48 protein-coding genes and 1 pseudogene (1 of these 49 running past the window's edge) are annotated in these 57,671 nt (G+C 61.3%); 42 read left to right on the top strand and 7 right to left on the bottom strand.

What is annotated here, in order from left to right:
• From cbl to ITX55_RS16290, 7 genes are all read left to right on the top strand, one after another.
• Positions 1-603 carry the 3' portion of an HTH-type transcriptional regulator Cbl gene (gene cbl, locus ITX55_RS16320; RefSeq protein ID WP_033634950.1) on the top strand. 351 nt of this gene lie to the left of the window's left edge, so the window shows 603 of its 954 coding nt (coding positions 352-954); its start codon lies beyond the left edge, outside the window; its stop codon occupies positions 601-603.
• A 175-nt stretch (positions 604-778) separates the two neighbouring features.
• Complete coding sequence (locus ITX55_RS16315) at positions 779-2,347, top strand: ABC transporter substrate-binding protein (protein WP_223085218.1); 1,569 nt, start codon at positions 779-781, stop codon at positions 2,345-2,347.
• A complete protein-coding gene (locus ITX55_RS16310) occupies positions 2,347-3,402 on the top strand; it encodes an ABC transporter permease (protein WP_223085217.1) in 1,056 nt (351 codons plus the stop codon). The genes ITX55_RS16315 and ITX55_RS16310 overlap by 1 nt, the downstream gene beginning before the upstream one ends.
• Positions 3,399-4,268, top strand: coding sequence for an ABC transporter permease (locus ITX55_RS16305; RefSeq protein WP_046687287.1), 870 nt, complete (start codon positions 3,399-3,401; stop codon positions 4,266-4,268). The genes ITX55_RS16310 and ITX55_RS16305 overlap by 4 nt, the downstream gene beginning before the upstream one ends.
• The gene (locus tag ITX55_RS16300) at positions 4,258-5,100 is read left to right on the top strand and encodes an ABC transporter ATP-binding protein (protein ID WP_042784795.1); all 843 of its coding nucleotides are present in this window, start codon (positions 4,258-4,260) and stop codon (positions 5,098-5,100) included. Before ITX55_RS16305 ends, ITX55_RS16300 begins: the two co-directional genes overlap by 11 nt.
• Positions 5,097-5,768 carry an ABC transporter ATP-binding protein gene (locus tag ITX55_RS16295; RefSeq protein ID WP_042784794.1) on the top strand — a complete coding sequence of 224 codons (672 nt, stop codon included), beginning with the start codon at positions 5,097-5,099 and terminating at the stop codon, positions 5,766-5,768. Before ITX55_RS16300 ends, ITX55_RS16295 begins: the two co-directional genes overlap by 4 nt.
• 132 nt (positions 5,769-5,900) lie before the next feature.
• Positions 5,901-7,484 carry an ABC transporter substrate-binding protein gene (locus tag ITX55_RS16290; RefSeq protein ID WP_108680975.1) on the top strand — a complete coding sequence of 528 codons (1,584 nt, stop codon included), beginning with the start codon at positions 5,901-5,903 and terminating at the stop codon, positions 7,482-7,484.
• A gap of 62 nt (positions 7,485-7,546) precedes the next feature.
• Here ITX55_RS16290 and ITX55_RS16285 read toward each other — a convergent pair whose 3' ends face one another.
• Entirely contained in the window at positions 7,547-8,815 is a 1,269-nt protein-coding gene (locus ITX55_RS16285) for an EpsG family protein (protein ID WP_033650891.1), read from the bottom strand.
• 97 nt (positions 8,816-8,912) lie between these two features.
• Positions 8,913-9,695, bottom strand: a complete 783-nt coding sequence (locus ITX55_RS16280; protein WP_223085215.1) for an A24 family peptidase — start codon at positions 9,693-9,695, stop codon at positions 8,913-8,915.
• A 430-nt stretch (positions 9,696-10,125) separates the two neighbouring features.
• Here ITX55_RS16280 and ITX55_RS16275 point away from each other — a divergent pair, with 430 nt between their 5' ends.
• Positions 10,126-11,637: a YchO/YchP family invasin gene (locus ITX55_RS16275; protein ID WP_108680969.1), complete on the top strand. Its 1,512-nt coding sequence runs from the start codon at positions 10,126-10,128 to the stop codon at positions 11,635-11,637.
• Here the strand turns inward: ITX55_RS16275 and narL are convergent.
• Together narL and narX are read right to left on the bottom strand one after the other, a co-directional pair.
• Complete coding sequence (gene narL, locus ITX55_RS16270; protein WP_223085214.1) at positions 11,634-12,284, bottom strand: two-component system response regulator NarL; 651 nt, start codon at positions 12,282-12,284, stop codon at positions 11,634-11,636. The genes ITX55_RS16275 and narL overlap by 4 nt on opposite strands.
• 10 nt (positions 12,285-12,294) lie before the next feature.
• The gene (gene narX, locus ITX55_RS16265; protein WP_033643445.1) at positions 12,295-14,079 is read right to left on the bottom strand and encodes a nitrate/nitrite two-component system sensor histidine kinase NarX; all 1,785 of its coding nucleotides are present in this window, start codon (positions 14,077-14,079) and stop codon (positions 12,295-12,297) included.
• Positions 14,080-14,430: 351 nt separating this feature from the next.
• On the opposite strand from narX, the gene ITX55_RS16260 reads away from it, so the two are divergent.
• From ITX55_RS16260 to ITX55_RS16125, 28 genes and pseudogenes are all read left to right on the top strand, one after another.
• Positions 14,431-15,825 (top strand): NarK family nitrate/nitrite MFS transporter, encoded by a 1,395-nt coding sequence (locus ITX55_RS16260; RefSeq protein ID WP_033650893.1) that lies wholly within the window; start codon positions 14,431-14,433, stop codon positions 15,823-15,825.
• Between the two features lie 771 nt (positions 15,826-16,596).
• Positions 16,597-17,496, top strand: a complete 900-nt coding sequence (locus ITX55_RS16255; protein ID WP_033650894.1) for a transcriptional regulator — start codon at positions 16,597-16,599, stop codon at positions 17,494-17,496.
• 178 nt (positions 17,497-17,674) lie between these two features.
• Positions 17,675-18,637: an NAD(P)-dependent oxidoreductase gene (locus tag ITX55_RS16250; RefSeq protein ID WP_033643442.1), complete on the top strand. Its 963-nt coding sequence runs from the start codon at positions 17,675-17,677 to the stop codon at positions 18,635-18,637.
• Positions 18,638-18,810: 173 nt separating this feature from the next.
• On the top strand, positions 18,811-19,860 hold the full coding sequence (gene wecA / locus ITX55_RS16245) for a UDP-N-acetylglucosamine--undecaprenyl-phosphate N-acetylglucosaminephosphotransferase (RefSeq protein WP_108680963.1): 1,050 nt from the start codon (positions 18,811-18,813) through the stop codon (positions 19,858-19,860).
• A gap of 45 nt (positions 19,861-19,905) precedes the next feature.
• On the top strand, positions 19,906-21,039 hold the full coding sequence (locus tag ITX55_RS16240; protein WP_033650895.1) for a polysaccharide export protein: 1,134 nt from the start codon (positions 19,906-19,908) through the stop codon (positions 21,037-21,039).
• Between the two features lie 27 nt (positions 21,040-21,066).
• The gene (locus ITX55_RS16235) at positions 21,067-23,238 is read left to right on the top strand and encodes a polysaccharide biosynthesis tyrosine autokinase (protein WP_108680961.1); all 2,172 of its coding nucleotides are present in this window, start codon (positions 21,067-21,069) and stop codon (positions 23,236-23,238) included.
• 4 nt (positions 23,239-23,242) lie between these two features.
• A complete protein-coding gene (locus ITX55_RS16230) occupies positions 23,243-24,532 on the top strand; it encodes a flippase (RefSeq protein WP_033643437.1) in 1,290 nt (429 codons plus the stop codon).
• Entirely contained in the window at positions 24,522-25,370 is an 849-nt protein-coding gene (locus tag ITX55_RS16225) for an ATP-grasp fold amidoligase family protein (RefSeq protein WP_033643436.1), read from the top strand. The genes ITX55_RS16230 and ITX55_RS16225 overlap by 11 nt, the downstream gene beginning before the upstream one ends.
• Positions 25,371-25,504: 134 nt before the next feature.
• On the top strand, positions 25,505-26,410 hold the full coding sequence (locus tag ITX55_RS16220) for a glycosyltransferase family A protein (protein WP_033643435.1): 906 nt from the start codon (positions 25,505-25,507) through the stop codon (positions 26,408-26,410).
• Position 26,411: 1 nt separating this feature from the next.
• Positions 26,412-27,467, top strand: a complete 1,056-nt coding sequence (locus ITX55_RS16215) for a glycosyltransferase family 4 protein (RefSeq protein WP_072627462.1) — start codon at positions 26,412-26,414, stop codon at positions 27,465-27,467.
• Positions 27,468-27,477: 10 nt separating this feature from the next.
• Complete coding sequence (locus ITX55_RS16210) at positions 27,478-28,221, top strand: glycosyltransferase family 2 protein (protein WP_033643433.1); 744 nt, start codon at positions 27,478-27,480, stop codon at positions 28,219-28,221.
• Positions 28,218-30,101 carry a carbohydrate-binding protein gene (locus ITX55_RS16205; protein ID WP_042784785.1) on the top strand — a complete coding sequence of 628 codons (1,884 nt, stop codon included), beginning with the start codon at positions 28,218-28,220 and terminating at the stop codon, positions 30,099-30,101. The genes ITX55_RS16210 and ITX55_RS16205 overlap by 4 nt, the downstream gene beginning before the upstream one ends.
• A gap of 12 nt (positions 30,102-30,113) precedes the next feature.
• Positions 30,114-31,100, top strand: coding sequence for a glycosyltransferase family 2 protein (locus ITX55_RS16200; RefSeq protein WP_108680955.1), 987 nt, complete (start codon positions 30,114-30,116; stop codon positions 31,098-31,100).
• A gap of 45 nt (positions 31,101-31,145) precedes the next feature.
• Entirely contained in the window at positions 31,146-32,048 is a 903-nt protein-coding gene (locus ITX55_RS16195; protein WP_108680953.1) for a glycosyltransferase family 2 protein, read from the top strand.
• Between the two features lie 279 nt (positions 32,049-32,327).
• Complete coding sequence (locus tag ITX55_RS16190; protein WP_108680951.1) at positions 32,328-36,089, top strand: nitrate reductase subunit alpha; 3,762 nt, start codon at positions 32,328-32,330, stop codon at positions 36,087-36,089.
• A complete protein-coding gene (gene narH, locus ITX55_RS16185) occupies positions 36,086-37,630 on the top strand; it encodes a nitrate reductase subunit beta (protein ID WP_108680949.1) in 1,545 nt (514 codons plus the stop codon). The genes ITX55_RS16190 and narH overlap by 4 nt, the downstream gene beginning before the upstream one ends.
• Positions 37,627-38,349 (top strand): nitrate reductase molybdenum cofactor assembly chaperone, encoded by a 723-nt coding sequence (gene narJ, locus ITX55_RS16180; protein ID WP_033650904.1) that lies wholly within the window; start codon positions 37,627-37,629, stop codon positions 38,347-38,349. The genes narH and narJ overlap by 4 nt, the downstream gene beginning before the upstream one ends.
• Before the next feature lie 2 nt (positions 38,350-38,351).
• Positions 38,352-39,029: a respiratory nitrate reductase subunit gamma gene (narI, locus tag ITX55_RS16175; protein WP_033643426.1), complete on the top strand. Its 678-nt coding sequence runs from the start codon at positions 38,352-38,354 to the stop codon at positions 39,027-39,029.
• A gap of 273 nt (positions 39,030-39,302) precedes the next feature.
• A complete protein-coding gene (locus ITX55_RS16170; RefSeq protein ID WP_069100988.1) occupies positions 39,303-40,310 on the top strand; it encodes a 3-oxoacyl-[acyl-carrier-protein] synthase III C-terminal domain-containing protein in 1,008 nt (335 codons plus the stop codon).
• Positions 40,307-41,322, top strand: a pseudogene (locus ITX55_RS16165) (NAD-dependent epimerase/dehydratase family protein). Before ITX55_RS16170 ends, ITX55_RS16165 begins: the two are co-directional and overlap by 4 nt.
• A complete protein-coding gene (locus ITX55_RS16160) occupies positions 41,315-42,121 on the top strand; it encodes an MBL fold metallo-hydrolase (protein ID WP_089191917.1) in 807 nt (268 codons plus the stop codon). The pseudogene ITX55_RS16165 and the gene ITX55_RS16160 overlap by 8 nt, the downstream one beginning before the upstream one ends.
• Positions 42,118-43,404, top strand: a complete 1,287-nt coding sequence (locus tag ITX55_RS16155; protein WP_108680945.1) for a F390 synthetase-related protein — start codon at positions 42,118-42,120, stop codon at positions 43,402-43,404. Before ITX55_RS16160 ends, ITX55_RS16155 begins: the two co-directional genes overlap by 4 nt.
• Entirely contained in the window at positions 43,401-44,018 is a 618-nt protein-coding gene (locus ITX55_RS16150) for a phosphatase PAP2 family protein (RefSeq protein ID WP_033650909.1), read from the top strand. Before ITX55_RS16155 ends, ITX55_RS16150 begins: the two co-directional genes overlap by 4 nt.
• Entirely contained in the window at positions 44,015-45,148 is a 1,134-nt protein-coding gene (locus ITX55_RS16145; RefSeq protein ID WP_042784774.1) for a sterol desaturase family protein, read from the top strand. Before ITX55_RS16150 ends, ITX55_RS16145 begins: the two co-directional genes overlap by 4 nt.
• Positions 45,141-46,223, top strand: a complete 1,083-nt coding sequence (locus ITX55_RS16140) for an acyl-CoA desaturase (protein WP_108680943.1) — start codon at positions 45,141-45,143, stop codon at positions 46,221-46,223. Before ITX55_RS16145 ends, ITX55_RS16140 begins: the two co-directional genes overlap by 8 nt.
• Positions 46,220-47,305: an acyl-CoA desaturase gene (locus tag ITX55_RS16135; protein WP_108680942.1), complete on the top strand. Its 1,086-nt coding sequence runs from the start codon at positions 46,220-46,222 to the stop codon at positions 47,303-47,305. Before ITX55_RS16140 ends, ITX55_RS16135 begins: the two co-directional genes overlap by 4 nt.
• A 106-nt stretch (positions 47,306-47,411) precedes the next feature.
• Entirely contained in the window at positions 47,412-47,636 is a 225-nt protein-coding gene (locus ITX55_RS16130) for a hypothetical protein (RefSeq protein ID WP_025303190.1), read from the top strand.
• Positions 47,633-47,899, top strand: coding sequence for a hypothetical protein (locus tag ITX55_RS16125; RefSeq protein WP_108680940.1), 267 nt, complete (start codon positions 47,633-47,635; stop codon positions 47,897-47,899). The genes ITX55_RS16130 and ITX55_RS16125 overlap by 4 nt, the downstream gene beginning before the upstream one ends.
• Positions 47,900-47,908: 9 nt before the next feature.
• On the opposite strand, the gene ITX55_RS16120 is transcribed toward ITX55_RS16125, so the two are convergent.
• From ITX55_RS16120 to ITX55_RS16110, 3 genes are read right to left on the bottom strand one after another with little or no spacing between them, the layout of a single operon-like run.
• A complete protein-coding gene (locus tag ITX55_RS16120) occupies positions 47,909-48,061 on the bottom strand; it encodes a DUF2474 domain-containing protein (protein WP_004934619.1) in 153 nt (50 codons plus the stop codon).
• A gap of 14 nt (positions 48,062-48,075) precedes the next feature.
• Positions 48,076-49,083 (bottom strand): cytochrome d ubiquinol oxidase subunit II, encoded by a 1,008-nt coding sequence (cydB, locus tag ITX55_RS16115; RefSeq protein ID WP_033650915.1) that lies wholly within the window; start codon positions 49,081-49,083, stop codon positions 48,076-48,078.
• A 2-nt stretch (positions 49,084-49,085) separates the two neighbouring features.
• Positions 49,086-50,486 (bottom strand): cytochrome ubiquinol oxidase subunit I, encoded by a 1,401-nt coding sequence (locus ITX55_RS16110; protein WP_004934615.1) that lies wholly within the window; start codon positions 50,484-50,486, stop codon positions 49,086-49,088.
• Between the two features lie 144 nt (positions 50,487-50,630).
• Between ITX55_RS16110 and ITX55_RS16105 the strand changes: the two genes are divergently transcribed.
• The 6 genes from ITX55_RS16105 to ITX55_RS16080 all read left to right on the top strand — a co-directional run.
• Positions 50,631-52,049, top strand: coding sequence for a PLP-dependent aminotransferase family protein (locus ITX55_RS16105; RefSeq protein WP_042784770.1), 1,419 nt, complete (start codon positions 50,631-50,633; stop codon positions 52,047-52,049).
• A 154-nt stretch (positions 52,050-52,203) separates the two neighbouring features.
• On the top strand, positions 52,204-53,892 hold the full coding sequence (locus ITX55_RS16100) for an ABC transporter substrate-binding protein (RefSeq protein ID WP_042784769.1): 1,689 nt from the start codon (positions 52,204-52,206) through the stop codon (positions 53,890-53,892).
• 48 nt (positions 53,893-53,940) lie between these two features.
• Entirely contained in the window at positions 53,941-54,897 is a 957-nt protein-coding gene (locus ITX55_RS16095) for an ABC transporter permease (RefSeq protein WP_069100992.1), read from the top strand.
• A 4-nt stretch (positions 54,898-54,901) separates the two neighbouring features.
• A complete protein-coding gene (opp4C, locus tag ITX55_RS16090) occupies positions 54,902-55,852 on the top strand; it encodes an oligopeptide ABC transporter permease (protein ID WP_046687269.1) in 951 nt (316 codons plus the stop codon).
• Positions 55,849-56,835, top strand: coding sequence for an ABC transporter ATP-binding protein (locus ITX55_RS16085; RefSeq protein ID WP_108680939.1), 987 nt, complete (start codon positions 55,849-55,851; stop codon positions 56,833-56,835). The genes opp4C and ITX55_RS16085 overlap by 4 nt, the downstream gene beginning before the upstream one ends.
• The coding region (locus tag ITX55_RS16080; protein WP_223085212.1) for an ABC transporter ATP-binding protein at positions 56,825-57,671 on the top strand (847 nt) is incomplete at its 3' end. The genes ITX55_RS16085 and ITX55_RS16080, both read left to right, overlap by 11 nt.

The raw sequence follows: 57,671 nt of genomic DNA, 5'->3' as shown, positions 1-57,671 counted from the left end.
CTTTATCCGCGGGTGCGGGTGGTGCTCAATCAGGGCAGCCCTGAGGAGATCGTCTCGATGTTGGCCGCCGGAGAAGCCGATATCGGCATCGCCAGCGAACGGCTGATGAGTGACGAATCGTTGGCGGCGTTCCCTTACTACCGCTGGCATCACACCATCCTGGTGCCGGAAGGGCACGAGTTGACGCGTCAGCCGCAGGTGACGCTGGAGATGCTCAGCACCTTGCCGCTGATCACTTACCGCCAGGGCATTACCGGGCGCGCGAAGCTGGATGCGGCGTTCAAAGCGGCGGGCCTGACCCCGGACATCGCGCTCAGCGCGCAGGACTCCGACGTGATTAAAACCTACGTCGAGCTGGGGTTAGGCGTGGGCGTGCTGGCGGACATGTCGTATGAAAAAGAGCGCGATCGCGGGTTGGTCAGTCTCAACGCCGAGCATTTGTTTGAGCCTAATACGGTATGGCTGGGCCTGAAACGCAGCCAGCTGCAGCGCAACTATGCCTGGCGCTTTATCCAACTGTGCAACCCGACGCTGTCGCTGACCGAAATAAAAGACAAGGTCTTCTCGTCGCAGCTGGACGCGGTGATTGATTACCAGATTTAACCGATAAGCGGCAGGCAATTCCTGCCGCGCATTCTGCATTGCCCGCCTAATAATCAAAACCCCATCTATATACATAAAAAGAATATCTATAGTGATTTAAGTACCTTCAGCTGCCGATCGCGCTCGCATACACTCGCGAAATTATTATAAATTCCATCCGCTTGGAGAGTTTCAGATGAAAGCGCTCGTTCCTTCTTTGCTGTTTTTGGCCGTGGCGGCCAGCGTTGACGTACAGGCGGCGACGCCGGCCAACACGTTGGTGATCGCGCAGTCTATCGATGACGTGGTCAGCTTTGACCCGGCTCAGGGATTTGAGTTAACCACGGTGCAGTCGTTCAACAGCCTGTATCAACGTCTGATCCAGTCCGATCCGCACAATCCCGTCGATCTCAAACCGACCCTGGCCAGCCGTTGGCAGGCCGGCGCCGATAACCGCAGCCTGACCTTCAGCCTGCGCCCGGACGCCAAATTCGCCAGCGGCAACCCGCTGCGGCCGGAGGACGTGATCTTTTCGCTTTCACGGGTGGTGAAACTCAATCTCGAACCGTCGTTTATCCTGACGCAGCTGGGCTGGAACGCGAAGAACGTGGATCAACACCTGACCAAGGTGGATGACCATACGGTAAAAATCAGCTGGGATGAAAACGTCAGCCCGGCCTTCGTGCTCAGCCTGCTGTCGGCGCCGGTATCCTCGATCGTCGACGCCAAAGAGGCGCTGGCGCACCAGCAGGGCGACGATCTGGGGCACAAATGGTTGAACAGCCACTCCGCCGGCAGCGGCCCTTACAAAATCCGCACCTATGTGCCGCACGAAGTGGTGGTGTTGGACGCGAACCCCGGCTCGCCGGAAGGGGCGCCGACGTTGAAAACCATCCTGATCAAAAACGTGCCCGATCCGGCCGCGCGCCGTTTGCTGATTGAGCAGGGCGATGCCGACATCGCGCGCAACCTGGGGGCGGACCAGATGGCGGCCCTGAAGGGCAAGCCGGGCGTCAAACCGTTGGCCATTCCTTACGCCTCGCTTTATTTCCTGCAGTTCAACGCCAAGGCGTCGCCGGCGCTCGGCAACCCGGCGTTTTGGGAGGCGGCGCGCTGGCTGTTCGATTACCAAGGCATCGCCGACGATCTGCTGAAAGGGCAGTTCCAGAGCCATCAGGCATTCCTGCCGGACGGTTATCTGGGCGCGCTCAAGGAGCAGCCATACAGCTTCAATCCGCAGAAAGCCAAAGAAATACTGGCCAAAGCGGGGCTGAGCAACGTCAGTTTCCGTCTGGACGTCAACAACCAGCCGCCGTACCTGGATATCGCTCAGGCGCTGCAGGCCAGTTTTGCTCAGGGCGGCGTGAAGGTCGAACTGGTGCCGGGCATCAGCTCGCAGGTCTCCACCAAGGTGAAAGCGCTTAACTACGATGCGACGCTGACCTCCTGGGGGCCGGATTACTTCGATCCCAACACCAACGCGGCTGCCTTTGCCTACAACCCGGAGGACGGCAGCAAGACGCTGGCCTGGCGAGCCAACTGGCAGATCCCGGCGCTGAGCAAGTTGACGCTGGCCGCCACTGCGGAAAACGACACCGCCAAACGGGTGGCCGACTATCAGCAACTGCAAAAACAGGTGCAGCAAAGCTCGCCGTTTGTTATCGGCCTGCAGGCGCGCAGCCTGATCGCGGTGCGTGACAACCTCAAGGGCTATGTGCAGGGCATCAACCCTGACATGGTGTTCTACAGCAAGGTCAGCAAGTAATGGCCGCTGAACTCTCCGCCTCCGCCGGGCTAGCCCGGCGGTATTGGCGCTGGGGCGGGCGGCTGCTCGGCGGCGCGCTGTCGCTGGCGTTAACGCTGCTCGGCCTGCTGCTGTTCACCTTTATGCTGTCGCACCTGGCGCCGATCGATCCGGCGCTGCAGGTGGCGGGCGATCACGCCAGCGAAGCCACCTATGCGCAGGTGCGTCATGACCTGGGGCTGGATCAGCCGCTGCCGGTGCAATTTTGGCGCTATCTGGTGCACCTGGCGCACGGCGATCTGGGCATTTCGCGCATTACCGCCCAGCCGGTGCTGAGCGATCTGTTGCGTACCTTCCCGGCAACGGTGGAACTGGCCACCTGCGCCATTATTCTCGGCGCGTTAGGCGGCATTACGCTGGCGTTTCTGGCGGTGCTCAAACCGGGGAGCTGGCTGGATAATGCGGCGCGGTTGCTGTCGCTGGTGGGTTATTCGGTGCCGATTTTCTGGTTGAGCCTGCTGGGGCTGCTGCTGTTCTACGCCACGCTGCACTGGTCGGCGGGGCCGGGGCGCCTGGATGACATTTACTTGTACAGCATGGAGCCGCGTACTGGTTTCGTGTTGATTGACAGCTGGCTGTCCGGCGATCGCGAGATGTTCTACAACGCCATCAGCCACCTGTGGCTGCCGGTCGTGGCGCTGGCGCTGCTGTCGATGGCGGGCATCACCCGGCTGCTGCGCGCGGCGATGCTGGAAGAGTGCAACAAGGAATACGTGACGCTGGCGCGCTCCAAAGGCGCCGGCCGCCTGCGCATTCTGCTGCGCCACGTGTTTCCCAACGTGCTGGGGACGTTGATCATCGTACTGTCTCTCTCCTATGCCAGCCTGCTGGAGGGCGCGGTATTGACCGAAACGGTGTTCGCCTGGCCCGGCGTCGGGCGCTATCTGACCTCGGCGCTGTTTGCCGCCGACACCCCGGCGATCCTCGGCGCCACGCTGCTGATCGGCACCTGTTTCGTGCTGTTGAATACTCTGGCCGATGCCTTGACCTATCTAGTGGATCCGCGAACCCGATGAGCCAATATCTCTCTGAACACGAACCGCAAAGCGAGCCGGCCGTCGGCTATCGCACCGGTCAGCGGCTGACCACGCTGACGCTCGGCGCGGCGCTGGTGGCGATCCTGATCGTCACCGCGCTGCTGGCTCCGTGGCTGGCGCCTTTCGATCCCAATTTGCAGCATATCGAGCTGCGGCTGCTGCCGCCTTCCGCCACGCATTGGTTGGGCACCGACGGTTTCGGCCGCGACTTGCTCTCCCGCGTGATTTACGGCGCGCGGCCGACGCTGATTCTGGTGTCGCTGATTCTGGTGCTGACCATCCCTATCGGTCTGCTGGTGGGCATCTGCGCCGGTTATCTCGGCGGCTGGGCAGAACGCATCTTGATGCGTCTGACCGATATTTTCCTGTCGTTGCCGAGCCTGGTGATCGCGCTGGCGTTCGTGGCGGTGATGGGGCCGGGGCTGATGAACGGCGCGCTGGCGCTGGCACTGACCAGCTGGCCGGCCTTTGCCCGCCAGGCGCGGGCCGAAACGCTGGCGCTGCGCCGCAGCGATTATCTGGCAGCGGCGCGCATGCAGGGCATCAACGGGCTGCGGCTGATGGTCGGCCACATTTTACCTTTATGCCTGCCCAGCGCGGTGGTGCGCGCGGCGCTGAGCCTGGGCGGCATCATCCTGTCCGCCGCCGGTCTGGGGTTCCTCGGCATGGGCGTCGCGCCGCCGACCGCCGAATGGGGCTCGATGGTGGCCGAAGGCAGTAAAGTGATTTTCGATCAATGGTGGGTCGCCGCCGCACCGGGCGGGGCGATCCTGTTCGCCAGCCTGGCCTTTAACCTGCTGGGCGATGGCCTGCGCGATAAAATGGATCCTCGTCATGGGCACTGATAACACCTTATTGACCGTTGAACGTTTGGCGATCGGCGTGCCGGGGCCGCAGCCGGCGGCGCTGGTGAAGAATATTTCGTTCAGCATGGGGCGGGAGCGGCTGGCGCTGGTCGGTGAGTCCGGCTCCGGCAAATCGTTGACCGCGCGTGCGCTGATGGGGCTATTGCCGCCGCCGTTGCAGCTGCGGGCGCAGCGCCTGACGCTGGGCGACGAAGACTTGACGCGCCTGAGCGAGCGCCAGTGGAGCCGACTGCGCGGCGACCGGGTGGCGATGGTGATGCAAGATCCCAAGCATGCGTTGAATCCCAATCAGCCGATCGGCCGTCAGGTGGAGGAGCCGCTGGTGTTGCATGCCAAGCTGAGCCGCGCCGAGCGGCGTGAAAAAGTGCTGGAGATGCTGGCGGCGGTGGGCTTGCCCGATCCGGCGGCGCTGTGTCGCCGCTATCCGCATCAGCTCTCAGGCGGGATGGGGCAGCGGGTGATGCTGGCCATCGCCCTGATCAACGATCCGCAGCTGCTGATTGCCGACGAACCCACCTCGGCGCTGGATCACCAGATGCGCGATCAGGTGCTGCAGCTGATAGAAAATCTGGTGGCGCAACGCAATATGGGGCTGATCCTGATCAGCCACGATCTGCAGCAGGTGGCACACCACTGCGAGCGGGTACTGGTGATGTACAAAGGCGAGCTGTTGGATCAGCTGCCGGCAGCAGAGCTGGCGCAGGCCACGCACCCTTATACTCGCACGCTGTGGGCGTGTCGGCCGAGCCGCGAGACGCGCGGCAAGCCGCTGCCGGTGCTGGATCGCGCGCTGCTGGAGGCATTGAAATGAGCGTGATTGCACTGGAGAACCTCAGCGTCAGCCATCGTCAGGGCTATGAACAGCGCACCGTGGTGCACGACGTTAACCTGCGTATCGAACCGGGCGAGTGCTTCGGCCTGGTGGGGCCTTCCGGCTGCGGCAAGTCCTCGCTGCTGTGGGTGTTGGCCGGGCTGAACGACAGCTGGCGCGGCGGTTTTGAACTGCTCGGGCGGCGGCTGCAGCCGGGGCAGGCGTTCACCGGCGAACTGCGGCGTGAAGTGCAGATGGTGTTTCAGGATCCTTATGCTTCGCTTCACCCCAAGCACCGGCTGTTGCGCACGTTGTCGGAACCGCTCAAACTGCTGCAAGAAAGCGACATCGAACGCAAAATCAGCGCGGGCTTTCGCCAGGTAGGATTGGATCCGCGCCTGCTGGATCGCTATCCGCATCAGCTGTCGGGCGGCCAACGGCAGCGCGTGGCGATCGTGCGCGCCTTGCTGTTGCGGCCGAAGCTGCTGCTGCTGGATGAGCCGACCTCGGCATTGGACATGTCGGTGCAGGCGGAGATCCTCAACCTGCTCAACGAGCTGAAACAGGCTGGCGATCTGACCCTGGTGCTGGTCAGTCACGATGCGGATGTGATCGACCATATGTGCGATCGCTCGGTGGCGATGGCGCACGGCCGTCTCCTTGCCTGAGCCAATGCCCGTCAATGCGGCGGGCATATCCATCTTGGTAATAAATAAAGCAATTTATCGTCGTTCTTCTGTTAATTCTTACCCCCTACACTCGAAAAACAACGCAACCGCGTGATTGTGGAGAGTGTATCGATGAAACGGTTAATCCCAACCTTATTGTATGGCGCGCTGGCGACCGCTTTCGGCGCGCAGGCCGCCACCCCGCCGGATACCTTGGTGGTGGTCAGTTCGCTGGAGGGCATCATCAGCCTCGATCCGGCGGAGAGCTTTGAAACCGTCAGCTCGGCCAATCTGGTCAATCTCTATCAGCGCCTGGTGGCGCCGGATCGCGGTGCGCCGCAAAAGTTGGCGCCGGACGCCGCCGCCCGTTGGCAAGCGGGCGCCGATGGGCGCAGCCTGATCTTTACCCTGAAGCCGCAACAACGTTTCGCTTCCGGCAATCCGCTGCGTCCCGAGGACGTGATTTACTCTCTGGTGCGTGCGGTGAAGCTGAACAAGGCGCCGTCCTTTATTCTCGCTGAGTTTGGCTGGACGCCGGATAACGTCGAGCAGCAGCTGAAGAAGATCGGGGATAACCAGGTGCAGCTCAGTTGGTCGGCCAACATCGGCAGCGAGCTGGCGCTGCGGCTGCTGACGGCGAACGTGGCTTCGATCGTGGATGAGAAGCTGTTGAGCGAACACGCGCAGCAGGGGGACTTTGGGAACGCCTGGCTGCGCAACCATTCGGCCGGCGGCGGCCCGTATCGGGTGAACAACTATGTGCCGCATGAGGCGCTGCTGTTTGGCCGCAACGACTACGCGCCGTCGCCGGCCCGGTTGAAAACGGTGTTATTCAAGAACGTCAGCGATGCCGGCACCCGCCGTTTACTGTTGCTGAAGGGGGATGCCGACGTGGCCTACGATCTGGGCGCCGACCAGTTCGACTCGCTGCGCAAAGCGCCGGGCGTGCGTATTGAGCAGGCCGATGCGCCCAAGGTGTATTACCTCGGTTTCAATACCGGCAGCAAAGACAACCCGGCGCTGGGCAATCCGGCGCTGTGGCAGGCGGCGCGCTGGCTGGTGGATTATCAGAGCATCGCCGAACGGTTGCTGAAAGGGCAATATCGCGTGCATCAGGCCTTCTTGCCGCAGGGCTTGGACGGTGCGCTCGACGAGCGGCCGTTTAAGCTCGATGTGGACAAGGCCAAACGGATCCTGCGCGATGCCGGCATCGCCGAGGGCACAAGCATCAGCCTGATCGTTATCAACCAGCCGCCGTATACCGACATTGCGCAGGCGCTGCAGGCCAGCTTTGCGCAGGCTGGGCTGCGGCTGGACATTCATCCGGTGGTGGAGAGCGATCTGTGGGGCAAGATGCGCGGCCGCGATTTCCAGGCGATCTTCACCTATTGGGGCGCCGACTATCTGGATCCGAACACCAACGCCAGCGCCTTTGCCTACAATGTGCCGGGGGGGCCGAAGACCCTGGCCTGGCGCACCCAGTGGAGCATTCCCGCCATCAGCGCGGAAACGCGTGCGGCGGCTGCGGAAGGCGACAGCGCAGCGCGCAGCGCACGTTACGCCGCGCTGCAACGGGAACTGCAGGCCAGTTCGCCTTATGTGCTGGCGCTGCAGGGGCAAACGCTGGTGGCATTACGGGACAATGTTGAAGATGCCCGGGTGGATATCGCCAACAGCATGCTGTATTTGGATCGGGTGAATAAAACGCAGCCGTGAACGAAAAATGCCCCCTCGCCGCCGAGAGGAGAGGGGGCCTGGCCGGTGTTAACGCGGCGAGCTCACCACGGCGTGCCGGCGAGATTCAGCTTATTGAGGATTGTCGGCAGGCTGTCGGTCACCAGCGCCTGCAGATCGCCGTACCAAAACTGCTGCACGCCGACCTGGTTGATATACAGATAGGACGCGATACCCAGCGAGAAGCACAGCAACGTTAGCAGCACCCGGCTTACCGCGTCTTTCAGATTGCCGCATACCATCACCATAAAGATCAGCACGAAGATCATCATGTTGAATGAATAACGGTTGGCCACCTCTTCAAAGCTGATGGTGGCGAAGAACACCGCGCAGTTATAAAGGAACATCAGGCGCACGGCATAGGCGGCTTGTACAAACTGAGGCGATGGCGTGCGGAACTTGTAGCGGGCGAATTGATACAGCGCCTCCACCACGCCGACGTACAGCAGCGTGATTTGGATTTTGCGCACCGGGTTATTACCGAAGTCGCCGCTGACGTAGGCTTCGGCGCGCGAGGCCAGAAAGTCGTTGCCGACGACGGCGATCAGTTTAGGCATCAGCACCGCGCCGCCGAGGTAACAGGCGGCGAACAGCGCCAGCACAGGCAGGGTGCCCACGGTGCGCCAGCGCGCGGGCAGCAGCAGATAGGGCAGAAACAGGAAAGCGGAAAAATGGCTGAAGGACGCCATCACGATCCAGAGCAACATGCGGCCGCGGTGCTGTTCCGACACGGCCAGCACCAGGAAAGAGAGCGCCAGCCCCTGCCGCAACAGGTTGCCGTACAGCCCCTGGAAATTGTACTGGCAGCAGAACAAAAACAGGATCACGGCAAAGTAAGTGCGCGAAAGGCGGTAAACGCCCAGCGCCAGCAGCGAAAAGCTGATAAGGAAGAAGGCGGCGAATGCGCCATTACCGACGCCAAACCAGGTGGCAGTCAGTTTAAACAACAGGTGCGAGACAAAGTCGGTGCCGGAAAACTGCGCCAGCCAGTCCATCAGGCCGTAGCCGCTGTACTGCTGCATCTCAAGGTAGTAGTTCACCTTGTCGTTCATCACCGGCTCGAGGTTCTTCGTCGCCAGCGGCACCGCGGATATCACGGTCAGCAGCAGGAAGGCGGTGAGATTCAGCACGCGATCGGGTTGCTGGCGCAGCAGCATAAAGGCGGCGATCAAGCCGCTGCAAATCACCAACGATAAATAGGGGGCGAACCAAACGCCTGTGATGGCGACGGCGCCCAGCAGCAGCCATTGCACGGAAGAATGCGCCTGTTCGCTGTCGGGAAGGGCGGCGAGTGGCCTGACCGGGTTTTGCATGGGATGCTCCATGGCGTGATCCAGCTGGGGAACATAACACCGGGGCCTAAAGGGACACAGTGAGTTTTGGTGAAATAGGCAAAATTTCACCGGGTTATCATCCCTTGTCGGCAGCGGAAAAATGGCCGTCGGCGAGGCTGGGTAAAAACGGTGCGAAACGCGCAGAACCGCGTTCTGCCTCGATTTCATGTGGGGTTGATGCTGTGAAATAAATGAAATTCCACTGCGGGCCAGGTGAGACGGGACCGGTCAGCAGGCATAGCCAGCCGGCCGCCGCTAACCCGATACCGAACGGTTGCGGCGTTCGCCAGGCACGGCGGTTGTGCAGGCCACGCGCCAACGCGACGCCCAATCCGAACGCTGCCGCCAGAAAGATCAGCAGCGGCAACATTGTCCAGCCGAGCCAGGCGCCCAGCGCCGCCAGCAGTTTGAAATCGCCTTGGCCGATGCCGTCACGCCGCCGCGTCAGCCGGTAGAGCGCATTGAGCAGGCATAACGCGCCGTAACCAGCGACGGCACCCAGCACGGCGTCTTCCAGCGGCGCCCAGCGAGCGTCAAGGTTGCACAGTAGCCCGCCCCACAGCAGCGGCTGAGTCAGTCGATCCGGCAGCCACCGATGGCGCCAGTCCAGCCAGGCCAGGGCGATCAGGAGCGCCGCGGCCGGCACTAACCCCCATCGAGGCGCTGCCGCCAGGCTCAGGGGCAGCGTCGCCAACGCCAGCCCCAGTGCCGTCAGCAGCGGCCCCTGAAGGCGCAACCTCTGTGGGCGACCGTTGACGCCCTCCACACGTTCCAGCCACGTAATGAGCGCGAAGGCGATCAGGCCCGCCGACAGCAGCGCGGTGAAAAACAGCGCGTGCCACAGTAAAGAAAGTAACATCCGGACTCCGCCAGTCGTAAACAGACGGCTAAAATAACGGCAAAATGCGTATTTCATCAGGGGAAAACGCGGTCGGTTGTGAGGAATGCGCAGGCGTTCGCATCGCCACGCTGCGTATTGCAGGGGTGTACAATGCCCTGCGCGGTGGCGCGCAGCCGCGGGGTACTGTGCTTTTTATCGGCAAAATCGGCGCTAAAATGCGGTGAATTCACCTGCGGCCGGAATGGATCGGTAAAGGGTACAAGTGACGACGTCACTGGGGGGCGATTGGGGTTTATCCTATTGTTTCTGCTCGCCAAGCCGTTAGGCTATGAGGATATAGGCGCTCCCGCCGGGCCGGGGGCGTGAGGTTTTTCAGCGCTGTCGCGGGAATGGCGGCGGCAAAGCAGTGGGTTGGCGTGCTCCAGGAAGGAGGGAAGCCAACGGTGTCATGAAAGACGTTATTCAGGCAGTACTCATCAAGACTAAAAAACGATTCTGGCGCCGACGCCAGACGGCGTGGCTGGCCGGACCGCTGGTGTGGCTGGCCGGCGCGGCGCCCGCGTGCGCCGAATCCCCACCGGCGCCGGACAGCGTTATCTCTTCCGAACAGGCCGGCGCAGATCCGGCGGCGAACTTGCCCGAACTGGGCGGTGCGCCCGACGACGCCGCGCGCGAGAAGCAGTGGGCCGAGATGGCCAAACAGCTCGGCGAAAAAGATCTGAACAACGTTTCACGTCAGCAGATGCGCAGCCGCGCTGAAGATTATTTGCTGGGGCAGGCGACTGGCGCGCTGCAGCAACAGGCGCAAGAACTGCTGTCTCCGTTGGGAACCGCCCGGCTGTCGCTGAAGATGAACGGCGAGGGCGATTTTACCGGCAGCAACGGCCAGCTCTTCAGCCCGTTGTACGACGTCGATGGGTTGTTGACCTACAGCCAAATCGGCTGGCTGCAGCAAAGCGCCGGGGCGCTCGGCAATGTCGCGCTGGGGCAACGCTGGATCGCCGGTGACTGGCTGCTGGGTTACAACACGGCGCTCGACAGCGATTTCGCCCGGCAGCGCAATCGCGGCAGCGTGGGGGCGGAAGCCTGGGGGGACTATCTGCGTTTCTCCACCAACTATTACTATCCGCTGTCGGCGCTGTCGCAACAGCCCGGCGATGGGGTATTTTTCAGCCGTCCGGCGCGCGGTTACGACATCACGACGCAGGGCTATTTGCCGTTTTATCGCCAAATCGGCGGTTCGCTCAGCTATGAACAGTACCTGGGCGAGAATGTCGATCTGTTCGGCAGCGGCAAGAAACAGAACGATCCGCGCGCGATGCAGCTGGGGCTCAACTATACCCCGGTGCCGCTGGTGACGATGAAGGCGTTGCATAAGATTGGTGCGGGCGGGCAGAGCCAGGATCAGGTGGAATTGGCGCTGAGCTACCGTCTCGGGGTGCCGCTGGTCAAGCAGATTTCGCCGGAGTATGTGGCGCAGGCCAAGTCGCTGCGCGGCAGCCGCTACGATCCTGTCGAACGTAAAAACGTGCCGGTGCTGGAGTTCCGCCAGCGCAAGACGCTGCAGGTGTTCCTGGCCACGCCGCCGTGGAGCCTGCAGGCGGGGGAAACCGTGCCGCTGGTGCTGGAAATCAAGGCGTTGCACGGGATTTCTCGCGTCAGCTGGCAGGGGGATACGCAGGCGCTGAGCCTGACACCGCCGCACAATGCCAACGACCCGCAGGGCTGGACGACGATCGTGCCGCCGTGGGATGACGCCCCGGGCGCCGCCAACAGCTATCGGCTGTCGGTCACGCTGGAGGACGACAAACAGCAGCGCGTGACGTCCAACTGGATAGAACTGAAAGTGGCGCCGCCGCTGACGGCGACCGCCGGTGATGAAGCGGATCAGCCGCCGATCCAAACCCTGACGCCGCCGCCGATCCCGGCGCAAACCGGGCCGCTGTACGGCGACGATTAACCGTTTTTACCCTGCAACACCCACACGGCGGCCTCGACGCGGGATTTCAGCTTCATCTTTTTCAGCAGGTGTTTGACGTGTACCTTGACGGTGCTTTCCGTGATGGTGAGGCGGCGGGCGATCAGCTTGTTCGGCAGCCCCTGGGCGATCAGCTTCAGGATATCCCGTTCGCGCGGCGTCAGTTGCTGAATATCGCGCTCGGCGCTTGGGTGGTTTTCCCGCAGGCTGGCGGCGAGGATCGGCGTCAGCGTTTCGCTGAGCACCATCTGCCCGGCCGCCGCCTGATGCAGCGCCTTCAGCAGATCCTCCGGCTCCATGTCTTTCAGCAGATAGCCGTCGGCGCCGCGCTTGAGCGCGCTGACGACGTCGTCTTCATGGTTGGATACGCTGAACACCACGATGCGCCCCGACAGGTCGGTCTGGCGCAGGCGATCCAGCGTTTCCAGCCCGTTGATGCCGGGCATGTTCAGGTCGAGCAGGATCAGATCCGGATCGTGCTGCTCCGCCAGCGCGACCCCTTGTTCACCGTTGCTGGCCTCGGCGATGACCTGCAGGCGAGCGTCCATGCCGATCAGCTGTTTTACGCCGTTGCGCAGCATGGGGTGGTCGTCGATCAGTAAGATGGTGGCGGCGGTTTCTGTCGTCATGGTGTCTCCGTTAGTCGATGGCGTGGTTATCCGGCGTGAAGCTGACCCGCACCTCGGTGCCGCCGCCGCTGCGCGGTAAAATGTCGCAGCGGCCGTGCAGGCTCTTGGCGCGATCGCGCATGATGATCAAGCCGTAATGGTCGGGGCGAGAGGTCTCGGCCGGCAGGCCGCGTCCGTTGTCGCATACGCTCAGGGTCACTTCGCCGCGTTTATTGATGACCTGAATGCTTACCTCGCTGGCGGCGGCATGCTTAAGGATGTTGCTGAGCGCCTCGCGGGCGATCTGCAGCAGGTGTATGGCCTGATAGGCCGGCACCGTGCGCGGCCCCAGCTGATAATCGAGGCTGATGGTCAGGCCCAGTTTGGGGTTGAACTCCGCGACCGTCGATTGCAGCGCCGCCAGCAGACCCGGTTCGGTCAACTGCAGACGGAAGGTGGTCAGCAGTTCGCGCAGTTGGCGATAGGCGCCGTTCAGCTCTTCACGCATCTGTTGCACCAGCGCCTGGCTGGCGGCAGAGAGCGTTTCCCCCTGCATCTGCAGACAGGCGATCTGCATTTTCAGGCAGGAGAGCGATTGGGCGATGGAGTCGTGCAGCTCGCGGGCGATCGCCGCCCGCTCCTCCATCAGCATCAACTGCTGCTGGTGGTCGACCTGACGTTCGATGGCCAGCACGCTGGTCAGCTGTTCCACCAGGGTATTGATCAGTTGGCGATGTTCATCGTTCAGCGGTTGCTGCGGCGCATGTTGCGCCACGATCACGCCGTAGTCGCCGAGCTTGTCGCTCAGGCTCCAGCTCAGCGACGGATTGTTGGGATACTGGCGGTCGCTGTCGTTCAGGCAGGCGCTGCACACCGGGTTATGGCAATGCTCCGGCCTTAGCGGTTGGTTGCCGCTCAGCTGCAGCAGCGGTTCCCGGCTGTCGTTTTCATACAGCCGCACCTGAATGGCGCGCAGCGGCGTCAGGGTTTGCAATTGGTTGAGCAGCGGCGTCAGGCGACTGCACAGCGGCTCGCTGGCGTGCAGCTGGCGGCTGGCGCGATAGAGGAAGCTCAGCACCTGATTTTTCTGCTGCAGGTCGGCGGTCTTCTCGGCCACGCGCTGCTCCAGCCCGCTGTAGGTGGCCGACAGCTCGTCGGACATGGTGTTCAACGCGCCGCCGAGCGACGCCATTTCATCCTGATGGCCGCGCTGCGCAAAGCGGCGGCTAAAATCACCGCGGCCTACCGCCAGGGCCATCTCCACCAGTTGCCGCCAGGGATGCAGCAACCGGCGCCGCAGGTAGCAGGTGGTGCCGATCAACAGCAGTAGCGTCAGCGCGATAAAACCGGCCTGCACCAGCGTCACCATCAGCAGGCGGCGTTCGGTTTGCCTGTCGATATCCGACACCAGCTTATCCAACAACCGCACGAAGTGCGCGACCTGGGGCGCGGCGTCGGCCGGCTGCTGCGCGCTGCGCAGGCGAGGTTGCAGCGTCTGTTGCCAATAGTCGCGCAGGGCGTTGAAAGGCTGCGTCAACCCTTCCTGCTCCACCGAACGCTGCAGGTCGGGGCTGTTTTCGTCGCGCTCCAGTTCCCGGATCAGCGCTTCGTGCCGTTCATCCAGCGGCACCTGCGCCAGCAGCCGGTAGCTTTGCATGCGCAGCGAGCCGGCCTTGTTGATGGCGTGCGCGTTGCCCTGAATGCTTTGCGACATCCAGGCGGAAATCCCCATGCCGGCCACGCCCAGCATGCCCGACAGCAACATCAGCAGGGCGACCTGATTCACGATCGAAAGCGGGGCCAACAGGCGTTTCATAAGTGCGGATTCCTGGCGTTTGGCGCCGCTGAAGCTCAGGGGCGAAGGCGGCGATGGGGCTAAACAAGTCACGATTCAGCCGTATTTTTGATTATCCCTGCGCATAACCCCATACCTCGAATGAAGTACCCATTAGTTTCCAGGGGCGCGTCGAGACGGCAAGAAAACGAAAGTGATAGTGATTAGTTTATTGATTTAAATGAATTTAATTTTTGGTTAGGGCGTACCCCTAAGGGGATGAAGGCGCCATTTCCGCCGCCAACTACTTGCATGCGGGTTGATATACATCAACTTTGCCGCCGGGGCCGCCCCCTAGGGTGTGCGGAATGATCCCCCGTGTCTGAGGTTTTTATGTCGCAACTTGCAACGCCTTCATCAAAGAAAACCGGTGCGCTGATTCAGGACTGGCGCCCTGAAGACAGCGCTTTTTGGCAGCAGCGTGGCCAGCGCATCGCCACCCGCAACCTGTGGATTTCCATTCCCTGTCTGCTGCTGGCCTTCTGCGTCTGGATGCTGTTCAGCGCCGTCGCGGTCAACCTGAACAAGGTCGGCTTCAATTTTACCACCGACCAGCTGTTTCTCCTGACGGCGCTGCCGTCGGTCTCGGGCGCCATTTTGCGCGTACCGTATTCCTTCGTGATCCCGCTGTTTGGCGGCCGTCGCTGGACCGCCATCAGCACCTGCTTCCTGCTGGTGCCCTGCCTGTGGCTCGGGTTTGCGGTGCAGGACAGCAGTACGCCGTACAGCGTGTTCGTCATTATTTCCCTGCTGTGCGGTTTCGCCGGCGCCAACTTTGCTTCCAGCATGGCCAACATCAGCTTCTTCTTCCCGAAAGCGCGTCAGGGCGGGGCGTTGGGGCTCAACGGCGGGTTGGGCAATCTGGGCGTCAGCGTCATGCAGCTGGTCGCGCCGCTGGCGATTTCCTTCAGCCTGTTCGGCCTGTTTGGCGGCACGGCGCAAAACCAGGTGGAGGGGGGCCAGCTGTGGCTGGAAAACGCCGCCTGGATCTGGGTGCCGTTCCTGCTGGTCGGCACGTTGGCGGCCTGGTTCGGCATGAACGATCTGGCGGCGGCCAAGGCATCGCTGCGTCAGCAACTGCCGGTGCTCAAGCGTGGGCATCTGTGGATGCTGAGTCTGCTGTATCTCGCGACCTTTGGCTCTTTCATCGGTTTCTCCGCCGGCTTCGCCATGCTGTCGAAGACGCAGTTCCCCGACGTGGTGATCTTGCATTACGCGTTTTTCGGGCCGTTCCTGGGGGCGCTGGCGCGGCCGGTCGGCGGCGCGTTGTCTGACCGTTTCGGCGGTGTGCGGGTGACGTTGATCAACTTTGTGGTCATGGCCGTTTTTGCCGCGCTGTTGTTCCTGACCTTGCCGAGTGCGGGCGAGGGCGGGTCGTTCATCGCCTTCTACGGCATCTTTATGGTGCTGTTCCTCACTGCGGGGTTGGGCAGCGGATCGACTTTCCAAATGATCGCCGTTATTTTCCGCAAAATCACCGTCGATCGCGTTAAAGCGGCCGGCGGCAGCGATGAAAGCGCGCAGCGTGAGGCAGTAACCGATTCCGCCGCCGCATTGGGCTTTATCTCGGCGATTGGCGCCGCCGGCGGCTTCTTCATTCCGCAGGCCTTTGGCACCTCACTGGCGCTGACCGGTTCACCTGCGGGCGCGATGAAAGTGTTCCTGGTATTTTACATTTTGTGCGTCGTGATCACCTGGGCGGTGTATGGCCGCAAGAAAAAAGCCTGAGTGTCAAACGACTTTCTCTATCCCTCCCGACAGGGGAGGGATATTTCGTTCATACCGAAACTTCTCTCTTCTCCTCCTCAGTGAAATTTTCTGCCTTTAGGTAAAATTCTCACCCCCGCTTGCCGTTTTTTTCTTTTTTTATAGTTATATCTCTCAATGTATGAATCCTTTCTCACAAAAGGTTTATATTATTCACGCGGTTTTTTCGTTTTGTTGAGCGTGTTCTTACTATTAAACAATTAATGCTTTTTCCTGCGTTTAAATGAAATTGCTTAGGAGAATACCTAATTGATGTGCGTATTATAAAATCAGCAATAGGGTTTTGTCTTAGATGCTGCGCCCGTTGGATGGAATGAACGCCGGAGTTAAATCAGATAACTCTCATTCTGTTTTTTCCGTCTTTTTGTAGTCTATCTGACGTTCAGATTAGGTGGAAAAACAGAATGAATTCAGGGCGAAGAATGAAATTTCACAATTTCATTCGATTAACAATCAAGCAACGCCGTTAGTTTTTTCTTTCTAAATCAAAGAGGTGCTAGTTTGAATTTTACGGTAGCCAGGAAAGAAATCCATGTTGCCAACAGGGAAATAGAGTCGTTTGGATAAACGGAACATCCTGAATCAGGCTTAATGTAAAAAATGAAATCAGAAAATTTTTATAAAAGCCAATATCCGATGAATGCAACCTGTTGAGTTTACATTTAATTTCTTGAACATTTTTTGATATTTCTATACAAAGTGTGCAGGACAGGCACGCTAAGGAAATTAAAAGTGAATCTTGATAAAAGAATAAAGATTAGGAATCTCGATGTTCTGACTCCTGCCGGGGAGAAATTCCGTCTGCGTTGGAAGGAGTATCAAATTCTTTCGCTGCTTGTCGCCAGATCCCCCGAGCTGGTTACCCGAACGGAAATTATAGAAAATATCTGGAAAGGAACCTATTGTTCAGATTCAACGATAAATCAAACAATTAAATCCATTCGTCAGAAAATTAGCGATTCGGAACACACGCTTATCAGAACCATTCCACGCTTGGGTTACAAGGTGGAAAATCAAGCGGCTTTTCACTTTATATCTGAAGATGAAGACTACGCCGATGATGATATATTAAACGGTAACGATGATATTGACGTTGATATTCAAGCGGAACTTTCTGAAAGTGAAAATGAATCGCCTGTAGCCAACGACGAGAAAATAGTTAAGCCGCGTAAATCGACCCTCGTTTCTGCGCCTGTTGCGGCGATGGATTCCTCTCAAGATCCGGCGCATGAAAAGAAGTCGCTATCCGTGCGCCGCTTTTTCAGCGTGCCTGCCAGTCGCGTGGTGAAATACCTGACGGTGTTTGCCTCGTTACTGGTTATTTCACATTTTTCATATGTCCTGGGCAACCAAACCCGTCCGCCGGTGATCAATGATATTCAGAACAACACGCGCGTGGTGTTGACGCTGACGCTGAATAATCCCCATACCAACAGCCCGCAAACGCTGTTCTGTCTGTACCAGGGAGAGAACATGGATCAGGCCACCATCGAATGTGTCGATCCTAAACAAGGCCAGCTGAAATTGCCGGTAAAATATGAGACCTCTTCCTCCACCGGTAAAGGTCGGATTAATCTCATATTGCCGAATAAAACCTTGCAATATCAAGTTGCTTACGATGTTAAAAATTAGCGCTGAATGAGGTTTTATCTATAGCGATAATTTTACATTTGATGAAATCTTTTATTTCATAATTTGTTATTTGAAAGCCAGGTTCGATTTGTCCAGTCTGGAACTCATTACCTAACGCGTATTAGCGCCTGTCCCAATCGGGTGACGGGAATAATGAGAACCTGCTGAGTGACAAATTATGGATAAGCGTAAAGTAGCTATTATCGGGGGTTCCGGTTTTATCGGAACACGCCTGGCGAAACGTCTCAGTAAGCGCGATGATCTGACATTGGTCATCGTCGATAAGCAACCCAGTGCACATTTTCCATCCCTTTATCAGTATGGCGATGTGACTCAACCTCAGACTTTGCAAGAACCGCTGGCGGGCTGTGACGCCATCATTAATCTGGCGGCGGAGCATCAGGACAATGTCGATCCCATTTCGCTCTATTATCAGGTCAATGTCGAAGGCGCACGTCATGTCTGCATGACCGCCTCTGCATTGAATATCCGCCAAATCATTTTCACCTCCTCGGTCGCCGTTTACGGGTTCGTCAAGCAGGAAACCGGCGAAGAAGGGCGTTTCGAACCTTTCAACCATTACGGCAAGTCCAAGCTCGAGGCGGAATATGTTTATGAGGCCTGGCGCAAGGCAGACGCCGCAAATAAATTGACCATCATCCGTCCGACGGTGGTGTTCGGCGAAGGCAACCGCGGCAACGTGTATAACCTGTTCCGCCAGATCGCCAGCGGCCGTTTCGTGATGATTGGCAGCGGCAATAATATGAAGTCGATGGCTTACGTCGAGAATATTGCTGCACGGCTGGAGCATGCGTTGGATCAGCAGTCCAGTTATCAGGTCAGCAACTATGTCGATAAACCGGACTTTACGATGAATCAGCTGGTCGACGTTATTTCCTCTTCATTGGGCAGGGAAAATAAGACGATTCGCATTCCTTACGCCTTGGGAATATGCGGCGCAACCGCATTGGATGTCGTGAGTAAAATAAGTCGCAAGAAATTTCCAATTAGTCGCGTCAGAGTGCAGAAATTCTGTGCCAGAACGCAATTTAAAAGCAATGTGCAGAATAATTTCGTGGCGCCGGTCGAACTTGATTCGGCAATCGAAAGAACCATTAAACATGAGTTTTCTGATAGATAACTTAATCGCACGCTGACGTTATTTCGATATTTTCGCTGACAAGCGGATAAATCTGCATTTTCAGGATTAGCGCATGCTGACTTATATCCTGGCCGGATCAATTTTGTTTTTGTTAATAGCGCATTGGGAGCTGTAACTCAAGGGCGGTAGCGTGCTTATTCGCTGGAGGAACGATGTTATATCAACTGAGCGTGATATTTGTGCTGGCGGTGGCGTGGGTGCTTATTGCCCGCCGCGCCGCCTTGGTGGTGGGGTTAGTGGATAAGCCCAATGCGCGCAAGCAACATCTGGGGCACATTCCGCTGGTCGGCGGCATCGCCGTGTACCTGACGCTGATGCTGATGACGCTGTGGCAACCCGCCTGGCTGCCCGAAAGCACGATCTACCTGCTGTGCATAACGGCGCTGGTGGTGTTGGGCGTGCTGGATGACCGCTTTGATCTGCCCGTGGCGCCGCGCGTCATGGTGCAGGGAGGGATCGCGCTGGCGATGATGCTGGCGGCAGGGATGCAACTCTCCTCGCTGGGTTTTGTCTGGGGGCATCAGGAAGTGATGCTCGGCTATGGCGCGTTGCTGCTCACGCCGCTGGCGGTATGGGGAGCGATCAATGCCTACAACATGGTGGATGGCATCGATGGGCAGTTGGGCGCTTTGTCCTGCGTCACCTTCGTCGCGCTGGCCATCGTGTTCGGGCTGGGCGGCCGGGAAGACCTGGCGCTGTGGTGTCTGGGCCTGATCGCCGCTCTGGCGGCTTATCTGCTGTTCAACCTGAGTCTGTTCGGTGCCCGCAGCAAGATCTTTATGGGGGATGCCGGCAGCATGGTGATTGGCTTCAGCGTGCTGTGGCTGGTGTTGCTGGCGACCCAGGGACCGCAGGCGGTGATGCGCCCGGTGACCGCGCTGTGGCTGATCGCCATTCCTCTGATGGACATGGTGACGGTGATGGTGCGCCGCCTGCTGCGCCGCCAAAGCCCATTCAAAGCGGGGCGCGATCATTTGCACCATATTCTGATGCGTCGCGGACTGAATGCGCGCCAGGCGCTGGCGATGAGCACCATGCTGGCGGTGACGCTGGCCTGCATCGGCATTTGCAGTGAAGTGCTGAAACTGCAAGAGAGTTTGATGCTGGTGGCGTTTCTGCTCTGTTTTTGCGGCTATTTCGCCCTGTTGCGCGAGCCGCGTCAGGCGACGGTGTTCAGCGATAATCCGACCGTCGGCCGTTAATCCCCTCACGGGCTGCGGCGGCAGCCCGTTTATCACGGTACTTCCATGAATTTTCATTTGCCTCTTTTGATGCCGTTGGCCTTTACCTCCGCGCTGTTGAGCGGGTGTACGGTGATTCCCGGCTCACATTTACCTACCAGCGGAAAAGCCGTCGTCGTGCAGCAAGACGACGGTTTTGATTTGAATAACCAGGTGCAGGTCTACCGCATGTCGCCGATGTTGCTGCAGAAAATGCGGCGCGTAGAACCGGTCGCCCGGCCGAACCCGGCGCTGGATCAGCGGCTGCAGAACTATCAATACCGTATCGGCGTCGGCGACGTGTTGAACGTCACCGTCTGGGATCACCCTGAGCTGACTACGCCGGCCGGGCAGTACCGCAGCGCCAGCGACACCGGTAACTGGGTCCATGCCGATGGCACGATTTTTTATCCCTATATCGGGCGAGTGGCGGTGGTGGGCAAAACCGTCACCGAAGTGCGCAGCCTGATCGCCGGCCGTCTGGCGCAGTATGTGGAAAGCCCGCAGGTGGATGTCAGCATCGCCGCTTTCCGTTCGCAGAAGGCTTATGTGACCGGTGAGGTGAAAACCTCCGGCCAGCAGGCGATCACCAACGTGCCGCTGACCATCCTGGATGCGATCAACGCCGCCGGCGGCCTGACGGAGAACGCCGACTGGCGCAACGTGGTGCTGACCCATCAGGGCAAGGATCGGGCCATCTCGCTGCAGGCGCTGATGCAGCGCGGCGACATCAGTCAGAACGCGTTGCTGCAGCCGGGTGACATCCTTTACGTCCCGCGCAATGACGAACTGAAAGTGTTCGTGATGGGCGAAGTGGGCAAGCAAGCGACGCTGAAGATGGATCGCAGCGGCATGACGTTGACCGAGGCCCTCGGCTCTTCCGAAGGGATCAGCCAGACGGTCGCGGATGCGACCGGGGTATTCGTGATCCGGCCGAGCGGCGGCAAAACGCCGCAGCGGCTGGCGACGCTGTATCAGTTCGATCTTTCCGACGCCAGCGCGCTGGCGATGGGCGCTGAATTTCAGCTGCAACCTTACGACGTCGTGTACGTCACTGCGGCGCCGGTCGCGCGCTGGAACCGTTTGATCAGCCAGCTGGTGCCGACCATCAGCAGCTTTAACGATCTCAGCGAGGCTACCTTGCGCGTGCGCAACTGGTAAATCCGCAGGATGAATAAGGAACAGAAGATGAAGAACAATGCGCTGTCCGTGATGGTGGCCGAACAAGATGAAAAACTGGAGTGGGAGCGTCTGGTAGGGCCGCTTTGGGATAACCGCTGGCGGATCGCCGTCGTAACCGGCGTGGCCGGCGCGCTGGGCGTCGCCTATGCCCTGTTGGCGACCCCGGTGTATCAGGCCACGGCGGTGGTGCAGGTGGAGAAACAGCTGTCCGGCGACTCGCTGCTGCGCGAAACGCTGGACAGCTCGATGGGGCAGAATTCGGCGACGCAGGATGAAGTGACGCTGGCCAAGTCGCGCTACGTGCTCGGCAAAACGGTGGATGCCCTTGGCCTGACGGTGCGCGTCGAGCCGGACTACTTCCCGGTATTCGGTAAAGGTTTTGCCCGACTGAGCGGCGAAAAGGCGCCGGTGCTGGACATCACCACGTTGACGACGCCGCCGGAAATGGAGGGCGAAGCGCTGACGCTGACGGTGCGCGATGGGCAGCATTACGAGCTGAGCCATGACGGCGCCAAACTGTTCAGCGGCGCGGTCGGGCAGCCGGTGGCGCAGGGCGGATGGAACATGGCCGTCTCGGCGCTGGACGCGGCGCCGGGCGCCAGCTTCACGGTGGTCAAAGTCGCGCGCCAGAAAGCGGTGGACGATCTGCGCAAAAATCTTGACGTAGTGCCGGGCGGTAAAGACAGCGGCATCATGACCTTTACGCTGCCGAGCGAAGATCCGCAGCGCGCCGAGGCGGTGCTGAAGAACATCACCGACAACTACCTGCAGCAGAACGTGGATCGCAAAACGGAAGAGGCGCAGCGAATGCTCGCGTTCCTGCAAGAGCAACTGCCGCAAACGCAAACCTCGCTCAACAACGCCGAAACCCAGCTCAATCAGTTCCGTCAGCAAAACGACTCGGTGGATCTGTCGCTGGAAGCCAAATCGGTGTTGGACACGCAGGTGCAGCTCGAAGCGCAGCTCAATGAACTGACCTTCAAGGAAGCGGAGATCTCCAAGCTCTATACCCGCGCGCACCCGGCTTACCGGGCGCTGCTGGAAAAGCGCGCCACGCTGGAAGCGGAAAAGGCGCGGCTGGGCAAACAGGTGCAGACGCTGCCGAAAATGCAGCAGGAGATCCTGCGTCTCACCCGAGACGTGCAGGTGGATCAGCAGGTTTACATGCAGCTGATGAACAAGCAGCAGGAGCTGAGCATCAGCAAGGCCGGCACGGTAGGCAACGTGCGCATCATCGATGAAGCGGAAACCGCCATTCGGCCGATCCAGCCGCAAAAGATGCTGATCGTGCTGTTGGCGCTGCTGCTGGGCGCCGGGGGCGCCGCCGCGGTGGTGCTGTTGCGCGCGGCCTTCCACCGCGGCATCAATGATATCGATACGCTGGAGAAACGGGGCATCAACGTCTACGCCACCGTGCCGCTGTCGCCGTGGCAGGTGAAGCGCAACCGCGAGCAGCGTCATCTGTTGCCCAAATCCGGCGGCCGGCGCCTGCCGATCCTGGCGGTGGCCGAGCCGACGGATCTGTCGGTGGAGGCAATCCGCAGCCTGCGCACCAGCCTGCATTTCGCCATGCTGGAAGCCAAAAACAATATTCTGATGGTCTCCGGCGCCAGCCCGGAAAGCGGCAAGAGCTTCACCAGCACCAACCTGGCGGTGGTAGTGGCGCAGGCCGGGCAGCGGGTGTTGCTGATCGACGCGGATATGCGCAAAGGCTTCCTGCATCGCTGGCTGGCCGAGGATGGACATCGCGGTTTGTCCGACATGCTGGTGGGCGACGTGATGGCGGAACAGGCGGTGCGGAAAACCGCCATCGCCAACCTGGACTTCGTGCCGCGCGGCCAGGTGCCGCCGAATCCGTCCGAACTGCTGATGCATCGCCGCTTCGCTGACTTCCTGCGCTGGGCCGGGCAACACTACGATCTGGTGCTGATCGATACGCCGCCGATTCTGGCGGTGACGGATGCGGCGATCGTCGGTCATCACGCCGGCACCTCGCTGCTGGTGGTGCGTTTTGAAGTGAACACCGTCAAGCAGATCGAAACCAGCATGCGCCGTTTCGAACAGAATGGCGTGGCGATCAAAGGCGTGATCCTCAACGGCATGGTGAAAAAATCCGCCGCCGATGCGGGTTACTACGCCTTCGCCTATCCGAGCCATCAGGAAGAAAAGGTGCCGTAAGCGCATGAAAGCGATGCTGATGAACTCTTTGTGGTTAATGCTGGAGCGGGTATCGCTGAGTCTGTCGGGGATTTTCGTTTCGGTGTACGTCGCGCGCTATCTCGGGCCGGCGCAATACGGTTTGATTAACTACTTGCTGTCGGTGATCGCCATCGCCGTGCCGCTGGTGCAGCTGGGGGCGGACGCAGTGCTGTTCAACCGCGTCGCCAAACGGCGCCGGAGCGGCATGCGGCTGATGCTGGCTTCGATGCGCATCCGCCGCCAGCTGTTTGCGCTGATCGCGCTGCCGCTGATGGCCTGGACGCTGTTGACGCAGGATCGCACCAACCAAATCATGATGCTGCTGATGTTGATCAGCGCGTATTTCTCCGTGCAGGACGTCTACAAAATCTATTACGACGCGCTGCTGAAGTCGAAGTTGAACACGTTGATCAACAACGTTGCGCTGTTGCTGTCGATCGTGATGCGGCTCGGCCTGGTGTACGCGCAATTGCCGCTGGTGTGGTTTGCGCTGCCCTATGTGCTGAGCAGCCTGCTGCCTTATGCGGTGCGCTGGGTGCTGTTCCGTCGCGAGCAGGCGCAGATGCCGGCGATCAGCGGCAGACACAAACGGCGCTACGGCCGCTACCTGTTCAGCGTCGGCTTGCCGCTGGCGATCTCCAGCCTGTCGATCGTCATTTATACGCGCATCGATCAGATCATGCTGGGCAACTATTTGGGAGAACACAGCGTCGGGCTTTACAGCGCCGCCATCACGCTGAGCCAGGGGTGGGTATTCGTGCCCATCGCGCTGATCATGTCGATGATGCCAGGCGTGGCGAACGCCGGTTCGGAGCAGGAACAAGAGGCGCGCATTCGCCAGCTGTATCTGATGGTGCTGGTGCTTTCGATGCCAGTGATCGCGGTGCTGTCGCTGTTTCCGCAGCAGATAGTCGCGCTGATGTTCGGCGAAAGTTACCGGCAAACGGCGACCATTTTGGCGCTGTGCTCGGTGACGTCGCTGTTCTCGGTGATGGGAACGGTGTCTTACCGCGCCATCGTGCTGTTCAGCGGCTATCGATTCATCGCCATCAAAATGCCGCTGGCGGCGTTGGCCAACGTGGTGATGAATTTCATCCTGATCCCGCGCTACGGGATCATGGGCGCGGCGATATCGACGTTGATCACGGAGTTTATTTCATTCTTTGTGCTCAACAGCTTTTTCAGAGGAGGAAAAATTACGCGTTTGCAGGTGACTTGCTATCGGTGTTTTCCGCAATTAATAGGGAAGGTACGAGAAATATATGTTAAATAATCTGGTGAAAGGGTTATACCGACGTATGCCCGATGCAATATATCATCAGTTAAAATACGCAATGTTTTTCCGCAAGGTGCCGCATCTGGCCCATCCGGTGGGGTACAGCGAAAAACTGATGCGTAGGAAAGTTTATCCACTGGCGATATATACGCAGCTATCCGATAAATATCGGGTGAGAGAGTATATCGAACAGCTATGGGGTAAAGAGTATTTGATCGATCTTTACGCGCACGGCAACGAATTTACGGAAGAGATGTATCAGCAGCTGCCCGAGTCGTTTGTGATTAAAGCCAACCATGGCAGCGGATATAACAAGCTGGTATTTGATAAAAGCCAAACCGGTTATAACGAACTGCGGGTGTTGACCAACAGTTGGCTGCGGCAAAGTTTTTATCAGGTTTATCGCGAGCGGCATTATAAAGATATTCCACCTTGCATCATGGTGGAAAGAATGCTGATCGACGAAGGGCAAATACCGAACGACATCAAGATCCACTGTTTTAATCTTGACGGTGAGGTGCGCTTCTTTATTCAGATCGATTATCAGCGCTTTATCGATCATCGCCGCGATTTCTTTGATGCGGACTGGAACCGCACCGAGATCCGCATGGGCGTGCCGAACAGCGACGTGCCGATGTCGCGCCCCAGCGGGCTAAAGGAGATGCTGCGGCTGGCGCGCCAGGTGGCGGAACAATTCTCGTACGTACGCGTCGATTTTTATCAGGTGCAGGATCGCATTTATTTTGGCGAGCTGACTTTCACCCCGGGGGCCGGATTACAACGGCTGATGCCAGAAACGATTGAACAAGAATGGGGAGGGTATTTTCATACGTAGCTGAAACAGGCCGTTGGCTGCGCGTACTCGACCCGAGGCGGGGGGATAACCGGGCAGGGATATGCTGCGATAACAAACTTTTTCTCTGGCATCAGGCTGCACTCGCCAGTTGATAATAGCTTTTGAGGTATTAAATGGACTTATCAATTGTTATTCCCGCTTTTAATAATTCAAACCATCTCGCCGCCACGCTGGCGCGCATGACCCATTACTGCGCCGGTTTTGATTATGAAATTATCGTGGTCGATTATTCATCGGAAGCCGGTGAGTCGGAAAAGATACACGGACTGTTGGCGGCGAATCATCGCGCCAGACTGCATGAAAGCCGGGTGCGCGGCAATATCGCCGTCGCCTGCAATATCGGTTTTCGCCTGGCGCGTTCTGAGGTGGTTTTTTTTCTGGAACCGGAAGATATGTTTGGCACCAATTATATCATCCGGCGCTTGAGACGGCATGAGGACACACGGATCGATATCGTGTTCGGCAATTACACCACGGTCAACGACAAGAATGTGCGCAGCTACGTGTTTAATTATCAAGAGGGCGTGGCCGGGGAAGATTTCTTATTTATCGAGATGGGGGATATTCGCACCTCGACCATCAGCGTGCGCAAGAAACAAGACCGGCGGTTTTTATTTCCGGAGTTTTTGGCCCGTTACCAAGACTGGGGATTTTTGGTCAACGCCACCAACCTGGGCGCCCGGGTGGTTCACGATCAGGGCGGTGGGGTGTTCATCCGCTGCGGCGACGAGGATCTGAACCGCTGCCGATTGAACATCGACGCCAGCGAACGCTTTATCGATACCTATCTGCAGGCCAGCGGCCGTTATATCAGCGGCTTTGCCTGTAAACACCTGCTGGCTTCGCTGTACAGCGAAGATCTGCAGGCTTTCAACTACTACTCATCGCGCATGGAGCGCCACACCCTGAGCGGCAAATTCAAGGCGATCAAGCTGTATGGCGACTGTCTGGCCAGGCTGGGACTGTTTCCATTGGGGGGGAGGCTGCTGCGCACGGCCCGCGAGGGATTACGGAGGTGACATGCAACCGCGGAAAATCGCAATTGTAATCGAAGACATCGGCGGCAAAGGCGGCACCGAACGGGTGGCCAGCAGCCTGGCCAATGCGCTGACCACCCGCTTCGGCCACCAGGTCGAACTGATATCCATCTGCGGGGATCGGGCGTTCTATCCGCTGGAGCCGGCGGTGACGCTGCGCTTCATGCGCGGCAAGACGCTGCTCTGGCCGTGGCGCCTGGCGCTGTTCTTACGCCGCGGCCGCTATGACGCCATCATCACCGTCTCGATGGGGAAACTCTCGGTGATCATGGTGCCTTACCTGCGGCTGTTGTGTCCCGGCAGCCGCTTGGTGCTGAGTGAACATGTCAGTTTCCACCAGTATCCGTGGCCGATGAAGTGGCTGAAGGTGCTGATCTACCGGCTGGGCGATCGCACCGTGCTGCTGACGCAAAAAGATCTGGCGAATATCGGCCGCTGGGTGCCCGCCCGCAAATGTCGGGTGATTGAGAACGTGTCGCCGTTTCCGCTGCGGGCGCCGCATCCGGAACAGCAACAGCCGGTGGCGCTGGCGGTCGGCCGACTGTGCCACCAGAAAGGCTTCGACCGGCTGATCGCCGCCTGGCGGCAGGTGGCGCAGCAGGCGCCGGAGTGGCGGCTGCACATCGTCGGCGATGGCCCGGATCGGGCGGCGTTGCAACGGCAGATCGCCGATTACGGGCTCGACGACCGGGTGCAGCTGCTGCCGGCCACCGCCGATATCGCCGGGCATTACCGGCAGGCGAGCCTGTTGCTGATGACCTCTCGCTACGAAGGTCTGCCGATGGTGCTGATCGAAGCCATGAGCTTTGGCCTGCCGCTGGTGGCTTTCGACTGTCTGACCGGCCCGGCGGAGCTGATCGACGATCGCGAGAACGGTTATCTGGTGGCGGACGGCGACGTCGACACCTTCAGTCAGCGCGTCCTGGCGCTGATCGGCGACGGCGAACTGCGTCGCCGCTTCTCCCACCGTGCGTTGGAAAAGGCGCAGCGGTTTGTGCCTGAACGTATTTACCCCCAGTGGCAAGAGCTTATCGTCTGAGGTAATCATCATGGAAAAAGTGTCCGTCATTATGCCGGCTTATAACGCCGCCGGTTTTATCCGCGAGTCGATCCTTGGCGTATTGAATCAAACTTATCAGGACTATCACCTGTATGTGATTGACGACGCCTCCACCGACAACACCGCCGAGGTGGTCAAGCCGTTCATTCACGATCGGCTGACCTACATCCGCAACAACGCCAATCAGGGGGTGGCCGAAACGCGCAACATCGCCATCGAGGCGGCGCGCGGCGACTACATCGCGTTTTGCGACAGCGACGATGTTTGGCACCCGAATAAGCTGGCCCGCCAGGTCGGCATCCTTAAAACCCAGCGTTACGACGTGGTCTGCTCACACTATTACACCTTCGAGAATGACCTGGCGCAGGTGAAGAATTACCGCGGCGCCGGGGAGATCATCGCCTACCGCGACATGTTGAAAAGCAACTGGATCGGCAACCTGACCGGCATGTACAACCAGCGCCGGGTCGGCAAGGTCTACCAGCGCAAGGTCGGGCATGAAGACTACGTGATGTGGCTGTCTATTCTGGAGCGCGCGCGCAATCGCCTGGCGTACTGCATTCCGGAGCCGCTGGCGTTTTACCGGCTGTCCGCCAATTCGCTGTCCGGCAACAAGATCCGCGCGGCGGACTGGCAGTGGCAGATCTACCGTCGTCATCTGGGGCTCTCTTATCAAAAATCCTGCTACCTGTTCTTCTCCTACCTGTACAGCGCGGTGATGAAAAGACAATGACCAGCAAAATCTTGAACGCAGCCTGCGTGCTGATCGGATGCGGGCTGGCGGCTCAGGCCGGGGCGGCGGGCTGCGAGACCAATCTGCTGACCAACCCCGGCTTTGAGCAGGGACAGACGGGCTGGTCGCTGCCGCCGGCCAAGGTGGTCTCCGGCGGCCGCAGCGGCCGGGCCAGCCTGTACTACAGCAATCCTGACCCGGCGGAGTATCACCAGATGCTGCAAACGCTGCAGGTGAAAGCGGGCCAGACGATCGCGTTCGGCGTGTGGGTGCGCGGCGATAACCTGCGCGGCAAAGGCGATCAGCCGGGCGCCGGGGTGTACGTCGAAAGCTATGACGCCAAGGGGCGCCACCTGGCCGGCAGCTACCCGCAAGGCCTGCTGGGCAGCAGCGGTTGGCAGCCGGTGGAGGGCAGCTTCACCGTACCGGCAGAGGCCACCACCACCGTACTGGGGCTGTATATGCGCAAGGGCACGACCGGCAACGCCTGGTTCGACGATGCCTACGTTTGCAGCCAGCCGACGGCGCCGGCGTTGTATCAGATGCGCGCCGGCGGGCAATCGGCCTCCAGCCTGATTGAAGTGCAGCAGCCTCAGGAAGTGCAGGTGGAAAGTACGCTGCTCGATAGCCAACGCACCGCCGTGCGGCAGGAGAGCCGCCGCTACCATGTCGCCGAGCGTCAGCGCGTAGAGTTCTCGCTGCCGGCCAACCTGGCCGCCGGCGAGTACCGCCTGCAGCAGCAGGTGACGGACGTGGCGTCGAAGCACAGCCGGAGCAGCGAAATGCCGGTCAGCATCGGCGAGGCGCCGCCGAAAGTGGCGTTGGACGAGCAGGGCTATACGCTGCGGCAGGGCAAGCGCTTCTTTCCGCTGGGCATCTACATGTACGGCAACATGGCGACCGATGAACATCTGGCGCGCATCCGCGACGCCGGTTTCAACACCGTGCTGAATTACAACTACGGCGCAGGGCGCGACCCGTACGCCTATTTCCGCAAAACGCAGCAGTACGGGCTGCAGGTGATTTTCTCGCTGAAGGATTTCTACCCCGGCCTCGACTCTGCGCCGAAAACGCGCCTGAGCTACCCGCAGTTGACGGCGTCTTATGTGGAGAAGTTTAAAACTCAGCCGAACCTGCTCGCCTGGTACATCAACGATGAGCTGGCGCCGAAGTACGCGCCGCAGATAGAGCAGATGCATCTGCAGGTGAAGCAACAAGACCCTGACCATCTGACCTTTCAGGCGCTGAATCAGACCGGCGCGCTCAACGCCTATTTCAACAGTTCCGATGTGTTGGCCAGCGATCCTTATCCGGTCGGACGCGATGCCGACATGACGCGCACGCTGGAATACTCGCGCCTGACGGTGCAGGTGGCGCGCCAGGCGAAGGGCGCCTGGCTGGTGATGCAGATCATGGATCACGCCGCCTATGAGCCGCACCGCAAGCCGCGCCAGCCGAGCGAAGCGGAGATCCGCAACCAGGCCTGGCTGGGGCTGATCGGCGGCGTCAAAGGGCTGCTGTTCTACTCCTATACCGACCTGTTCTACAAGCGCCGCAGCGGTGATTTCAACCAACAGGAATTCGACGGTATCTGGCAAGGGGTTGCCCGCGTGGCGCAACAGATCGACAGCTTCACGCCGTACCTGCTCTCGGGCGAAAGTGCGACGCTGTCCGGCAACAACACTGCCGTACCGGCGCGGCTGTTTATCGACGGCGAGCGCGGCCTGGTGCTGATCGCCAACCCGTACTATCGGCCGATGGCCGCCCGTTTTGACCTGCCGCCCGGCTGGCGCTGGCAGGGGCAGCCGCAGATCGACGCCAAATTGCCCGCAGTGGGCAGCAGCGCGCTGTGGGTGCAACGAGACACTAGCAATCAATAAGGATACCCGTTCATGACTATCACGCTAAGCCTGATCGTCCCGGTGTATAAGGTGGAAGCCTACATCGAAGCGTGCCTAGACTCGGTGCTGAGTCAATTGCCCGACTGGGCGGAAGTGATCCTCGTCGATGACGGCAGCCCGGACGGCTCCATCGCCGTCGCGCAAGAGGTGCTGTGCCGTTATCCGGCGTTGAAAACGCAGGTCAGCATCCTGCGCCAGGATAACCAGGGGTTGAGCGCCGCGCGCAACGCCGGGATCGCCCATGCCGAAGGCGAATATCTCGGTTTTCTGGACTCCGACGACGTGCTGCTGCCGGGCTATTTCAGCATTTTGGGGCGCCTGCTGGCGGATAACCCGCAGGTGGAGATCGTGGCGTTCAACGCCCAGCGCTTCTCGCGGCTGAAAAACGGCCAGATAGAACCGGATGGCCTGATGGCGATCGTGCCCGGCAACGCCGCGCCACAGGAGCGCGAGCCGCATATGGCGCTGTTGGCGGACAGTTTTAACCGCAGCCTGTGGTACGCCTGGGCGCGGATTTATCACCGTTCGCTGTTCAACGACGCCGCGTTTCCGGCGGGGCGCAACTTCGAGGATATCCAGCTGATCCCGCAGCTGTATCTGAAAGCGAACCGCATCGTGGTGTGCGACACGCCGTTGGTAGGATACCGCGCTAACCCCAACGGCATCACGCGCGCGCCGAAGCGGCGGGATTTGGACGATCTCGATTATGCCATCGAGCGCGCTGACAGCGGGCGCCGCCGCGAGGGGGGGAAGGGATTCCACTCGGTGCTGTTCGTCACCACGCTGAAGGCGCGTCTGCTGGTCGGGCTGGACTTCTTCGGCCTGCGTGACGCGCTGCGGGAAACCGCCGAGCTGAAACGGCGCTATGCCCGGCTGCGGGCGGAGGAGCGGCAAATGCTCAGCCGCAAGAACCGCCTGTTCTACCGCAGTCCGCTGGTCTACTACCTGATGGCCAGTCTCTACAACCGTTTCGGGTGAATCTGACCGTGCCCGAACGACGATAAACCCGTGTGGAAGCCCATTATGAGTATCAAAGTCAGCGTCATTATTCCGACCTATGGCCGCAGCGAACTGCTGGCGCGCGCCATCGACAGCGTCCTGGCGCAAACCCATCAGCCGGTGGAGATCGTGGTGGTAGACGATAATCCGCCGGACCATCCGCAGCGCCAGGCCACCCGCGAACGGCTGGCCGGCTATATTGCCGCCGGGCAGGTCGTCTATTGCCCGCGCGCGCGCAACGGCGGCGGGGCGCGGGCGCGCAACAGCGGCATCCTGCGCGCCACCGGGGAATACCTCACTTTTCTGGACGACGACGATTATTACCATCCGGAGAAGATCGCCCGTCAGCTGGCCTTTATGCAGCGCGGCGATTACCCCGTCAGCCTGTGCGATATGGATATTCTGCAGGACGGCCAAATCAGCGCCGAGCGCTATTACCGCGCCCGCTGCGACGGCCTGGAGGACTTCATGCTGGCCGGCGTCGCTTACACGCCGATGATCATGCTGCGCCGCGAGGCGGCGATCGCGGTGCGCGGGTTCTTCAATACCCCGCGTTATCAGGATCATATCTTCATTTATCGCCTGCTGGCGGCGGGCATGCGCATCGGCACGTTGCACGAGCGCCTGGCGGTGCATAACGATCACGACGGTGAGCGTATTACCTCCAGCCCGAAAGGCATCATCGGCTATCACAACAAAATGCAGTTCGAGCGCCGGTTGATGCCGCAGATTTCGCCGCGGGCGCGCAAGGTGATGCGGCTGCGCCACACCTGCATCATGTCGCGCATCATCACCGACAGCCGAAGCCGTCTCGGCGGCGTGCTGCACGGTATGAAGGGCATCATCTACGTCAACAGCGGAGTGATGGCCGGCGTTTACATGAAGAACATTCTGCGCAACGTCTTCTTCCGCGGCGTCCCTTTTTGAAACCCGACGCGGGGTTTTCCCCCGCGTCCTACCCCCAAATACCCCGTCTTGCCTCCCGCCCGTTCACCTTCATCTTGAGATTCTGATTTATTCGTTTTAATTCAATCAATTAATCCTATTTCTCACCCCTATACTTTGGTGGTATTTCCCGCCCGGCGCACGCGTCGCCCGCCGCTTTCTCTTGATCGCAATCAATTTGCCGCCGGTTGGCCGTCAGTAGGCTGGCGGCAGATTGAGCATGTCTTCTTATAACGACAAGAGCCTTCAGGAGCATTCCGGATGAGCAAATTTTTAGACCGTTTCCGCTATTTCAAGCAGTTGGCGGAGCCTTTTTCTGGCGATCACGGCCAGACCTTGAACACCAACCGCGACTGGGAAGACGGCTACCGCAGCCGTTGGCAGCATGACAAAGTGGTGCGTTCCACCCACGGCGTGAACTGCACCGGTTCCTGCAGTTGGAAGATCTACGTGAAGAATGGTCTGGTGACCTGGGAAACCCAGCAAACCGACTATCCGCGCACCCGCCCCGATCTGCCCAACCATGAACCGCGCGGCTGCCCGCGCGGCGCCAGCTACTCCTGGTACCTGTACAGCGCCAACCGGCTGAAATACCCGCTGATGCGCAAGCGGCTGCTCAAACTGTGGCGCGAGGCGAAAGCGCAGCACAGCGATCCGGTCGAGGCCTGGGGATCGATCGTCGGCGATGCGGAAAAAGCCAAAAGCTACAAGGTGGCGCGCGGCCGCGGCGGTTTCGTCCGCTCCAGCTGGCAAGAGGTCAATGAACTGATCGCCGCCGCCAACGTCTATACCGCCAAAACCTTCGGCCCTGACCGCATTATCGGCTTCTCGCCGATCCCGGCGATGTCGATGGTGTCCTACGCCGCCGGCGCCCGTTACCTGTCGCTGATCGGCGGCGCCTGCCTGAGCTTCTACGACTGGTATTGCGATTTGCCGCCGGCTTCGCCGATGACCTGGGGCGAGCAGACCGACGTGCCGGAGTCCGCCGACTGGTACAACTCCTCCTACATCATCGCCTGGGGCTCCAACGTGCCGCAGACGCGCACCCCGGACGCCCACTTCTTTACCGAAGTGCGCTACAAGGGTACCAAAACCGTGGCGGTGACGCCGGACTACGCCGAAGTCGCCAAGCTGTGCGACCACTGGCTGAATCCGAAGCAGGGCACCGACAGCGCGATGGCGCTGGCGATGGGCCATGTGATGCTGAAAGAGTTCCATCTCGATCGCGAAGTCGGCTACTTCCGCGACTACGTGCGCCGCTATACCGACATGTCGATGCTGGTGCTGCTGGAGCCGCGTGAAGGCGGCCACTACGCCGCCGGCCGCCTGCTGCGCGCCGCCGATCTGGTGGACGGACTGGGCCAGGAAAACAATCCCGAGTGGAAAACCGTCGCTATCGACAGCCGCAGCGGCGAGCTGGTGGCGCCGCAGGGCTCCATCGGTTTCCGCTGGGGCGAGAAGGGCAAGTGGAACCTGGAGCAGCGCGAAGGCAAGTCGCAACAGGAAGTCGAGCTGCAGCTCAGTCTGCTGGGCATGCATGACGACGTTGCCGAGGTGGGCTTCCCGTACTTCGGCGGCGCCGACAGCGAGCATTTCAACAGCGTGGCGCTGGACGAAATCCTGCTGCACAAGCTGCCGGTGAAACGCCTGCGGCTGGCGGACGGCAGCGAAGCGCTGGTGACCAGCGTGTATGACCTGCTGCTTGCCAACTACGGCCTGGAGCGCGGGCTGGGCGACGCCAACTGCGCCGCCGACTATGACGAGGTCAAGGCTTACAGCCCGGCCTGGGCCGAGCAGATCACCGGCGTGTCGCGTCACAACATCATCCGCATTGCCCGCGAGTTCGCGGAAAACGCCGAGAAGACCCACGGCCGTTCGATGATCATTGTCGGCGCCGGCGTCAACCACTGGTATCACATGGACATGACCTACCGCGGCCTGATCAATATGCTGATCTTCTGCGGTTGCGTCGGCCAGAGCGGCGGCGGCTGGGCGCACTACGTCGGCCAGGAAAAACTGCGGCCGCAAACCGGCTGGCTGCCGCTGGCGTTCGGCCTTGACTGGCAGCGCCCGCCGCGCCATATGAACAGCACCTCGTTCTTCTACAACCATTCCAGCCAATGGCGCTATGAAACCGTCGGCGCCGATGAGCTGCTGTCGCCGCTGGCGGACAAATCGCGCTTCGGCGGCAGCCTGATCGACTTCAACGTGCGCGCGGAGCGCATGGGCTGGCTGCCGTCGGCGCCGCAGCTGGGCGCTAACCCGCTGCGCCTGGCGGAGCAGGCCCGTGCCGCCGGCCAGTCGCCGGTTGAGTTCACCGTCGACAGCCTGAAGAGCGGCGCGCTGGGCTTTGCCGCCGAGCAGCCGGACAATCCGCAGAACTTCCCGCGCAACCTGTTCGTCTGGCGCTCCAACCTGCTGGGTTCTTCCGGCAAGGGCCATGAATACATGCTCAAATACCTGTTGGGCACCGAGAACGGCATCCAGGGGAAAGATCTCGGCCAGCAGGGCGGCGTGAAGCCGCAGGAAGTGGAATGGCGCGAGCAGGGCGGCGAAGGCAAACTGGATCTGGTGGTGACGCTCGATTTCCGCATGTCGAGCACCTGCCTGTATTCCGACGTGGTGCTGCCGACCGCCACCTGGTACGAAAAAGACGACATGAACACCTCCGACATGCACCCGTTCATTCATCCGCTGTCGGCGGCGGTCGATCCGGCCTGGGATTCGAAGAGCGACTGGGAAATCTACAAGGGCATCGCCAAAGCCTTCTCCGAGGTGTGCGTCGGCCATCTGGGCCAGGAAACCGACGTGGTGACCTTGCCTATTCAGCACGACTCCGCCGCCGAGCTGGCGCAGCCTTACGGCGTGCAGGATTGGAAGAAAGGCGAGTGCGAACTGATCCCCGGCAAAACCGCGCCGCACATCATCGCGGTGGAGCGCGATTATCCGGCCACCTACGAGCGTTTTACCTCCTTGGGGCCGTTGATGGACAAACTGGGCAACGGCGGCAAGGGCATTAGCTGGAATACCCAAACCGAGGTCGATTTCCTCAAGCAGCTTAACTACGTCAAGGCCGACGGCCCGGCGGCGGGGCGGCCGAAGATCGAGAGCGCGATAGACGCGGCGGAAGTGATCCTGTCGCTGGCGCCGGAAACCAACGGCCAGGTGGCGGTGAAAGCCTGGGAAGCGCTGAGCAACGTCACCGGCCGCGATCACCGGCATCTGGCGCTGAACAAGGAAGACGAGAAAATTCGCTTCCGCGACATTCAGGCGCAGCCGCGCAAAATCATCTCCAGCCCAACCTGGTCCGGCCTGGAAGACGAGCACGTCTCCTATAACGCCTGCTACACCAACGTGCACGAGCTGATCCCGTGGCGCACCCTCAGCGGCCGTCAGCAGCTGTATCAGGATCACGAGTGGATGCGCGCCTTCGGCGAAAGCCTGCTGGCGTATAGGCCGCCGATCGACACCCGCGCCGCGCAGCCGCTGCTCAACAGCAAACCGAACGGCAACAAGGAGAAGGCGCTGAACTTCCTGACGCCGCACCAGAAGTGGGGCATCCACTCCACCTACAGCGACAACCTGCTGATGCTGACGCTGTCGCGCGGCGGCCCGATCGTCTGGCTGAGCGAAGACGACGCCAAAGATCTGGGCATCGCGGACAACGACTGGATCGAGGCCTTCAACGCCAACGGCGCGCTGACGGCGCGCGCGGTGGTCAGCCAGCGTATCCCGGCGGGGATGACCATGATGTACCACGCGCAGGAGCGCATCGTGAACCTGCCCGGCTCGGAGATCACTCGCCAACGCGGCGGCATCCATAACTCGGTGACCCGCGCTTGCCCGAAACCGACCCACATGATCGGCGGCTATGCGCAGCTGGCCTACGGCTTCAACTACTACGGCACCGTCGGCTCCAACCGCGACGAGTTCGTGGTGGTGCGCAAGATGAACCGTATTGATTGGTTGGACGATGAAGGCAACGACTACGCGCAGGGCAGTCAGCAGGAGAACAACAAATGAAAATTCGTTCGCAAGTCGGCATGGTGCTAAATCTGGACAAGTGCATCGGTTGCCACACCTGTTCGGTCACCTGCAAGAACGTCTGGACCAGCCGCGAGGGGATGGAATACGCCTGGTTCAACAACGTGGAAAGCAAGCCCGGCGTCGGGTATCCGCACGCCTGGGAAGATCAGGAAAAATGGAAGGGCGGCTGGATCCGTAAAATCAACGGCAAACTGGAGCCGCGCATGGGCAGCCGCGTCGGCGTGCTGGCGAAAATCTTCGCCAACCCGGACGTGCCGGCGCTGGATGACTACTACGAGCCGTTCGATTACGACTACCAGCACCTGCACACCGCCAAACAGGGCAAACACCAGCCGGTGGCACGCCCGCGCTCGGTGATCACCGGCCGGCGCATGAACAAGATCGAAAACGGCCCGAACTGGGAAGAGATCCTCGGCGGAGAGTTCGAAAAACGTTCGCAGGACAAGAACTTCGACAACCTGCAGAAGGCGATGTACGGCCAGTTCGAAAACACCTTCATGATGTATTTGCCGCGCCTGTGCGAGCACTGCCTCAACCCGGCCTGCGTCGCCACCTGCCCGAGCGGGGCGATCTACAAGCGCGGCGAAGACGGCATCGTGCTGATCGATCAGGACAAATGTCGCGGTTGGCGCATGTGTCTGACCGGTTGCCCGTACAAGAAAATCTACTTCAACTGGAAGAGCGGCAAGTCCGAGAAGTGCATCTTCTGCTACCCGCGCATCGAAGCCGGGCAGCCGACGGTCTGTTCGGAAACCTGCGTCGGCCGCATCCGCTACCTCGGCGTGCTGCTGTACGACGCCGATCGCATCGAACAGGCGGCGGCGGTGGAAAACGACAAGGATCTGTACCAGAGCCAGCTCGATATCTTCCTCGATCCGCATGACCCGAAGGTGATTGCTCAGGCGCTGGCGGACGGCGTGCCGCAGGGCGTCATTGAAGCCGCTCAGCAGTCGCCGGTGTACAAAATGGCGATGGACTGGAAGCTGGCGCTGCCGCTGCACCCGGAATACCGCACGCTGCCGATGGTGTGGTACGTGCCGCCGTTGTCGCCGATTCAGTCGGCCGCCGACGCCGGCGAGCTGGCGCACAGCGGCGTATTGCCGGACGTCGAGAGCCTGCGCATTCCGGTGCAGTATCTGGCGAACCTGCTGACCGCCGGCGATACCGAGCCGGTGCTGCTGGCGCTGAAACGCATGCTGGCGATGCGCCACTACAAACGGGCGGAAACCGTCGACGGCGTGGTGGACATCAGCGCGCTGGAGCAGGTCGGTCTGAGCGAAGCGCAGGCGCAGGAGATGTATCGCTACCTGGCGATCGCCAACTATGAAGATCGCTTCGTGGTGCCGTCGAGCCACCGCGAGCTGGCGCGCGAAGCCTTCCCCGAAAGCAAAGGCTGCGGTTTCAGCTTCGGCGACGGCTGCCACGGCAGCGACGGCAAGTTCAATCTGTTCAACAGCCGTCGTATCGACGCCATCGACGTGACCGCGAAAACCGCGCGGCCGGAGGATGCCTCATGATCAGCCTGAAAGTGATCGCCCGCCTGCTGGATTACCCGGAGCAGGCGCTGTTTGACCATCAGCAGGCGCTGATTGAAGCGCTGGAACCGGCCAGCGAGCTGGATCTGCACCACAGCGCGCTGCTGATTCTGTTTATCCGCCGCCTGTGCGCGCGCCCGTTGCTGGACGCGCAGGCCGACTATTGCGAGCTGTTCGATCGCGGCCGCGCCACCTCGCTGCTGCTGTTTGAGCACGTGCACGGCGAGTCGCGCGATCGCGGCCAGGCGATGGTTGACCTGATGGCGCAGTACCGCGCCGCCGGGCTGGAGATCGACAGCCGCGAGCTGCCTGATTTCCTGCCGCTGTACCTGGAGTATTTGGCCAGCCGCAGCGCGGCACAGGCGCGGGAAGGGCTGCAGGACATTGCGCCGATCCTGGCGCTGCTGGGCGCGCGCTTGCAGCAGCGCGAAAGCCCGTACGCGGTGCTGTTCGATCTGCTGCTGGCGCTGTCCGGCAGCGATGCGCAGGCGCAGGCGCTGAAGACGCAGGTGGCGCAAGAGGCGCGCGACGATACGCCGCAGGCGCTGGATGCGGTATGGGAAGAGGAGCAGGTCAAATTTCTCGGCGAGCAGGGCTGCGCCTCCGCCCAGCAGACGGCGCACCAGCGGCGCTTCGCCGGCGCGGTGGCGCCACAGTATCTGGACCTGACGGATGCGTTAACCGGAACCAAAGGACGCTAATTATGCAATTTTTGAATCAGTTCTTCTTCGATATCTACCCTTATCTGGCCGGCGCGGTGTTCCTGATCGGCAGCTGGCTGCGCTACGACTATGGGCAGTACAGCTGGCGCGCCGGCTCCAGCCAGATGCTGGATAAAAAGGGCATGCGGCTGGCGTCCAACCTGTTCCACATCGGCATTATCGGCATCTTCGCGGGCCACTTCCTCGGCATGTTGACGCCGCACTGGATGTATGAGGCCTTCCTGCCGATCGACGTGAAGCAGAAGCTGGCGATGATCGCCGGCGGCGCCTGCGGCCTGATGACGCTGATCGGCGGCGCGCTGCTGCTGAAGCGCCGGTTGACCAACCCGCGGGTGCGCGCCACCAGCAGCGTCGCCGACATCCTGATCCTGACATTGCTGGTGGTGCAGGTGTGCCTGGGGTTGCTGACCATTCCGTTCTCCGCCCAGCATATGGACGGCAGCGAAATGATGAAGCTGGTGGCCTGGGCGCAGGCGGTCGTGACCTTCCACGCCGGCGCTTCTGCGCACCTGGAAGGCGTGGCGCTGATCTTCAAGCTGCATATGGTGCTGGGCATGACGCTGTTCGTGCTGTTCCCGTTCTGCCGCCTGGTGCATATCTGGAGTGCGCCGGTAGAGTACCTGACCCGCCGTTACCAGCTGGTGCGCAACCGCCGCTGAGCCTGACCCCGCCGCCGCCGATCGCCAGCGGCGGCGCTATTCCGATAATTCCCCCGCCGTCTGCCCATTCTCGTCGCCTTGTCGTAAACTCACTATCTCAGTTATGTTACGTTTATGCTTCCGCCGACGGACGTCGGCCTGTGGTAGCCGATAACAAGAGATACCGCCTTGATGAAAGGCATTTTGGGACATAAAAACCGGGGATGATCCGTGTGGCCTTCGCGCCGTACGGGAGAATCGCTTTATGGATAGTCAGGTTAATCAATAACAATAATGACCACACAATTACGCTCACCCGAGCTGCTGCCTCTGAAAATCATCGCCACCGGGGCCGCGTTGCCGCCTAACCGCGTGGCGTCCTCTGCGCTCGACGCTCGGCTGGGGAAACCGGCCGGCTACGTTGAAAAACGCTCGGGCATCGTTTACCGCTATCACGCCGCCGACGATGCCAGCCAGGCCGAACTCGCCGCCGCCGCGCTGCAAGATGCGCTGGCTCGCCGCGCCATGCCGGCAGACTCGATCGATCTGCTGATCTCCGCCTCGGCGATTTCGGTGCAGGCGCTGCCGTGCACCGCCGCGCACATTCTCAAGGTGGCGGGGCTGGCGCCGGGCACGCCGGGCTTCGACATCAACAGCAGCTGCGTCAGTTTTATCTCTGCGCTGCAGGTGGCGGCGGGGCTGCTGAACGCCGGGACGTATCGACGCATCGCCATCGTCTCGGCGGATCTCGCTTCACGCGGCATCGACTGGCAGCACGAAGAGTCGTCGCTGATCTTCGGCGACGGCGCGGCCTGCGCCATCGTGGAGCGCGGCGATGGCGCCAGCGGCATCCTCGCCAGCCTGGTGGAAACCTACCCCGCCGGCAGCGAACTGTGCGAGATCCGCGCTGGCGGCACGCGTCGCAACCCGCGCGCCGGCATGTGTGAGCAAGACTTCCTGTTTCATATGCAGGGCAAGCCGCTGTTCCGCCAGGCATCGGCGCTGATTGAGGGTTACCTCGATCGGCTGTTGAGCGCCAGCGGCCTGACCCTGGCGCAGATCGCCACCGTGGTGCCGCATCAGGCCAGCCATCTGTCGCTCGAACATATGCGCAAACGGCTGCACGTCTCCAGCGAGGCGCTGGTCGATATCTACCGCCATCATGGCAATCAGGTGGCGGCGTCTATCCCGACGGCGCTGCATGCCGCCGTGACCACCGGGCGCTTCAATCCCGGTCAGCCGGTGATGCTGATCGGCACCGCCGCCGGGCTGGCGCTGGCCGGCATGGTGTTGCTGCCATGAGGGTGCTGGTCACCGGGGCGACCAGCGGGCTGGGACGCAACGCGGCGCAGTGGTTGCTGGAGGCCGGACATCAGGTGCGCGCCACCGGCCGCGATGAACGGGCCGGCGCAACGCTGCGTCAGCTGGGCGCCGAGTTTTGCGCGCTCGATCTGGCGCAGGCCACGCCGCAGCAGTGTCGGGAGCTGGTGACCGACTGCGAGTGGGTCTGGCACTGCGCGGCCAAGTCTTCGCCCTGGGGCGGCAAAGCGGAGTTTCACCGCATCAAGCCGCGGCGACGGAGAAGCTGGCGGAGGCGGCCGGGCGCTGCGGCGTGCGGCGCTTCGTGCATATCTCCACGCCGGCAATCTACTTCGATTTTCAGCCGCATTACGATCTTGACGAGGGTTACCGCGTCCGGCGCTTCGCCAATCACTATGCCGCCAGCAAGTATGCGGCCGAACAACGCCTGTTGGCGCAGGCGAAGATCTATCCGCAAACCACCTATATTATGCTGCGGCCGCGCGGCCTGTTTGGCCCGCACGATCGGGTGATCGTGCCGCGGCTGTTGCAGCAGCTCGAACGCGACCGCGGGGTATTGCGATTGCCCGGCGGCGGACAAGCGCTGCTGGATCTGACCTTCGCCCCCAACGTGGTGCACGCGATGGATCTGGCCAGCCGGCAGCGCGGATTGCCGTCCGGCGCCGTGTACAACATCACCAACCACCAACCGCAGCGGCTGGCGGAGATGCTGGATGCGTTGCTGCGTCAGGAACTGGGGCTGAGTTACCGGCTGCAGGCCGTGTCCTATCCGCTGCTGCATACGCTGGCCGGCGGCATGGAGCTGTGGGCGACGCTGAGCGGCAAGGAACCGCTGTTGACGCGCTACAGCGTGGCGGCGGTGCATTTTGACATGACGCTGAGCCAGACCCGTGCGATCGAAGAGCTGGGTTACCGGCCGCGTTATTCGATGGAAGAGGGCATTCGTCTGACCGGCGAGTGGCTGCGGCGGCAAGGAGGCGGACAGCATGGCTAAGGTCACCGTGTTTGAAGTGGGCTATTGCACGCATATCGGCTGCATGGCGCTGCGCGGCGCCGGATTCCGGGTGTGCAAATTCCCGGCGCGCGCCTATCTGCTGGAGGTGGGGGAGCGCCGCTGGCTGTGGGATACCGGCTACGCGCGTTATTTTCAGCAGCACACGCAGTCGGGGCTGTTCAGCCTTTACCGCCGCATGACGCCGGTCTATTTCGATCCGGCCGAGTCGTTGGCGCATCAGCTGCGCGAAGCCGGTTACGCCGAGGGGGATATTCAGTCGCTGATCGTCTCGCATTTTCACGCCGATCACATCGCCGGGCTGCAGGATTTCAGCCAACTCGACTTTATTTGCTCCGGCGAGGGTTGGCAGCAAACCCGTGGGCTGCGCGGTTTCGCGGCGCTGAAGCGCGCCTTTATTCCCGGCCTGATCCCGGCGGATTTCGAGAGCCGTCTGCAGTTTATGGAGTCTTTTCCTGCGGTGGCGTTGCCCGCGCTGTTGGCGCCGTTCGATCGCGGTTACGCGCTGCCGGGCAGTGAAGGGCAGATCGTGCTGGTGCCGTTGCCGGGGCATGCGGCCGGCCATATCGGCGCCTTTATTCTCACCGACGCCGGCTGGACACTGCTGGCCAGCGACGCCGCCTGGTCGCCGCAGAGTTACCAGACGCTGCGCGGGCCTTCGCGCCTGGCCAATCTGGTGATGGACGACGCGGCGGCTTACACCCGCACCCTGGAGCGGCTCAACCAGCTGTGGGCGGGCGGCCAGGTCAACATTTTGCTGTGCCACGAGGGGGACCTGTGATCCCCTTCATGACCCTTTGGCACTATTTCCGCGCCCGGCGCCTGCGCTTTGGCGATCGTGCGGCGCTGGAGGCGCATCAGGCCCGACAGCTTGAGGGGTTTGCCCGCCGGGTGCTGAGCAAGAGTCCCTATTTTCAAGGCTTCAGCCGCCGGCCGTTCGCCGAATGGCCGCCGATGGACAAGGCGCTGATGATGGCGCAGTTCGACCGCATGAACACCGCCGGGCTGCGGCGCGATGCGGTGCTGGCCTGCGCGCAGCGCAGCGAGGCGGATCGCGATTTCACGCCGAAGATCGGGCGCTACAGCGTCGGATTGTCGTCCGGCACTTCCGGGCAGCGCGGCGTGTTTGTCGTCAGCCCGCGGGAACAGCAGGTGTGGGCCGGCGGCATGCTGGCGAAAATGCTGCCGGACGGGCTGTCGGCGGGCGAGCGCGTCGCGCTGTTTCTGCGCGCGGACAATAATCTCTATCACAGCGTGAACAACCGTTGGCTGAGCCTGGCGTTTTACGATTTGCTCGCGCCGTTCAGCGGCCATTTGCCGGCATTGGAACGGCAGGCGCCCAGCATCATCGTGGCCCCGGCGCAGGTGCTGCGCGCATTGGCGTTGGCGGTGCTGGCCGGGCAGGTGACGCTGTCGGTCAAAAAAGTGATCTCGGTCGCCGAGGTGCTTGAAGAACAGGATCGCCGCCTGCTGCAGCAGGTGTTTCCGGCGGTCGGCGAAGTGTATCAGGCTACCGAGGGGTTCCTCGCCGCCACCTGCGCGCACGGCACCTTGCACCTGAACGAGGAGTTTTTGCATATCGAGCCGCAGTGGATCGACGAACTGCGCTTCACGCCGCTGATCACCGACTTTACCCGCAGTACGCAGCCGATCGTGCGCTATCGGCTGGACGATGTATTGGTGCTGCGCAAGGAACCCTGCCCATGCGGGCAACCGACGCGGGCGATCGCCCGTATCGAGGGGCGGCGCGACGATCAGCTGATGCTGCCCGATGCGCAGCGGCAACCGCAGGCGGTGTTCGCCGATGCCTGTAGCCGAACGATCGCCAATGCGTTGCCGCTGACCAGCGATTACCGCTTGATCCAGCATGGCGAACGGCGGTTGGAGCTGATTGCCGATTGCAGCCCGGCGGCGTTGGCGCACTGTCAGGCGCAGCTGATGGCGCTGTTCGCTCGTCAGGGCATCGCCACCGACCGCCTCGAATGGCGGTTGACGGCGCAAGCGGTGCTGCCGCAGTTCGATCGCAAGCGGCGGCGCATCGTGCGCCGGGCGGAGGAGGCATGAAAAGCGCACTGTTCAGGCTATGGCACATGCTGCTGGGATGGGGCACGGTCGGCGTGGTGTATAGCCTGACCGATCGCCTGCAGGGGGCGGGAACCCTGTTGCCGCCGTCGGCGCTTGATCGGGCGATCCCGTTCAGCCCCACGGCCATCTGGCTCTATCTGTCGTTCTTCCTCATCGTCCCGGCGGGCTATCTGCTGGCGCCGCTGCCGCGGATCAAATGGCTGACGCTGGCGATGCAGCTGACCGCGCTGGGCGCCGGGGCGGTTTATCTGCTGTGGCCGACCACCATGGCCTATCCGCAGAACGATGGCGTCGGGATCAGCGCGCAACTGCTGGCGGCGTTAACCCGGGTGGACTCGCCGCAAAACTGCCTGCCTTCGTTGCATATGGCGCTGACGGTGCTGGCGGTGTGGGCGCTGAGCGACGGCGAGCGCAAAGTGCGCACGGCGCTGTGGATGCTGTGGGGCGTGGCGATCGCGTTCTCGATTCTGCAACTGCGTCGGCATTTGTTTGTCGATTTGGCCGGCGGCGCGCTGCTGGCGCTGTTCGCCGGCTGGCTGGCCCTGCGCATGAAAACCCTGCGCAGGCGCGTCGTTAAAGGAGAAATGGGATGAGCGATCTGGCATTGCCGATAGTGTTCATGCTGTTCATCGTGGTGGCCGAGGCGGTGGCGCTGCAGTGGGGGCGTCGCGAGCCGGTCAACTGGCACGATCTGGTGTTCAACCTGAATTCCGGCCATATCATGCTGTGGCTGTTCCGCGGGTTGGAGATCACCTGCTACGGCTATGTGGCCGCGCATTTCAGCCTGGGGTTGCTGGATGCCTGGCCGCCACTGCTGATGTGGCTGTTCGCCCTGCTGGCGTGGGACTTCGGTTTCTACTGGCTGCACCGTCTGCACCATCGTTTCCGCCTGCTGTGGGCGGTGCACGTGGTGCACCATCAGGGCGAGCACTTTAATCTGTCGCTGGGAGTGCGCAACTCCTGGTATTCGTCGCTGACGTCGATCCCGTTCTTTTTGCTGCTGGCGCTGGCGGGGGTGCCGCTGTCGGTGTTCGTTGCGGTCTCTATTTTTCATTACAGCATTCAGCTGTTTAACCACAATGCGCTGACGCCGAAGCTCGGCGTGCTGGAAAAAATCCTGGTCACGCCGGCGCATCACCGGGTGCATCACGTCAAGGACATGGCGTATTCCAATAAGAACTTCGGCGGCAGCTTTATCTTCTGGGACAAGCTGTTCGGCACCTTTTGCCCGGCATTGCCGAGCACGCCGTTCAGCTATGGCGTCGGCGGCGACAGGCCGTCCGCCAACCCATTCTGGGCGAGCAATCTGCCGTTCCTGCGCTATTTGCGCCTGGCATGGCGCCCGGCGCCGGGCCGGCCACGCGACCGCCGTTCGGCGCTCAGCGTTTTCAGCGGCGCCATGTTGTTGTTCTCGCTGGTGGTCGGTTACGTCTACCAATACGGTTACGGCTATAGCGACATCAGCTGGCCGCAAATGGCGCTGTTAGCGCTGCTGGCGTTGGGATCGGTGGCGCTGGGCGGCATGACGGAAGGGCGGCGGTGGGCGAGCGCCGTCTGGCTGCTGATCGCGCTGGGCATGCCGCTGCTGTTTATCGGCTATCTCGGTTGGCCGCAGCGCTATTGGCATATCGCCATGGCCGCCGTGGCGTTGCATGCCCTGTGCGTCGCGTTGGGCTGGGGAAGAGTAGCCGCACCGGCCGCCGTGGAGGAACCGCATGGCTGAATCATTGCCGCCGCTGCGTTTTCCCGCCGATGGCGAACAGGCCTTCCACCGCGATCTTAAGCGCGCGGCCCACGCCTGTCTGGCGGGCGATCATCGCTATGCCGATGCCGCGCGATTGGCCAAGGCCGCGCTGTTGCTGGCGCTGTGCGTCGGGTTTTACGCGCTGAGCCTGCTGCAGCATCAGCCCTGGGCGTTTTTCCTCTGCTATTTCCTGTTCGTGACCATGGGCATGCTGCTCAATGTCAACGTCAACCACGATGCTTCGCATAACGCTTTCCTGCGTGCGCCCTGGGCCAATCGGCTGGTGGGGCGGTTGGTGACGCTGCCGCTGGGCGTCGATCCGGACTACTGGCGCACGCGGCATGTGGATTACCACCACGTTTACGCCAACGTCGAACATTACGATCTGGATACCGAAGAGAACGGCTTCTTCCGCCAGACACCGTTCCAGCGCTGGCGGCCCCATATGCGCTATCAGCATCTGTACTGGCCGCTGATCGCCGCGCTCTCGCTGCCCTATATCGCCTGGATTTTCGATTGGTCCGATCGGCTCGATAAAACGCCGCTGCGGGAAAAACGCGTGCTGGCGGGGCGCGGCGGTTGGGCGCTGTTCGTGCTGTGCAAGCTCGCGCATCTGGCGCTGGTGCTGGTGGCGCCGCTGCTCGTGGGCCATTTGCACGGCATCGGCTGGGGCTGGGTGTTGCTGGCTTACGCGCTCAGCCAGATGTGCGCCTCGCTGCTGGTGGTGTTCTTGCTGCTGGGCACCCATTGGGCGCAGGCCGAGTTTTACCCGGCGCCGACGGGCGACAGCATGCCGCAAGGCTGGTATCGGCACAATTTCGCCACCGCCTGCGACTGGCAGCCCGAACCGCGCTGGCTGGAGCATCTGACCGGCGGGCTGAACTATCACCTGACCCATCACCTGTTTCCCGGCTGGAATCATCGCCACTATCCGGCGCTGGCCGCCGCGGTAGCGGAGGTCGCGCAGCGGCACGGCATGGCGTACCGCTGCATCGGCTATCGCGAACTGCTGGCGCAACAACAGCGCTTCTTGCGGCGGATGGGGCAGCCATGAAACCGCTGCGTCCGTTAGCCTATCGGCGCGACGACAACGGGTTGCACCGCGCGCTGATGCAGGCCGCCCAGCACTATCTGGCGACCCACGGCGATCACCGTTTCGCCGACGGCGGCATGCTGGCGAAGGTCGCGCTGCTGCTGGCGCTGTGCGGCCTGTGTTACGGGCTGAGCCTGCAGCAGCATAACGGCTGGGCGTTTTTCGCCTGCTACTTCGGTTTTATCTTTATCGGCATGTTCCTGACGGTGAACGTGGTGCACGACGCCTCGCACAACGCGTTTTTCCGCCGCCCCTGGGCCAACCGCTGGCTGAACGCACTGGTGAGCGTGCCGCTGGGGCTGGATCCCGACTGTTGGCGCGTGCGGCATGTGTTGTTCCACCATGCCCATAACAACATCGAACATTACGATCCCGATATCGACGCCAATGGCGTGCTGCGGCAAACGCCGTTCCAGCGCTGGCGGCCCTTTATGCGCGCGCAGCGTTACTATTGGCCGTTGGTGGCGGCGCTGACTTTTCCGTACTACATCTGGCTGTTCGATTGGTTGGACAGGGCGGGCCGCACCCGCGTGGCGGCGCGCATGGCGCAGCAGGGCGTACGCGGCTGGATCGGGTTTCTGGCTGGGAAGGTGGCGCACCTGCTGCTGGCGCTGGCGATCCCATGTTGGCTGTTGCCGCCGGCTATCGGCATCGGGCAAATTCTGCTGGTCTATTTGCTGAGCCAGATGCTTTCTTCATTGCTGTTCGTGATGTTGATCATCGGCACCCACTGGGCCAAGGCCAACTTTTATCAGGCGCCGGCGCAGGGCGCGATGCCGCACGGTTGGTATCACCACGTGTTCGCCACCACGTTCGACTGGCAGACTCGGCCGCGCTGGCTGGGTTATTGGCTGGGCGGGGCGAATCTGCATTTGACGCATCATCTGTTTCCGCACTGGAGCCACCGCCATTACCCGGCGCTCAGCCGCATCATCGGCGAGGTGGCGCCGCGTTTCGGCATCGACTACCGCCTGCTGGAGCTGGAGGAGCTGTTGCGTCTGCAGCAACGCTTCCTCAGCGCGATGGGCAGCAAGCCGCGCTAGCGTTGCATACGAATTGTGCGAGGCGTTACGCAGTTCACTAATTGAACGATATTTGCCCTTCCAGTAGACTTTCCCTCGGTGAATCAACGGCCACAGGAGGTGGACTATGCGCAGCTTGCCGATTCGGTTATCGAACAAAATTGATGATGATCTGAACGATATCGCCCGGCGTCACGGGATGGAAAAAACCGAGGTAATCAAAATGGCGTTTGCACTGATTACCCTTGCCGATAAGTACTGGATGAAACAGGATGGTACTTCTCTTGGCATTGTACGGGAGAAGGGTGAACAGCTTGAAGCGGTGGGGCGGGTCGTGGAGATCTTCCCATGAACATCGAAAGCGGTAATCTGCGCGATGAGGCCAGCCAGGTTTATCTGGAGCAGGTCTTGGTCTTCGACGAAATGGAGCGGCTGCGCCTGGCACGCCAGGTGCTGTGCGGGATATTCGCGGTCAGCGTGGGCGTATTCGCCGCCCACGCGTATTGGGAGAAAAACGAAGCGCTGAATCAGGTGTTTGAGCTGGTGAAGATCGGCGCCTTGCCGCTGGTCACGCTGGTGGTCTCTTTTTACTTTCCCAACAGCGCATCCAGATAAGGCGTCACGTCAATGTGACTTCATGCCCGCCGCAGTCATCAGCAGGCGGAACAGTGAGGCAACCACGAACAGCCCCAGCACGCTGGCGCTCCAGATGATCACCAGCCAACCGATGCGTTTCCACCAGGGCGCCGGAGCGGCGGCTGCCGTTTTATCTTGCATAGCGTCCTCCTTCCTCAGTGATAGCCGTGTTCATGGCTGATCTTGCCGCGGAACACGTAGTAGCTCCAGAAGGTGTAGACCAGAATGATTGGGATGATGAACAGCGCGCCGACCAGCATAAAGCCGAGGCTCTGCGGCGGCGCGGCGGCGTCCCACAGGCTGATGGCCGGCGGGATCAGGTGCGGCCAGATGCTGATGCCAAGCCCGCTCAGGCCGAGGAACACCAGCAGCAGCGTCAGCATGAACGGCGAGTAGTGCGCGCCGCGTTTCACCCCATGCCGGATCCCCCAGGCGCTGAGCAGCACCAGTACCGGCACCGGCAGCAGCCAGAACAGGTTCGGCAGCGTAAACCAGCGCGCGGCGATTTCGGGATGCGCGATCGGCGTCCAGATGCTGACCGCAGCCAGCACCAGCAGCAGGATCGCCAGCAGCGGCGTCGCCAGGTGATACATGCGCGCCTGCAGGTCACCGGCGGTTTTCATCACCAGCCAGGTACAGCCGAGCAGGGCGTAGGTCACCACCAGCCCCAGCCCGCAGAACAGCGCGAACGGCGTCAGCCAGTCCAGTGCGCCGCCGGCGTAGGTGCGGCCTTCTACCGGGAAGCCGTTGATCACGGCGCCCACCACCACACCCTGGCTGAAGGTGGCGAAGAGAGAGCCCCAGATGAACGCTTTATCCCAGATATGGCGCTTCTCCGGCGTCGCCTTGAAGCGAAACTCGAAGGCCACGCCGCGGAAAATCAGCCCGATCAGCATCAGCGTCAGCGGGATCGCCAGCGCGTCGAGGATCACCGAGTAGGCCAGCGGGAAGGCGCCGAACAGCGCCGCGCCGCCCAGCACCAGCCAGGTCTCATTGCCGTCCCACACCGGGGCGACGGTGTTCATCATCAGATCGCGGTCGCCGCTCGCCTTCACCCACGGAAACAGAATGCCGATGCCCAAATCGAAACCGTCCATCACCACGTACATCATGGTGCTGAACACGATGATGACAAACCAAATCAGCGGAAGATCGATACCCATGTTCAGCTCCTGTCGTCCAGAGTGTCGTTGACCGCGGACAGCGGACGCGCCGGGCGGCCCTCGGTATTGTCTTCTTGGTGTTCATGCGGCTGCGGCCCTTTGCGGATCAGGCGCATCATGTAGGAGTAGCCCACGCCGAACACCGAGCAGTAGACGATGATGAACGCCAGCAGGCTGATGCTCATGTGCAGATCGCCGTGCGCGGACACCGCATCCTTGGTGCGCAGCAGGCCGTACACCACCCACGGCTGGCGGCCGATCTCGGTGGTGAACCAGCCCGCCAGCAGCGCCAGCAGCCCGGAAGGGCCCATCCACAGGATGAAGTACAGGAACGGACGCGACTGATAGAGCCCGCCGCGCCAGCGCAGCCACAGGCTCCACACCCCGGCCAGGATCATCAGCATGCCCAGCCCGACCATGATGCGGAACGACCAGAACACCACGGTGGAGTTGGGGCGATCTTCCGGCGGGAACGATTTGAGCGCCGGCACCTGCTCGGTCAGGCTGTGCGTCAGGATCAGGCTGCCGAGGTAGGGCACTTCCAGCTTGAAGCGGGTCTCTTCACGCTGCATGTCCGGCCAACCGACCAGGATCAGCGGCGTGGCTTCGCCCGGCGGGTTTTCCCAGTGGCCTTCGATGGCGGCGATCTTCGCCGGCTGATGTTTCAGCGTATTCAGGCCGTGCGCATCGCCGATCAGCGCCTGCACCGGCGCGACGATCAGCGCCATCCACATCGCCATCGACAGCATCTTGCGCATCGCCGGCGTGTCGCGGCCGCGCAGCAGATGCCAGGCGGCGGACGCGCCGACGAAGAACGCCGAGGAGAGGAAGGCGGCGGTGGACATGTGCAGCAGGCGATACGGGAAGGACGGGTTGAAGATGACCTTCAGCCAGTCAACCGGCACCACCTGGCCATTGATGATCTCATGCCCCTGCGGGGTCTGCATCCAGCTGTTGGAGGCCAGGATCCAGAAGGTGGAGATCAGCGTGCCGAGCGCCACCATGCAGGTGGCGAAGAAGTGCAGGCCGGGGCCGACGCGGTTCCAGCCGAACAGCATCACGCCGAGGAAACCGGCTTCGAGGAAGAAGGCGGTCAGCACTTCATAAGTCAGCAGCGGCCCGGTAATGCTGCCGGCGAACTCGGAGAAGAAGCTCCAGTTGGTGCCGAACTGGTAAGCCATCACCAGCCCGGATACCACGCCCATGCCGAAGTTAACGGCGAAAATCTTTGACCAGAAGTGATAAAGCTCACGATAGGCTTCATTGTGCGTTTTCAACCATAATCCTTCCAGCACCGCCAGATAGCTGGCTAAACCGATGGTGATGGCGGGGAAAATGATATGGAAAGACACGGTGAAGGCGAACTGTATTCTGGCAAGTTCCAGTGCATCAAGACCCAGCATGGCGCCTCCTAGGGTTGAACATAAATTAACCTCTTGAGTATAGCTGTCATTTTTATGTGAAATGCTTGGCGTTAAGTTAAGCACGGAGTACAGTGCCTATAATAGTGACAGTTATTTTAATTTTTCATATAACAGTTAATGGTTATGACCCGATACGAGCAGCTTGCGCAGCAGATTAGAGAACAGATCCAGAACCGGGTGTGGCGGGCGGGCGACAAGCTGCCTTCGCTGCGCGAGAGCGGCAAACGCGCCGGATTGAGCCTGATGACGGTGGTGCAGTCTTATCAACTGCTGGAGAGCCAGGGGTGGATCGTCGCCCGGCCGCAGTCGGGCTACTATGTGGCGGCGCGTCCGCAGCCGCTGCCGCAGCCTTCGCGCGGCGAGAAACTGCTGCTGAGCGAGCAGGTGGACATCAACGCCTTTATTTTCGACGTGCTGCAGGCCTGCAAGGATCCGGACATCGTGCCTTTCGGTTCGGCGTTTCCCGACGCCACGCTGTTCGCCCAGCCGAAGCTGGCGCGGGCGCTGAGCAGCGTAGCGCGCAAGTTCACGCCGCACAGTTCGCTGGTCAACCTGCCGCCGGGCAACGACGCGCTGCGGCGGCACATTGCCCAACGCTATGCGCTGAGCGGCATGCAGGTCGCGCCGGACGAGATCGTCATCACCGCCGGGGCGATGGAGTCGCTCAGCCTCAGCCTGCAGGCGGTGACCCAACCGGGCGACTATGTGGCGATCGAGTCGCCGGCGTTTTACGGCGCGCTGCAGGCGCTGGAACGGCTGCGGCTGAAGGCGGTGGCGATCGCCACGCATCCGCAGGACGGTATCGATCTGGACGCGTTGCAGCAGGCGGTGGAGCAGTATCCGATCAAAGCCTGCTGGCTGATGACCCACTTCCAGAACCCGCAGGGCGCCACCCTGCCGGAGGCCAACAAGCAGCGTCTGGTGGCGCTGCTGCGCGAACGGCAGATCTCGCTGATCGAAGACGACGTCTATGGCGAGCTGTACTTCAGCGCCGAACGGCCGCTGCCGGCGAAAGCGCTCGACAGCGGCGGCCAGATCCTGCACTGCTCGTCATTCTCCAAATGTCTGGCGCCGGGCTTTCGCGTCGGCTGGGTGGCGGCGGGGCGTTATGCGCAACAGATCCAGCGTTTGCAGCTGATGAGCACCGTTTCCACCAGCGTGCCAACCCAGATGGCGCTGGCGGATTATCTGCTGCACGGCGGCTACGACACCCATCTGCGGCGGCTGCGCCGCCTGCTGGCTCAGCGCCAAAGCGCAATGCGTCAGGCGATCGCCCACCATTTCCCGCCGACGGTGAAAGTCAGTCAGCCCGACGGCGGGTATTTCCTGTGGCTGGAACTCGACCCGGCGCTGTCGTCGATGGAACTGTATCGGCGCGCACTCGCACGGGGCATCAGCATCGCGCCGGGGCGCATGTTTACCACCGGCGACCATTTCAACCACTGCTTCCGTCTCAACGCCTCATTTGAATGGAATGACCGCTTTGAAGAGGCGATAAAAACCTTAGCCAAACTTATCCGGGGGCTGGCGGCGGCCGGCTGAACCGCGTTTTTCCCGCCGCTTCACCCCAGAAAAATTCATAATGCTTTTTTCGGCAATGGAATGCCGGTTTCGTTGTTAGACAGCCCTCCAGCCGCCCATTACTCTGCGATAAATTTTGTCACATTTTTATCAACGGGTAGACGAGGGGCAGTGGGTGAGTGGAATAAAAAATAAGCTAAACAAACTGTTGCGCTATCGACTGACGCCGCTGGCGTTGGTCTGCGCGCTGGGGCTGAGCGCCGGCGCGCAGGCGGAAACGCTGGCCGAAGGCATTACGCCGGCCAGCGACGCCGCTCGGGTGCCGGCCGCCGCCAAACTGCGCAAAGATACCGTCGTGGCGGGCATCTCGGAGCCGCAGGGGATTTTCAATCCGTATCTGTTCACCAACGGCTGGGACGAGAACGTGACCGACGTGATCTTCAGCCGGCTGATCGGCCTGGACAGCCAGGGCAAACCGGAAGGGCGCCTGGCGGAGTCCTGGCAGGTCAGCCCCGATAATCTGACCTACACCATCAAGCTGCGGCCGAATCTGGTCTACAGCGACGGCTCGCCGCTGAAGGCCGACGATATCGCCTTTACCCTGACTCTGCTGCATGACCCGGCCTATGACGGCGATACCGATATCACGCCGGCGCACATTCAGGGCGGCGCCGAGTATAAAAACGGCACCGCGGCCGGCATCAGCGGGCTGAAGGTGATCGACGATCGCACCATTCAGATCGTCACCACCCAACCGGGCGCGACCACGTTGCAACTGATTGGCGGGCCGGTCTTGTCGCGGGCTTACTACGGCAAAGACTATCAGCGCGGCAAGCTCGACGGCGTGCGCGCCTTGAACGGCAAGCCGCTCGGCAACGGCCCCTACATTTACGACAAGTACGTGCCGGGGCAGGAAATCCGCTTCCACGCCAACCCGAACTTCTACCTCGGCCCGCCGCCGATGGCGCGCTTTATCTATCGCGTCACCAACCCGGCCACCAACTTCCAGCTGTTCCAGACCGGTGAGACCGACTACGACGCCTTTACCGCCAAGCCGGACGATATCGAACAGCTCAAGCTGCTCGGTTTCGCCAATATCAACCTTTACAGCTCGAGCGATTACAGCCGGGTTGATTTCAACCTCAGACGCCCGGCGCTGCAGGACAAGCGGGTGCGTCAGGCGCTGATCTACGGCCTCGATCGGCAAAAACTGATCGCCGTGGTGTACCAGGGGTACGGCAAGGTCGCCAACCAGCCGATTTCGCCGATCTCCTGGGCTTACGACGCCAACGGCATCAATCCTTACGCTTACGATCTCGATAAGGCCAAAAAGCTGTTGGACGAGGCGGGCTGGCAGGTGGGCGCTGACGGCATCCGGCAGAAAGACGGTAAAAAGCTGGAGCTGACGCTGCTGGTGACCAAAAAGCTGATCAACGACGCGCTGGTGCCGATCGCCAAGGATAACTACCGCCGGCTCGGCGTGGTGCTGAAACCGCAGGTATTGGATTTCAACGCGCTGCTGGCGCAGCGCAAGGCGGGCAATTACGACCTGGCGTCTCTCAGCACCAGCACGCTGAACGATCCGCACGACGGCGTACGCGACTTCATCAGCCGCGAGAGCGAGACCGGCTACCACAACCCGCAGGTGGACGCGCTGATCGCCAAAGCCAATGCCACGCTGGATATCGCGCAGCGTAAGCCGCTGTACCATCAGCTGTATCAGGTGCTGGCGGACGATCCGCCGGTGATCCTGCTCGGCAACCGCGAAATCTTGAGCGCCAGCAGCGCGCGCGTCACCGGCTTTAAACCGGATATCTACAACGGACTGGTCGGCAGCCTGCCGAACGTCAAACCGGCTCCGTAACGCCCCGATGCCGCCGCGCTATTCCGGGCGGCGGCGATGGAATTCGCGATGAGAAATTTTATCCTGCGCCGTTTGTTGCAGACTATCCCGATGCTGTTGTTGGCTTCATTGCTGATTTTTTGCATCTTCGCCCTGGCGCCCGGCGACTTTATCGACGGCAATATCAACCTGACCGCGCAACGCGCCGCCGAGCTGCGGGCGCTGTATGGGTTGGATCAGCCCTTGTTCAGCCGTTACCTGCATTGGCTTGGCCGGCTGTTGCAGGGCGATCTCGGCTTCTCGCTGCAGTATCAGATCCCGGTCAGCACGCTGCTGAATCAATACATCTGGAACTCGTTCCTGCTGGCGGCGGTGGCGATGCTGCTGTATTGGGGCATCGCGCTGGCGGTGGGAGTGATCTCGGCGATGAAACCTTATTCGCTGTTCGATCATCTGATCACCGTGGCGGTGTTCGCCGCCATGTCGTTTCCGACGTTTTTCCTTTGCCTGTTGCTGATCAAATGGTTCGCCGTCGATCTGCACTGGTTGCCGGCGGGCGGCATGTTGCGCACCGGCAGCGAAGCGAGCGGGCTGGCCTGGGCGCTGGAGGTGGCGGCGCACCTGCTGTTGCCGGTGCTGGCGCTGGTGATGCTGCAGGCCGGCAGCCTGACGCGCTATTTTCGCGCCAGCATGCTGGAGGTGATCCGCATGGACTATATCCGCACCGCGCGCGCCAAAGGGCTCAGGGAGAAAACGGTGATCCTCAAACACGCGCTGCGCAATGCGCTGTTGCCGATCATCACCCTGCTGGGGTTCGAGCTGCCGGGATTGTTCTCCGGCGCGCTGATCACCGAAAAAATCTTCAACTGGCCGGGCGCCGGGCATATCCATATCGATTCGCTGGCGGCGCGCGATTATCCGGTATTGATGGGGTTCACGCTGTTTCTGGCGGCGTTGACCATTCTCGGCAATCTGCTGGCGGACATTCTGTACGCCTACGCCGATCCACGCATTCGCTTGAGGTAACACGATGTGGGTAACGCTGTTTTTCGGGCGCCGTCGCCGCTGGCGCCAGGCGCAGTTGCCGGCGCTGGCGCAGCTGTCTCCGCCGCCCGCCGCGCAGGCCTGGCGCCGTCTGCGCCGCCACCGACCGGCGATGATCTCGCTGGCGCTGCTGGTGCTGTTGGCGCTGCTGTGCCTGATTGGGCCGTCGCTGTCGCCGTGGCCTGACGACGCCGGCGATGTGCTGAACATCAATCAGGCGCCGAGCGGCGCGCATTGGTTGGGCACCGACTTTCTCGGCCGCGATATTTGCACCCGGCTGCTGCTGGCGGGGCGAATATCGCTGACCATCGGCCTGGTGTCGATGCTGCTGTCGGTGACGCTGGGCTATGTGCTGGGGGCGTTCGCCGGTTATCTGGGGGGCGTGGCGGATCGGTTGATCATGCGCTTCGCCGATCTGTTGATGACCATTCCCGGCCTGCCGCTGCTGATCATCATGGGGGCGATGCTGACCGAACTCGACGTGTCGCCGGACTACCGTATCTACATGGTGATGATCATGCTGAGCCTGCTGGGCTGGCCGTCGCTGGCGCGGCTGGTGCGCGGCCAGATCCTGTCGCTGCGCGAGCGGGATTTCATGTTGGCCACCGAAGTGCTGGGGCTCTCCACTCGGAGGCGCCTCTTCGGCCATCTATTGCCCAATACCGTGCCGATTTTGGTGGTGGTCGCCACCATGGCGGTGGCCAATGCCATCCTCAGCGAGTCGGCGTTGAGCTACCTTGGGCTGGGCGTGGTGCCGCCGACGCCGTCGTGGGGCAACATGATGGACGCCGCCAATAGCCTGATCGACTTTCAGCGCCGCCCCTGGCTGTGGATGCCGCCGGGGCTGGCGATCTTCGTCACCGTGGTGGCGATCAATATCTTGGGCGACGGCCTGCGGGACGCGCTCGATCCGAAAATGAGCGGGGTAAAACGATGAGTCAACCGCTGGTGGCGTTCGACCGGCTGTCGGTGTCGTTTCATGGCGAGCAGGGGCCGGTGCGGGCGGTGCAACAGGTCAGTCTTGAACTGCAGGCCGGGCAAACGCTGGGGATCGTCGGCGAATCGGGCTGCGGCAAAAGCGTGACCGCCATGGCGCTGATGGGGCTGTTGCCGCAGCCGCTGGCGCAGGTAGACGGCGGTGAGATTCGCTTTGAAGGGCAAAACCTGCTGTCGCTGCGGGCATCCAAGATGGCCGATTTGCGCGGCAACCGGCTGGCGATGATCTTTCAGGAGCCGATGAGCGCACTCAATCCGGTGTTGACCCTCGGCGAACAGCTGGTGGAGCCGCTGATCAGGCACTTGCTTCTGTCGCCGAAAGCGGCCTGGCGCCAGGCGATTCAACTCTTGACGGAAGTGGGGTTGGCGCGCGCGGAGGCGCTGATGCGCTGCTATCCGCATCAGCTTTCCGGCGGCATGCTGCAGCGCGTGATGATCGCCATGGCGATCGGGTGCCGCCCGGCGCTGTTGATCGCCGACGAACCGACCACGGCGCTCGACGTTACGGTGCAGGCGCAGATCCTGTCGTTGCTGCGTGAGCAGAGCCGGCGACACAACATGGCGATGATCTTGATCACCCACGATCTCGGGGTGATCGCCCAGATGGCCGATCGGCTGGCGGTGATGTACGCCGGGCGCGTCGTCGAGCAGGGAACGACCCGGGAAGTGCTGGACGAGCCGCGACATCCCTATACGCAGGGGCTGATCGCCTCGCGGCCGGTGCCGGGGCAGCGGCGACGCCGCTTGTACTCCATTCCCGGTCAGGTGCCGGATCTGGCGCGGCTGCCGGAGTATTGCGCTTTCGCCGAGCGCTGCGCGCAGGCCTCCGCTCGCTGCCGCGACGGCATTCCGCCGCTGTACGGCTCCCGTCAGCGTCAGTCCGCCTGTTTTCTCAATGCCGGAGGGCATCCGTATGTCGACTGAACCTTTGGTGGAGGTAAAGGGGTTAAAGAAATATTTTCCTCTACGCGACGGGCTGTTCGGGCGCACCACCGGCCAACTGAAGGCGGTGGACGACGTCAGCTTCAGCATTCGCAAGGGCCGCGTTTTCGGGCTGGTGGGTGAGTCCGGCAGCGGCAAAACCACCGTTGGCCGCACGCTGCTCGGCCTGCACGACAAAACCGCCGGCGAGGTGCTGTTCAAAGGGCAGGCGTTGGACGGCCTGAGCAAGGACGCGTTGCGCGCCCTGCGGCCGAAAATGCAGCTGGTGTTTCAGGATCCTTACAGCTCGCTGAATCCGCGTCTGCGCGTGGGCGACGCCATTGGGGAAGCGCTGTTGCAACACGGCCTGGCGAGCAAGGCGGAACTGCGCGAACGGGTGCTCGATACCCTGGCGATCTGCGGGTTGTCCTCACAGCATTATGGGCGGTTTCCGCATGAGTTTTCCGGCGGCCAGCGGCAGCGTATCGGCATTGCGCGCGCGTTGATCCTGCAACCGGAATTTATCGTCGCCGATGAGCCAATATCGGCGCTCGACGTGTCGATTCAGGCGCAGATCATCAATCTGTTTTCCGATTTACAGGAGCGGCAGGGGGTGACGCTGCTGTTTATCTCGCACGATCTCGGCGTGGTGGAGCATCTGTGCCAGGATGTGGCGGTGATGTATCTGGGGCAGATCGTTGAGAGCGCCGATCGCGATTCGCTGTTCCGCCAACCGCTGCATCCCTACACGCAGGCCTTGTTGGCGGCGGTGCCGACGCTGGATGCGCAACGCGCGCCGGCGTGGGTGGCCGGCGGCGAGCCGCCGAACCCCGCCAACC

This window comes from Serratia sp. EWG9, from assembly GCF_019913725.1.
GTDB lineage: Bacteria > Pseudomonadota > Gammaproteobacteria > Enterobacterales > Enterobacteriaceae > Serratia > Serratia ureilytica.
The sequence above is the reverse complement of the archived record's forward strand: the minus strand, read 5'-3'. Positions and strand labels throughout refer to the sequence as shown.

Bases quoted from the DNA above. Each gene is read 5' to 3' on its own strand.
- ITX55_RS16315 (WP_223085218.1), top strand. From the start codon at position 779: ATGAAAGCGCTCGTTCCTTCTTTGCTGTTTTTGGCCGTGGCGGCCAGC.
- ITX55_RS16310 (WP_223085217.1), top strand. From the start codon at position 2,347: ATGGCCGCTGAACTCTCCGCCTCCGCCGGGCTAGCCCGGCGGTATTGG.
- ITX55_RS16305 (WP_046687287.1), top strand. From the start codon at position 3,399: ATGAGCCAATATCTCTCTGAACACGAACCGCAAAGCGAGCCGGCCGTC.
- ITX55_RS16300 (WP_042784795.1), top strand. From the start codon at position 4,258: ATGGGCACTGATAACACCTTATTGACCGTTGAACGTTTGGCGATCGGC.
- ITX55_RS16295 (WP_042784794.1), top strand. From the start codon at position 5,097: ATGAGCGTGATTGCACTGGAGAACCTCAGCGTCAGCCATCGTCAGGGC.
- ITX55_RS16290 (WP_108680975.1), top strand. From the start codon at position 5,901: ATGAAACGGTTAATCCCAACCTTATTGTATGGCGCGCTGGCGACCGCT.
- ITX55_RS16285 (WP_033650891.1), bottom strand. From the start codon at position 8,815: ATGCAAAACCCGGTCAGGCCACTCGCCGCCCTTCCCGACAGCGAACAG.
- ITX55_RS16280 (WP_223085215.1), bottom strand. From the start codon at position 9,695: ATGTTACTTTCTTTACTGTGGCACGCGCTGTTTTTCACCGCGCTGCTG.
- ITX55_RS16275 (WP_108680969.1), top strand. From the start codon at position 10,126: ATGAAAGACGTTATTCAGGCAGTACTCATCAAGACTAAAAAACGATTC.
- narL (WP_223085214.1), bottom strand. From the start codon at position 12,284: ATGACGACAGAAACCGCCGCCACCATCTTACTGATCGACGACCACCCC.
- narX (WP_033643445.1), bottom strand. From the start codon at position 14,079: ATGAAACGCCTGTTGGCCCCGCTTTCGATCGTGAATCAGGTCGCCCTG.
- ITX55_RS16260 (WP_033650893.1), top strand. From the start codon at position 14,431: ATGTCGCAACTTGCAACGCCTTCATCAAAGAAAACCGGTGCGCTGATT.
- ITX55_RS16250 (WP_033643442.1), top strand. From the start codon at position 17,675: ATGGATAAGCGTAAAGTAGCTATTATCGGGGGTTCCGGTTTTATCGGA.
- wecA (WP_108680963.1), top strand. From the start codon at position 18,811: ATGTTATATCAACTGAGCGTGATATTTGTGCTGGCGGTGGCGTGGGTG.
- ITX55_RS16240 (WP_033650895.1), top strand. From the start codon at position 19,906: ATGAATTTTCATTTGCCTCTTTTGATGCCGTTGGCCTTTACCTCCGCG.
- ITX55_RS16235 (WP_108680961.1), top strand. From the start codon at position 21,067: ATGAAGAACAATGCGCTGTCCGTGATGGTGGCCGAACAAGATGAAAAA.
- ITX55_RS16230 (WP_033643437.1), top strand. From the start codon at position 23,243: ATGAAAGCGATGCTGATGAACTCTTTGTGGTTAATGCTGGAGCGGGTA.
- ITX55_RS16225 (WP_033643436.1), top strand. From the start codon at position 24,522: ATGTTAAATAATCTGGTGAAAGGGTTATACCGACGTATGCCCGATGCA.
- ITX55_RS16220 (WP_033643435.1), top strand. From the start codon at position 25,505: ATGGACTTATCAATTGTTATTCCCGCTTTTAATAATTCAAACCATCTC.
- ITX55_RS16215 (WP_072627462.1), top strand. From the start codon at position 26,412: ATGCAACCGCGGAAAATCGCAATTGTAATCGAAGACATCGGCGGCAAA.
- ITX55_RS16210 (WP_033643433.1), top strand. From the start codon at position 27,478: ATGGAAAAAGTGTCCGTCATTATGCCGGCTTATAACGCCGCCGGTTTT.
- ITX55_RS16205 (WP_042784785.1), top strand. From the start codon at position 28,218: ATGACCAGCAAAATCTTGAACGCAGCCTGCGTGCTGATCGGATGCGGG.
- ITX55_RS16200 (WP_108680955.1), top strand. From the start codon at position 30,114: ATGACTATCACGCTAAGCCTGATCGTCCCGGTGTATAAGGTGGAAGCC.
- ITX55_RS16195 (WP_108680953.1), top strand. From the start codon at position 31,146: ATGAGTATCAAAGTCAGCGTCATTATTCCGACCTATGGCCGCAGCGAA.
- ITX55_RS16190 (WP_108680951.1), top strand. From the start codon at position 32,328: ATGAGCAAATTTTTAGACCGTTTCCGCTATTTCAAGCAGTTGGCGGAG.
- narH (WP_108680949.1), top strand. From the start codon at position 36,086: ATGAAAATTCGTTCGCAAGTCGGCATGGTGCTAAATCTGGACAAGTGC.
- narJ (WP_033650904.1), top strand. From the start codon at position 37,627: ATGATCAGCCTGAAAGTGATCGCCCGCCTGCTGGATTACCCGGAGCAG.
- narI (WP_033643426.1), top strand. From the start codon at position 38,352: ATGCAATTTTTGAATCAGTTCTTCTTCGATATCTACCCTTATCTGGCC.
- ITX55_RS16170 (WP_069100988.1), top strand. From the start codon at position 39,303: ATGACCACACAATTACGCTCACCCGAGCTGCTGCCTCTGAAAATCATC.
- ITX55_RS16160 (WP_089191917.1), top strand. From the start codon at position 41,315: ATGGCTAAGGTCACCGTGTTTGAAGTGGGCTATTGCACGCATATCGGC.
- ITX55_RS16150 (WP_033650909.1), top strand. From the start codon at position 43,401: ATGAAAAGCGCACTGTTCAGGCTATGGCACATGCTGCTGGGATGGGGC.
- ITX55_RS16145 (WP_042784774.1), top strand. From the start codon at position 44,015: ATGAGCGATCTGGCATTGCCGATAGTGTTCATGCTGTTCATCGTGGTG.
- ITX55_RS16140 (WP_108680943.1), top strand. From the start codon at position 45,141: ATGGCTGAATCATTGCCGCCGCTGCGTTTTCCCGCCGATGGCGAACAG.
- ITX55_RS16135 (WP_108680942.1), top strand. From the start codon at position 46,220: ATGAAACCGCTGCGTCCGTTAGCCTATCGGCGCGACGACAACGGGTTG.
- ITX55_RS16130 (WP_025303190.1), top strand. From the start codon at position 47,412: ATGCGCAGCTTGCCGATTCGGTTATCGAACAAAATTGATGATGATCTG.
- ITX55_RS16125 (WP_108680940.1), top strand. From the start codon at position 47,633: ATGAACATCGAAAGCGGTAATCTGCGCGATGAGGCCAGCCAGGTTTAT.
- ITX55_RS16120 (WP_004934619.1), bottom strand. From the start codon at position 48,061: ATGCAAGATAAAACGGCAGCCGCCGCTCCGGCGCCCTGGTGGAAACGC.
- cydB (WP_033650915.1), bottom strand. From the start codon at position 49,083: ATGGGTATCGATCTTCCGCTGATTTGGTTTGTCATCATCGTGTTCAGC.
- ITX55_RS16110 (WP_004934615.1), bottom strand. From the start codon at position 50,486: ATGCTGGGTCTTGATGCACTGGAACTTGCCAGAATACAGTTCGCCTTC.
- ITX55_RS16105 (WP_042784770.1), top strand. From the start codon at position 50,631: ATGACCCGATACGAGCAGCTTGCGCAGCAGATTAGAGAACAGATCCAG.
- ITX55_RS16095 (WP_069100992.1), top strand. From the start codon at position 53,941: ATGAGAAATTTTATCCTGCGCCGTTTGTTGCAGACTATCCCGATGCTG.
- opp4C (WP_046687269.1), top strand. From the start codon at position 54,902: ATGTGGGTAACGCTGTTTTTCGGGCGCCGTCGCCGCTGGCGCCAGGCG.
- ITX55_RS16085 (WP_108680939.1), top strand. From the start codon at position 55,849: ATGAGTCAACCGCTGGTGGCGTTCGACCGGCTGTCGGTGTCGTTTCAT.